Genomic DNA, 57671 nt, shown 5'->3' with positions numbered 1-57671 from the left:
TGAAAGCAAGGAACGGACTGAAGCTCTGGCCAAGGAGCAGGAGCTGCTTGCCAAAGGGCTCAAGCGGCAGTCCGAGCTGCAGGAAAGCCTGAAGGGGCTGGAAGTGAAAGCGAAGGACCGTGAACGGCTGCATAAGGCGATGCGGCACGTTCAGCAGCTGGGAGCAAGCGAGCAGCGGCTGCGGAGCGCTGAGGATGAATTTAAAGAGCATAGCGAGAAGCAAAGCAGAGCCGAAGCGCTGTTGCAGCAGGCTGCGCAGGAGCGGGAGCAGCATTTGCAGGAGCAGAAGCGGTTCGCGCTCGCGGTTTCGGCCCATATGGAGCAGGTTCTGGGCCATGACAGCCGGATGGAGGCGGCGTTGTCCCGCCTCGACCAGGAAGAGGCGCTGGTCCGTTCTTCCTCCAAAGAGCGGGAGCTCCACGCGCTTTCGCTGGCGCTGGCCGCCGAGCTGCGCCCGGGAGAACCGTGTCCGGTATGCGGTTCATCCCATCATCCGGCACCGGTATCTCCGGATCAGGATGCGCCTGTTGCGGATGACGGTCTGCTGGAACTGCTGCGGCTTCTCCGCCAGCAGCTGCAGGAGCTGCGGCTGAGCGGGCGCCAGCTTGTACATGAGACCCGGAGCTTGCTGGAATCGTACGAGCCCGGGGTCCAGGTGGGGGCAGGGGCTCCCTTCAAGGCCGGTTCTGGCCCGCTGGAAGGCGCAGGCGAAGCGGCCGCTGCTCTCGAACTGGTCTCGGATCCGGAGCAAGTGGAGTCATTTTCCAGGCCCGCGTGGGAATCCCGGATCCGGAAAATGGAGGAGGACGCCGAAGCGTTGGCATCCTCCACGAGACAGCTTCAGCGCGAGCATGCCGCGCTGAAGGAGCGGGGGGAAGCGCTGAGCGCGCTGCAGGTGAAGCGGACGGCTGAAATCGAGTCGCTTCGGGAAACGTTCACCAAGCTGGGCGACCGATTTGAAACGGAGAAGCGGGAATACCTAAGGCTTCAGGAGGAGTGGCGCCGGGAGCTTCCGGACCTTCAGCCGGAGCAGGCGGACCGTTTGTCCGCGGAAATCCAGCAGAAGGATGCGCAGGCCGAAGAGATCCGCGAGCGGCTGCAGATCAGCATCCCTTTTATCGAGGAGAAAACGGCCTCGGTCCAATCGCTGGAGCGGCAGATCAACGATCTCGACAAGTCGCTCATTCAATGGGATGCCCAGCTGCAGGGCAAGCAGGATTTGCTGGCCGAGAAGGAGCGGCGCCTTCAGGCCTGGGTCGGCAGCGAGTCCGCCGACCGGCTGCTGGAAGGCTGCAAGCAGCGCCTGCTCTCCCTTCGGGAAGCTGCGGCGCGCTCCAAAGAGAAGCGTCAGGCAGCCGAGCAGCTTAAGCATGAAGCAGCCAAAGCGGCGGCGATGGCAGCCCAGGCGGCGGAATCCGCGGAGGAGCACTGCCGAAAAGCGCAGGCCCGCTGGGACGAGCAGTTGGCGGCTTCTCCGTTCGCCACGTCGGAGGAAGTGGCAGACGCCTGCATGCCGCCTGACGAAGAAGTGCACAGCGCGGAGCGGGTCCGGCTGCACCGCGAACGGGAGCAGGAGATTAAGGTGCAGCTCCGCCATTTGGCAGAGCAGCTGGACGGCCGCGGCGTGACCGAAGAAGAGTGGCAGCGGATCTCCGCGGAGCTGGCTGCCTGCCGGGAGCGCGATGAGACGGCGCTTCAGCAGCGGGCAAGGGCGGAGCGAGACCTGGACGACGTGGAGAAGCGTCATGTCCGCTGGTCGCAGCTGGAGCTAGTACGCAAGCAGCGGCAGCAGGAAGCCGAGAAGCTCTCCAAGCTGCAGTCCTGTCTCCGGGGCAATGCCTTCGTCGAATACATTGCCGAGGAGCAGCTGATGCAGGTCAGCCAGGCTGCTTCGCAGCGTCTGCGCTTCTTGACCAAGCAGCGCTATGCGCTGGAGGTCGATTCCGGGGGAGGCTTCCTGATTCGGGATGACGCCAACGGCGGGGTGCGCCGTCCGGTGTCTACCCTGTCCGGAGGCGAGACCTTCTTGACCTCCCTGTCCCTTGCGCTGGCCCTGTCTGCGCAAATTCAGCTCCGGGGCCAATATCCTTTGCAGTTTTTCTTCCTTGACGAAGGTTTCGGGACGCTGGATCCCGAGCTGCTCGATACGGTAATCACTTCTTTGGAGAAGCTGCATAACGATCATTTGTCGGTCGGCATCATCAGCCATGTGCCCGAGCTGCGGGCCCGTCTTCCGCGCAAGCTGATCGTGATGCCTGCCGAGCAGGCCGGAGGCGGCTCGCGGATCGTTCCTGAAACGCTGTAGGCCATCATCCATAATTTTTTGAAAAAGACAGTAGCCATTCGCCCAGCCTTGAATACGATGTTGATGTAAATCTTCTGAAATTGGGAGGCTGTGAAGGGCAATGGAAAAGTTTGAGGCCATAGAGTTATGCAAAAAACATATGTACCGCTATGTCCGCGCGACAATGGCGGACGGAAGCGTACATGACGGATTTGTGGAAAGTGTTGATGAGGAGAAGCTGTATCTGGCAGTACCGGTCGGCCATGAAAACGTGTCGCCTGCACATGTGTCGCCGAATGCGAACGTAGCTCCGACGTATGTGTCACCTGCACATGTGTCGCCGAACGCGAACGTAGCTCCGACGTATGTGTCGCCTGCAAACGTGTCACCGAACGCAAACGTAGCTCCGACGTATGTGTCGCCTGCTAACGTGTCACCAAACGTGGCTCCGGCTCATGTAGCTCCGGCCAACGTGGCGCCAGCGGTGATGCCGGTCCATCATGGCTGCTACCACCCTTGCGGAGGTTTCCCGGGATATGACTACCGAGCATTTTTCCCAGGGTTCTATCCTCCGTTTGGATACGGCTACGGCTTTGGGTACCCGTTCTACGGACGCCGCTTTAACCGTTTGATTCTGCCTCTGGCCGGATTGACGGCGCTGTCGCTGCTGCCATTTTTTTAATATCTGATATAACGTACGAATCTGAAGAGGGATACCGGGAGAACCGGTGTCCCTTTTCTTTTGGATTCGGCGCGCCAGCCGAACTATTTCTAAGTAGGATACAGCGGGGACATTGGACGGGTCATTTTATATCCGGTATGATAAGAAAAGAAAATCTCTTACATATTAAAGGAGGCAACAATCCGATGGATTGCCTGTTTTGCAAAATCGTTGAAGGGAGCATCCCTTCCCAGAAAGTCTTTGAAAACGAACGGATCCTGGTATTTCGTGACATTCAGCCGGCCGCGCCGGTTCACGTGCTGATCATCCCGAAAAAGCATATCGCCTCAATGAACGAGGTTCAGGAGGAGGATCTCCCGCTGATCGCCGAAATGCATCAGGTGGCCCAGCAGGTCGCCAAGGATCTGGGCGTCAATGAGTCGGGATACCGGCTCATCAACAATTGCGGACCGGATAGCGGACAAGCGGTCCACCATATCCACTATCACCTGCTCGGAGGGGCCAAACTGGGCGCCCTGACCGGAATTTCCGACTCTCACGCATAAGCTTGTACCCCGGCAAATCCGGCCTTTGGTGAAAAAATAGGCCCTGAGGTTGACACCCTATTTCTCTTTCACCTATAATTAAGTTTGATGAACCGTGTTATTGCTCTTGGACGGTCTGGTCGGAGGGAGGGAAAACTGGTGTCTGAAACTAAAGTTCGCAAAAACGAGACTATTGATGCTGCACTTCGCCGCTTTAAGCGCTCCATCGCTAAGGATGGCGTATTGGCTGAGGTGAAGAAACGTAAGCATTATGAAAAGCCAAGCGTAAAGCGCAAGAAAAAGTCCGAGGCTGCTCGTAAGAGAAAGTTTTAGGAGGATTTGAACTAGCATGAATCTTAGCGAACGATTGAACGAAGATATGAAGCAGGCGATGAAGAGTAAAGACAAGTTCAAACTCTCCACGATTCGAATGGTTCGTTCGACGATCAAGAATCTTGAAATAGATTTGAAAAGAACTTTGGATGACAACGAAGTGCTTGATATCCTCAGTCGTGAAATCAAACAGCGCAAAGATGCCCTCCAAGAATTTCAAAAAGCAGACCGCGAGGACCTTGCGGAACATGCAAAAGCAGAAATCGAGATTATCGGTCAGTATCTTCCCGCACAGCTTTCCGAAGAAGAAATTAAAGTTATTGTACAGCAGACCATCCAGGAAACCGGTGCTTCTTCGAAAGCCGACATGGGGAAAGTGATGAGCGCGCTCATGCCGAAGGTAAAGGGACGCTCAGACGGCAAACTTGTGAACCAAGTGGTTCAACAATTTCTGCAATAAACATAAGTGAAACACCCCTGATTTCAGGGGTGTTTTTTCATTTTCTGAAACGATTCCCTTCTATGATGCGTAATAACTACCATATGATGGACAATATAACGGGAATGTGGAAAGGAGGGGTAAGGTGAATTTGGCCAAAAAGGGGCTTAAGTCTCTCGTAATGATGCTGATGCTCATATTTTTGGTTGCCGGCAATTGGCTTCCCGGGCGGGCATCCGCCGAAACCGGTGAGAAGAGCGGCCCGGTCTATATTATACCGGTAGACCAGGAAATTGAGACGGGGCTTGAGAAGTTCATGCGCCGCGGTTTTAACGAAGCGGCCAAGATGAATGCCGGGCTCGTTGTGCTCGAGATCAACACGCCGGGCGGGCTTGTCGATACCGCCGACAAAATCGGGCAGATGATCCGTGACAGCAAGATCCCTACGCTTGCTTACATTCAAGGCAATGCCGCTTCGGCCGGCAGCTATATCGCGCTGAATGCGGATAAAATCGCCATGAAGCCAGGCAGCATGATCGGTGCCGCCGCCATGGTGGACCGTACAGGAAAACGCGTGGATGATGCCAAGCTGGTCGCGTACTGGAAGTCGAAAATGAGCGCAGCGGCTGAGTCCAGCGGACGGGACAGCAAAATCGCCGAGGGTATGGCGGATATCAACATGGTCGTCGACATGCCGGCGATCGGTGAGAAGAAAGAGAAAGGCGATATTATCGCCTTGTCGAGCGAACAGGCTTTGAAGGTCGGATATGCCGATCATATCGCATCAACGCCTGAAGAAGCGATTCAATGGATGGGGTACTCGACGGATGACGTTTTCCGGGTCGAGCATACCGGTGCGGAGAAGGTCGCAGCCTTTCTGACACATCCAACCGTAATGATCATTTTGCTGTTCCTGGGGATCGCCGGTGTCGTCATCGAGCTAATGATACCTGGCTTTGGCGTTCCGGGGATCGTAGGCGTAGTGGCCTTTGTACTGTATTTCTTCGGTAACTATGTGGCGGGATTCGCAGGATCCGAGACGTGGCTGCTCTTTATTATCGGGCTCATTCTTATGATTCTAGAAATGTTTGTCCCGAGCTTCGGCATCCTCGGTATTCTGGGCGCTGTCAGCCTGATTGCGGGCGTTGTCCGGGCAGCTTACGATACGACGCACGCCTTGTTCTCGCTCGGGATCGCATTTGCGGCGGCCGTCGTGGTCGTGGTGATCGTCGCGATCATATTTAAGGAGAAGGGCATTTGGAACCGCTTCATCCTGAAAGAATCGCTGACCAAGGAGCAGGGCTTCGTTCCGACCGATGCGAAGGAGGATTTGCTTGGAAAATCAGGCGTTAGCGTGACTCCGCTCCGTCCGGCCGGTACCGTGGATGTGGAAGGCGAGCGGATCGACGTCGTAACGGACGGAGAGTTTGTTGCGGCGGGCACACCGGTCAAGGTCGTTCGCGTCGAAGGTGCGAGAATTGTCGTAAAGCCGGAATAATGCTGGCTTTTTAGCGAGATTCGTGTAACATGTTGTAAAGAACCTGGAAAGAATGTCACATGAAACCAATTGATTACCTGGAGGTTGATAGGCAGTATGGATGGAACTTCTCTTATCACGGTATTACTGATTGCGGTTGTCATCATTATTGTGCTCAGCGTATTTTTCAGCTTTTTCCCGGTCATGCTCTGGATCTCGGCTTTGGCGTCCGGCGTCCGGATCGGAATTATTACGCTGGTGGCCATGAGACTGCGGCGCGTCACGCCGAGCCGGATCGTCAATCCGCTCATCAAGGCGACGAAGGCGGGGCTGGGTCTTAACATCAATCAGCTGGAAAGTCACTATTTGGCCGGTGGTAACGTGGACCGGGTAGTTAACGCCCTCATTGCGGCCCAGCGCGCCAACATTCCGCTCGAATTTACGCGCGCCGCCGCCATCGACCTGGCTGGCCGCGACGTACTGCAGGCCGTTCAGATGAGCGTCAACCCGAGAGTCATTGAGACTCCGGTCGTAGCCGCCGTTGCGAAGAACGGGATTGAAGTGAAGGTTAAGGCCCGGGTTACGGTCCGTGCCAATATCGACCGTCTCGTCGGCGGTGCGGGTGAAGAAACGATTATTGCCCGCGTAGGGGAAGGGATCGTAACGACCGTCGGTTCCAGTGACATGCACAAGGACGTACTGGAGAACCCGGACTCCATTTCCCGGACCGTATTGGCCAAGGGGCTGGATGCGGGAACCGCTTTTGAAATTCTGTCGATCGATATCGCCGACGTGGATGTAGGCAAGAACATCGGGGCTTACCTGCAGACCGAGCAGGCCGAAGCCGATAAGCGGATCGCCCAGGCGAAAGCCGAGGAACGCCGTGCGATGGCGGTAGCTCAAGAACAGGAAATGAAGGCACGCGTCGTCGAGATGAGAGCGCGGGTTGTGGAATCCGAATCCGAAGTGCCGCTCGCCATGGCGGAAGCCCTTCGCTCAGGAAAGATTGGCGTCATGGATTACATGAACCTGAAGAATATTGAAGCCGATACCCAAATGCGCGGCTCGCTGGGCAAAATGGGGGATAGCGGAGATGGCGGCGGCAGTCCGAAAAATAACAAGTAGGGAATGAGCATCCATGTGGATCATTGAACACTTTTACTGGATCCTGATCATTGGATTTGCGGTCATCTCTGCGCTGAGCAAAAGAGGAAACAAATCGAAGCAGAGGCAGCAGCCCCGGGGCATGCCCACGTTCGGGGGAGAAGGCCGCCCGTATCAACGACGGGACGAAGCGGACGATTACGATGAGGACGAGGATGAGGAATACGATGAGGGCCGTCCAGATCCGGCATACGGCTCCCGGCCACGGCCCCAGGAACCTGCCGGCAGAAGGAGCTCTCCGTTCGGATCGTATGATTCGTCAGCCCCTGAACCGCCAGTATATTCCCAAGACTACCGTCCGGCTCCGGACTATGATACCGGCGAAGGAGTATCCTCGATGTGGGCGGAGGAGAAGCCGTCCCCGGTACAGGCTACGCTGGAGGATCGAACCCGTACCATGCAGCAGGAGATCAACAGGGTGAACGCTTCTCTGGACAAAATATCGACGCAAATGGATATGGGGGCTGACAGGGCGGCTGACCGTGAGGCAGTTGTCCCGGTATCCCCTTTGGCCGAGCAGGCCAGACAAGGGATCATCTGGGCTGAAATTCTCGGCCCGCCCCGCTCCAAACGCCCGTTGAATCCGCGAAAATAACGATAATTTAGAAGTGAGGCTTCTTTCGGCCCGGGAAGATCATGATATCTTTTCGGGCAGCGGAAGAGGCTTTTCATTTTGGATCGCACAGCCTGTCCGCTGTGATCTAACGCCGAGAGGCGTTTTTTTCGTGCTGCGAAAGGCGTGTGATCTTTCTGGCTTGAACTTCCCTGGAAAGCTTCATAAACCGGGCTTTGCGCGCATAAGGTGTAGAGTACAGGAAGGGGGAAGACCTTCGTATGGCCGGGATCAGCCGCAGGCTGCGGAAGTGGACGAACGAAATGCTGGATGTTCCGCAGGACGTTTTGTTCGATCTGCCGCGCATCACTATGGTGGGAAACAAAGAACTCTATATCGAAAATCATCGGGGCGTCCGGCATTTTTCACCCGATAAAATGGTCCTTTCCCTGTCCCAGGGACTGCTCGAGATCGAAGGCTCCGGGCTTATGATCCGGTCGATTCTGCCGGAAGAAGTGATGATCGAAGGATCGGTAACGAACATTAAATATACAGGAACGGAGGAGAGTCCATGAAAATCCCGACGTTAACCCGGGTTCGCGGCTGCGTGCGGATTGCTGTCCGGGGGGAGCATGTGGAGTATTTCATCAATGCATTGGCGGAGAACGGTGTACCGGTATGGGACATCGAGCCCAAAAACGGAAATTTGGCAGAGATGAAGGTGCTGCTGAGGGATTTTCATGCTCTTCGTCCCTTGTTGAAACGGACAGGCTGCCGGGTGCATGTACAGGGCCGGATCGGTTTGCCCTTTACGCTGGTCAAGCTGTATAAGCGCAAGTTTTTTATGGTGGGCATCGTGCTTTTTTTCGTTCTGCTCTTCCTGCTGTCGTCGATGGTGTGGAACGTCAGGGTAACCGGCAACGAAAAGATCGCGACCGAAGACGTGCTCGAAGCGGCGAAGAAGGAGGGGGTCCGCCCGTTCCAGTGGATTTTTCGCTTAGATTCGCCGGACAAGCTGTCGCGTGAGCTGAGCATCCGGCTTCCGGGCACGTCCTGGATCGGGGTGGAGCGCAAGGGCACCACCATTACGATCCAGATCGTGGAGGCGGCCGAACCGCCGAAGCAGCCGCTGACCGACCCGCGCCATCTGGTCAGCCGGACGGACGCGGTCGTCACGAGCATCTATGCGGAGCAGGGTCGGCCGCTCGTCGAGAAGAACTCCCGTGTGAAAAAGGGACAGGTGCTCATATCGGGCATTCTTGGCGTTGACGGTGGAAACACCGAGGTCGTCGTGGCCAAAGGGGAGGTCAAAGGGCTGGTTTGGCACGAATACAGCCTTACGGTTCCGCTAGTCCAGAAGCATAAAGTGTACACCGGGGAAAGAAAGACCAAGTCTTATTTTGTGATCGGTGACCGCGCGGTGCAGCTGTGGGGCTACGGAAAGGATCCGTACAAGGCTTCCGAAACGCTAACGGAGCATGATCCTCTGACCTGGCGCTCCTTCAAGCTCCCCGTCGGATGGATGACGGAAAAAGTCATGGAAGTGCGGGAAAGCCAAGAAACACTGACCGTCGAAGAGGCCAAAAAACAGGGATTGGACGGAGCCGTGCGGGATATTTTGGCGAAATATGGGACGGATTCGCAGATCATCAGCCAAAAAATTTTGCATGAGAAGAAAGAGAATGGTAAAGTTTATATGAAAGTGCTTTTCGAGGTGGAAGAGAAGATTGCCGAAGAGCTTCCCATAGTTCACAACCAAGGAGAATGAGGCTATTTGTCAGAAAAAAATCACAGCGCACAAATCTTACTTCAAAGTGCAAGCGAAGGGATGTCCATTTTCGGACCGCAAGACACCTTTCTGAAGATGATCGAAGCGGAGATTCCCGCCCAGATCGTGTCGAGGGAAGCGGAAATTACCGTCCGCGGCAGCGACCGCGACGTGCAGGTGCTGACCGAGCTGTTTGAGGTGCTTCTCCAGCTTGTCCGCAACGGTTACATTCTGACCGAACGCGACGTATCCTATGCGATCGATTTGGCGAAGGACTTCCGGGCGGATCAGCTGCTCGACCTGTTCAAGGGTGAAATCACGACCACGTTCCGGGGCAAACCGATCCGGGTCAAGACGATCGGCCAGAAGCACTACGTCACCACGATCCGCAAGCGTGACATTGTATTCGGCATCGGGCCTGCGGGAACAGGCAAGACCTATCTAGCGGTTGTTTTGGCGGTTGCGGCCTTGAAGGAGGGCTCCGTCAAGCGGATCGTGCTGACGCGTCCGGCTGTCGAAGCGGGGGAAAGCCTGGGCTTTCTGCCGGGTGACCTTCAGGAGAAGGTAGACCCGTATTTGCGTCCGCTGTACGATGCGCTCTATGACGTTATGGGACCTGAACAGACTGCAAAGTCGCTGGAACGGGGATTGATTGAGATCGCTCCGCTCGCCTATATGCGGGGACGGACGCTGGATGATTCTTTTATCATATTGGACGAGGCCCAGAACACGACACCTGAACAAATGAAAATGTTTCTTACCCGTCTTGGGTTCGGCTCGAAGATGGTCATCACGGGCGACGTAACCCAGATTGACCTGCCGAGAGGCAAGAAGTCCGGGCTGGTTGAAGCCAAGTCGATCTTGAGCGGCATTGAAGAGATCGGGTTTGTGCAGTTCGCCGAGCAGGATGTCGTGCGTCACTCCCTAGTGCAGAAAATCATTGTTGCTTACGACAAAGCTGCAGAAAACCAAGATTAGAGGGGATTATCTTTATGACTTCGAAAGAAGCGTCATCAGGCAAATCTTTCTCAACTAAAAATATCGGATGGAAACATAGCGCGGCAACCCGCTATGTTCTCTTTTTATGTCTGGCCATTCTGTTCTACGTGAGCCTGGCGCCGGATCTGCTTCCGGAAAAATACAATATTCAGGTCGGCACGCACAGCGAGAAGGAAATTACGGCGCCGATGCAGATTCCGAACAACAAAGCGACCCTGAAGGCGCAGGAGGAAGCTGCCGAACGCGTGCAGCCGATTTATACCATCGTTCCGATCCGGAACGACAGCCTGATCGCCTCGCTGCTTGACCGGATCGACAAGCTCAATCAGGACGACCAGGTTTCCCGGGAGGACAAGGTGGCGATCTACCGTCAGGAGATTCCGCAGCGCGCCCAGGACTTTGTGCAGAACTACGTCAATAATACGCGGAGTTCGGGTACCTATTCCGAAGCGCTGCTGAACGAAATGCTGAGGGTGACCAACCAGCAGGTCTATAAAATTCCGGAAGAGACCTTCATCAAAATTCCGCGTCTGACCTCTTCCGATATTACCGAGATGAAGCCGGTGGCGCGCGAAATCGTATCGCGGCTGACCAACGACCAGATCGTGGACGCCCAGACCGCAAGGGCCAAGGTGGCCGAGCTGGTCAGCACGAGCTCTCTGAGCCAGCGCACCGCGCGCGAGGTAGTGCAGGAGCTGTCGAAGATCGCGATTACGGCCAACAAGTTCTATGACGAAGAGGCGACGAAGGAAGCCAAAGTTCAGGCCCGGGAAAATACCCCTACGGTATATATCAAGCAGGGCGGCGTGCTTGTCGCCAAAGGCGAGCTGATTACGGAAGAGCTGTACAACCTGCTGGATGATAACGGCCTGCTCAAAAATGACGTCAACTATTGGCCGCAGTTTGGGCTGCTGCTTTTGTCTCTTCTGCTGGCCTTAGGACTCATGATGTTTATCCGCCAGCTTAACGGGGGCAAGTTTGGGTATAACAATTCCCAGCTGCTGATGCTTGTTCTTATTTTTATTATTACGATCGTTTCCATGCATGTCGCCGGCATTTTGCAGAGCAGCGAGCGCCCCTATCTGGGCTATTTGGCGCCGGTTGCCATCGGTTCGATGCTGGTCACGCTGCTGCTGGACATGTCGCTCGCGTTTTTCTGCGCCATGATCTTCAGTATTCTATCCAGCGTCATCCTGAATGTGCATCAGGGGCAAATGTTTGATTTTAAGTTCGGCTTGTTCTCGCTGATCGTATCCTACGTGGCGATTTTTACGATCCATAAGGCAAGCCAGCGGTCGACCCTGCTGAAGGGCGGGATCATGGTTTGCTTGTTCGGCTCGTTGACTGTATTTTTGATTAATTTGATCGACAATGATGACTGGCAGCAAATGTCGACGCTGTACGCGCTGGGGTTTGCCTTTGCAGGCGGACTGCTGACTGCGATTCTGGTCATCGGCCTCATGCCGTTTTTTGAGGTCACGTTCGGCATTCTGTCAGCCCTGAAGTTGGTGGAGCTGTCGAATCCGAATCACCCGCTTCTGCGTAAGCTGCTTACCGAAACGCCGGGAACGTACCACCACAGCGTCATGGTTGGCAATTTGTCGGAGGCGGCGGCCGAAGCGATCGGCGCCAACGGGCTGCTGTGCCGGGTCGGATCGTATTACCATGATATTGGGAAGACGAAACGGCCAAGCTATTTTATAGAAAACCAGAACAATATGGAGAACCCCCACGACTCGATCGATCCGAAGCTGAGCAAGTCGATCATTATTGCGCATGCGAGGGACGGGGTCGAAATGCTCAAGGATTATAAGCTGCCGAAGCCGATTCGTGATATCGCCGAGCAGCACCATGGCACCACCTTCCTGCATTTCTTCTACCACAAGGCGCTTCGTCTGGCGGAGGAGCAGGGCAAAGAGCCGGATTTCACGGAAGAGGATTTCCGTTACCCCGGTCCGAAGGCTCAGTCCAAAGAGTCGGCCGTCATCGGTATCGCGGACAGCGTCGAAGCTGCCGTGCGGTCCCTCCGTAATCCGACCGTCACTCAGGTGGAATCGGTGATCGAGAAAATCATCAAGAGCCGGCTGGACGATCACCAGTTTAACGAGTGCGATCTGACGATGAAGGAATTGGATATTATCGCAAAGACGCTGAAAGAAAGCGTCATGGGGATTTTCCACTCCCGGATCGAGTATCCGGAAGAGATTAAGAAAACGAAGATGGATGAAGAGAATAGAAGGAGCGGTTGAAAGATGGGTCTGCATCTGGCTTGGAACAATGAACAAAATGAGCATCCGGTCAGCGAGGAGCTGATTGCCACGCTGGAGGTCATCCTGCAGAAGGCGGGAGAAGCGGAAGGCGTGGAGGACGGCGAAGTGGCGCTCACATTCGTCGACGATAAGCAGATTCATGAGCTGAACCTCGAGTACCGAGGCATCGACCGTCCGACGGACGTCTTGTCCTTCGCAATGAACGAGAGCCTGGACGAAGAGCTGGACATCGTGTATGAGCTGGAACAGGACGAGGAGCTGCATGATATGCCGGAGGTGCTCGGCGACATCATTATCTCCCTCGACCGGGCCAAGGCGCAAAGTGAAGAATACGGTCACTCCGTGGAGCGTGAAATCGGCTTCCTGTTCGTTCACGGATTTCTGCACTTGCTCGGGTACGACCATCAGGATGCGGAAAGCGAAGCGGAGATGATGGGCAAACAGGAGGCTGTCCTGGCCCAGGTGGGGTTGACTCGGTAATGGCCAAGCGCTCCTTCCTTGCTTCATTCAGTTATGCCGCGGAAGGAATCGGATACGCATTGAAAACCCAGCGGAACATGCGGTTTCATGCCGTGGCGGCGGTTGTGGTCATTGCCGCTGCCGCCCTGCTGCAGCTGACGTGGCAGAGGTGGCTGTTCCTGCTCGTCGCGATCACGATGGTGATGGCCGCCGAGCTGCTGAACACCGCCGTCGAGGTCGTTGTGGATATGGTTTCACCGGAGCCGCATCCTATGGCGAAGGCGGCGAAAGATACCGCAGCCGGCGCCGTGCTGCTGACGGCTATCTTTGCCGTCGTCGTCGCCATTATTGTGTTCTATCAGCCTGTCGCAGCATGGCTGGGAAGTCAACATTAGAAGTTACAGGAGGAATCATACTATGGACACAGCTCAATTAATGCAAGAAGCGATCAAGGCACGGACCAAGGCCTACACCCCTTATTCCCACTTCGGCGTAGGAGCGGCCCTGCTGGACGCCGAGGGCCATATCCATCACGGCTGCAACGTGGAGAACGCGGCGTACGGGCCGACCAACTGTGCGGAACGGACCGCGCTGTTTCGCGCTGTCGCAGACGGACATCAGCCGGGCAGCTTCCAGGCGATTGCCGTTGTTGGAGATACCGAAGGTCCGATCTCGCCGTGCGGCGTGTGCCGCCAGGTCCTGGTGGAGCTGTGTGCTCCCGACATGAAAGTCATCATGGGCAATCTGAAGGGGGACATCCAGGAAACCACGGTGCGGGATCTGCTGCCGGGTGCGTTTGGACCTTCCGACTTGAAACACAGTGACAACGAATAAGCTGCACGATCTATTGGAATACACACATATAAAACCTGGGGCCCCATCTTTGGCAGCCGGTGAGCATCAATGCTTCGCCGCGGTACGAAGAATGCGGGCCCTGATGGTCTTCCTGCTTAAGGAAGCATTATAGGAGGGTAATGACTTACATGGCGAAACCGTCATTCAAATCAGGCTTTGTAGCCATTATTGGCAGACCGAACGTGGGGAAATCGACGCTGATGAATCAAGTCATCGGCCAGAAAATCGCCATCATGTCGGATAAACCGCAAACGACGCGCAACAAAATTCACGGCGTATATACGACGGATCACTCCCAAATCGTGTTTCTTGATACGCCGGGTATTCACAAGCGCCAGTCCAAGCTTGGCGATTTCATGAACAATACCGCGCTGAATACACTGCAGGAGGTCGAGGCCGTACTGTTCCTGGCCGATACGTCCGAAGGTTTCGGGGGCGGCGACCGCTATATCATCGAGCAGCTGAAGAAGGTGAAGACGCCGGTCATTCTCGTGCTCAACAAAATTGACAAAATCGAGCCTCCGGCGCTGCTTCCGATTATCGAGGAGTACCGCAAGCTGCATGATTTCGCCGAAATCGTGCCGATTTCGGCCATGCTGGGCAATAACGTGAACACCTTGCTCGAGCAGGTGGAGAAGTATTTGCCCGAAGGGCCGCAGTACTATCCGGAAGATCAGGTCACGGACCATCCCGAGCAGTTCGTCTGCGCGGAGCTGATCCGGGAGAAAATTTTGCATATGACCCGCGAAGAGGTTCCGCATTCCATCGCGGTCACGATCGAAGATATGCGCGTGCAGGACAACGGCGTCGTGTATATTTCGGCGGTGATTTTCGTGGAACGGGATTCGCAGAAGGGTATCATTATCGGCAAGCAGGGCTCGCTGCTGAAGGAAGTCGGCAAGCAGGCGCGGCAGGATATCCAAAACCTGCTTGGCTCGAAAATTTTCCTCGAGCTGTGGGTAAAAGTGAAAAAAGACTGGCGCAACCAAGAGCGGGTTCTTCGCGATCTGGGCTTTAACCGCGACTAGTGAGCATCCGATGCCAGGCGGGGGGAATCCCGGCTTGGCAGGAATTGCAACACATAGTTTCACGGCTTTCGTAACATCCTATTTTTTGAAGATGCAGACGCCATTTCCGAAGAAAGGATGAATACGAATGCGAGATTTTTCGTGGAAGTATTTTGCGATGACTGGAGATGTGGATGCTTACTTGCTCTATAAACAGGCCGCCGGCATGACGGCGGATGAAGCGGAGACGGCGGCTGCGACGCAGCTGTTGGATGAGACGGATACCTATGAAGAGAACGAATGATCTTTGGCTGCTCCGGGAATGGCTGGGGGAAGAAGCATGCTATACAGGGTGGAAGGGATCGTCATCCGCAGCATGGACTACGGCGAAGGGAACAAAATTATTACGATTTGCACCGAAAACGCGGGTAAAGTAGGCGTACTTGTCCGTGGCGCCAAAAAGGTGAAAAGCCGCCATGCTGCACTGACACAGCTGTTTACGACAGCGGAATACGTATTTTTCAGAAACGGCACGGGACTCGGCACGCTGAACGCAGGGGAAATTATGCAGTCCCATCACGTGCTGCGCGAGGACATCGTTCTTGCCGCTTATGCCTCCTACGCCTGCGAGCTGCTTGACCGCGTGCTTCAGGACGAGGAGACGGGGAGCTTCTGGTTCCAGCAGCTTAAGGCGTGTCTAGATGCGCTGGAAGATGGCAAAGACCCCGCCGTCATTATCAACTTGTATGAGATGAAAATATTGCAGACTGCAGGATACGGTCCCGAACTGTCATCCTGCATTTCTTGTGGAAGGGATATTTCACCACAGGAGGAACGGTATTGGGTGAGTCCGCGGCTCGGAGGCGTACTGTGCCGGGCGTGCAAGCACCTGGATTCTCAGGCCATGGGGATTTCGCCCCGGACGATGAAGCTGCTGCGTCTGTTTGCCCAGCTCGATTTGCGGCGCCTCGGCCACGTCGATGTGAAGGAAGAGACCAAGGCGGAGCTGAAAGCCGTCATGCGGGTATTTATGGATATGCAGCTGGGGCTGAATTTGAAGTCGCGGGGTTTCCTCGATCAGATGGAGAAGTACGGGCTGTAGGATCTGTTGCAGGAGATCTTGACTATCGGAATCATTTCCTGTAGTATATATTAAGTTTCTAATTAAATTGTCTGACACGCAATGATCGAAGAAGTAGTGGGTCTTCCATTCCTGTTAGCGAGCCGGGGAGGGTGCAAGCCTGGCGGAAGGAATCCATGAATCGGCACTTCGGGAGTGTGAAATGAAATCGGAAAAGTGGGTTGTTCCTAGCTCAAGCGAGGGGCAGCCAAGTAGGGTGGAACCGCGGGATCAGCTCTCGTCCCTATGTCTGTACAACAGGCATAGGGCGGGAGCTTTTTGTTGTACAGAAATGTGATCATTATTGACGGGTATCCGTCCATTCCCCCCAATTTTCAATGAAGGAGAGTCGTATATGAACTTTCAGCAGATGATTCTGACGCTGCAGCAGTTCTGGGCCAATCAGAATTGCATTATCGTGAATCCCTATGATACGGAAAAAGGGGCCGGCACGATGAACCCGATGACGTTTTTGCGTTCTCTCGGACCGGAACCCTGGAAGGTAGCGTATGTAGAACCTTCCCGCCGGCCATCGGACGGCCGTTACGGGGAGAACCCGAACCGGCTCTATCAGCATCACCAGTTCCAGGTGATCATCAAGCCGAGCCCGGACAACATTCAGGAGCTGTATCTCGACAGCCTGAAGGCGCTCGGAGTGGATGCGCTCGACCACGATATCCGCTTTGTCGAGGACAACTGGGAGAACCCTTCGCTAGGATGCGCGGGTCTCGGCTGGGAAGTATGGCTGGACGGTATGGAAATTACCCAGTTCACATACTTCCAGCAGGTGGGCGGTATCGAAACGAACCCGGTCGCCGTGGAAATTACCTACGGGATGGAGCGCCTGGCTTCCTACATTCAGGAGAAGGAGAACGTATTTGACCTGGAGTGGGTTGACGGCATTTCTTACGGTGATGTGTTCCATCAAGCGGAAGTGGAGCATTCCACGTATACGTTTGAAGTGTCCGACGTGAAAATGCTGTTTACGCTGTTTAACATGTACGAGCAGGAAGCAGGCAAGGCGATGGAGCGGAATCTCGTATTTCCGGCATACGACTACGTCCTGAAATGCTCGCACACGTTCAACCTTCTCGACGCAAGGGGAGCCATTAGCGTTACGGAGCGTACCGGCTATATTACGCGGGTGCGCAATCTGGCCCGCCAGGTGGCGGCAACCTACATGGAGGAGCGCGAGAAGCTCGGCTTCCCGCTGCTGAAGAAAGGAGGCGACCTGAATGTCTAAGGACCTGTTGTTTGAAATCGGCCTGGAGGAAGTGCCGGCACGGTTTTTACGCGCAGCGATGGAGCAATTGGAAGAACGTATGGTGAAATGGCTGGAGCAGTCCCGGATCGCCTACGGCGAAGTTCACTCCTACGCAACCCCCCGCCGCTTGGCCGTGCTTGTTAAATCGGTAGCGGAGAAGCAGGAGGACGTGCAGGAGGAAGTGAAGGGCCCGTCCCGCAAAATCGCCCTCGACGAGAACGGCAACTGGAGCAAAGCCGCGCTTGGCTTCGCCCGCGGACAAGGCGTAGATCCCGAGCAGTTTACGTTCAAAGAGCTGAACGGCGTGGAATATATTTACGTCACGAAGAGCAGCAACGGTGTTGAGACTTCTGCGCTGCTGTCTGAGGCACTGCTCGGCATCCTCTCTTCGATGACATTCCCTAAGCATATGCGCTGGGGCAGCTATGAATATAAATTTATCCGTCCGATCCGCTGGATTACAGCCCTGTTCGGCACAGACGTGATTAATCTGGAAGTGACCGGCGTGAAGTCGGGCAACGTGACCCGCGGCCACCGTTTCCTCGGAACGGAAGCCGTCGTGCCGGAAGCCGGCGCTTACCAGGAAGTATTGCGCGGCCAGCACGTCATCGTAGACGTGAAGGAACGCGAAGGCATGATTCTGGAGCAGATCGAGTCGCTTGCTGCAGAGAAAAACTGGACCATTGCGGTCAAGGACGATCTGCTGGAGGAAGTGCTGTTCCTGGTGGAAACCCCGACGGTGCTTTTCGGAACATTCGATCCGTCCTTCCTGAACATTCCACAAGAAGTACTGATCACTTCCATGCGGGAGCATCAGCGTTACTTCCCTGTTCTGGATGGGCAGGGGCAGCTGCTGCCGTTCTTCGTAACGGTGCGCAACGGCGACAAGCGGTCGCTTGACGTGATCGCCAAAGGGAACGAAAAGGTGCTTCGCGCCCGCCTGTCGGACGCCAAGTTCTTCTATGAGGAAGACCAGAAGCTGGAGATCAAGGACGCGCTCTCCAAACTGGAAAGCATCGTCTTCCACGAGGAAATCGGCACGGTTGGCGATAAGGTCCGCCGGATCCGCCGTATCGCCGACCAGATCGGAGAAGCGCTGCAAATTTCCGGCACGGACAGCGAATCGGTAAGCCGTGCTGCGGACATCTGCAAGTTCGACCTCGTTACGCAAATGGTGTATGAATTCCCTGAACTGCAAGGGGTCATGGGCGAAGACTATGCCCGCAAAGCCGGCGAACGGGAAGACGTCGCGAAGGCGGTATTCGAGCATTACCAGCCGCGTTCGGCATCGGACGACGTTCCGTCCAGCCTGGTGGGTTCCATCGTCAGCATTGCGGACAAAATCGACACGATCGTCGGCTGCTTCTCGATCGGCATCATCCCGACCGGCTCCCAGGACCCTTATGCGCTGAGACGCCAGTCCCAGGGCATCGTGCAGATTTTGCTGGCTAAGCAGATGCCGCTCACGCTGTCCCAGCTGTTCGGCATCGCGCTCGGCGTGCATGCAGAGCTTCGCAGCTTGGACCGCCAGCCGGACGACATCCGCAAGGATCTGGCCGAGTTCTTCAGCCTCCGCGTGAAGAAACTGCTCTCCGAGACGCTCCGCTACGACGTGGTGGACGCGGTCATTTCCGCCGGATTCGACGATGTCATCTCCGTTGTATCCCGCGGGGAAGCGCTGATGCAGGCGGTTAACAGCGGAGACGACTTCAAGACGACGGTTGAATCCTTCAATCGGGTCAGCAATCTGGCAGCCAAAGCGGAAAAGGCAGAAGTTCAGGAGCCGCTCTTCGTGGAAGAGGCCGAGTCTAATCTGTTCCGCGCATGGCAGTCCATCACCGACGATTACCATGCAGCGCTGTCGGAGCGGGATGGCGCCAAAGCCCTTGCGCTTCTTGCCGACATTAAGGAAGCCGTTACGAAGTTTTTCGATTCCGTCATGGTCATGGCCGAGGATGAGCGGGTCCGGGCTAACCGTCTGGGTCTATTGGCATCGATCGACCGCGATTTGAAGCAGTTTGCCGATTTTAACAAGCTGGTGTGGTAAACCTGTAAAGGTTTCGGGTAAAAGAATACGGAAGCGGGACGAAACAAATCGGTCCCGTTTTCGTATCTTTTTCATGTATATAGATTGAACTGAAGTTTTTCATTCAGCTTCCTGTTTTATTTTTCTTTAGTTCATTCTATGCACCCAAAAGTTTCCTGCAGCACTGTCAGAAGTTGTAATGTCCGTCCCGGAAGGATTTTTATAGGACAGGCTCGTATATAATAGTACGGAATACCAAGAATGACAGGTGGGCTCGAATCGGCTATGGATGACAGACAAATCGTTGTGGACGGCGATGCCTGTCCGGTGAAACAGGAGATTGCCGCAGCAGCTAAGGCTTTGGGCGTTCCCGTGCTGATGGTCTCTTCGTTCGATCACTTGATCCAGGCCGGGGAGGGTGTGCGGACCGTTCAGGTGGACCGGAGCGATCAGAGCGCCGACCTATACATCGCCAATCATATCCGCCGGGGGGACGTTGTGATTACCCAGGACTACGGACTGGCCGCCTTGGCCTTGTCGAAACATTGCTATGTGCTCTCCTTTCGGGGCATGGAGTTTCATAACGAGGACATCGAGTTTATGCTCGACCGCAGGCACCATCAGGCCAAAGCGCGTAGGAGCGGCAAGCATTCCAAAGGTCCGAAACCGATCACGGCGGAGGATAAAAGAATTTTTCAACAGAAACTGACAAAACTTTTGCAGGATTTGCAGGAGAACGTATAACGATAGCGAATTATATTTTACGTGCAAAAAGAGATGAAGGTGGTTATGATGAGTGCCGGACATGGAAGCATTCCGGAGAAGGTCATCGACGCGGTGCTGGAGCAGCATGATATCGTCGATACGGTAAGCAGGTACGTTCATCTGACCAAGCAGGGGAAATACATGAAAGGCCTCTGCCCGTTTCATTCGGAGAAAACACCGTCTTTCACGGTCACGCCTGAGCGGCAAATCTTTTACTGCTACGGCTGCGGCAAGGGTGGAAATGCCATCAAATTCAGGATGGAAATCGAAGGATTATCTTTTCCCGAAGCCGTTAAAGTCATGGCGGAAGAGAGCCACATCGCGGTACCGGAAGGGCTGGGGGGACCGGCGCATCAGCCGAATCCCGAGAGAGACCGCCTGCTTCAGGCCTACGAATGGACAGCGAAGTTTTATCACTATTTACTGAAAAATACGGAGCATGGCAAGGCAGCCATGGATTATTTGCGGCAGCGGGGCTTCACTGACAAGATGATCGATTTGTTCCAGATCGGGTACGCTCCGGATACGTGGAATACGCTGGTCCAGTTTCTGTCCAGGCGCTCCTTTGATCTCGAAGAGGCGGAGAAGGGCGGATTGCTGACCAAGCGCAGTGACGGCGGGGATTACTTGGACCGTTTCCGGGACCGGATCATGTTTCCGATCCATGACCGCAGCGGCAAGGTGATCGCTTTCGCCGGCAGGATTCTCGGCGAAGGGCAGCCGAAGTATTTGAATTCGCCTGAGAGCAAGCTCTTTAACAAAAGCCGGACGCTGTACAACCTGCATCAGGCCAGACCGTCCATTCGCAAATCGCGGCAGATCGTTCTTTTTGAAGGATACGGGGACGTGATCTCGGCATGGGAGGCAGGGGTTCAGAACGGCGTAGCCACGATGGGGACGTCCTTAACGGAGAATCACGCCTCTCTGATGAAGACGATGGCGGACGAAGTGCTGGTGTGTTACGACGGAGACCGGGCCGGACAAGCTGCGGCAATGAAGGTGATTCCGCTGCTTGAAAACGTGGGGCTGAACATCAGGATCGCGGTGCTCAGCGATGGGCTGGATCCTGACGAATTCATCCGTAAATACGGGGCGGAACGGTTCATGCGGCAGATTATCGAGGGCGCCGTTTCAACTACAAAATTTAAGCTTATATATCTGAAAAAAAACCATATACTCCTAGAAGAAGATGGAAAAATCGCCTACACGAAGGAAGTCCTGCCCATCATCGCGGTGCTGCCTTCTTCCACCGAACGGGAAGTATATTTAAGGGAATTATCTTCAGAATTGCAGCTTTCCTTTGACAGCTTGAAGCAGGATTGCAACGAGATCCGCCAGTCGATGCAAAAAAACATGCCGGATGGGGATAATAACGACAAAAGGTGGAATAATGGTAGGCATAAAAAAGGGCATGTTCCCGCGCCGACATTACTGCCGGCTTATCATACCGGAGAACGTCGCCTTTTAGCCATGATGCTGCAGGATGCCGAGGCCGCCCGCTACGTGGAAGAACGGCTTGGGGACGCGTTTAACATTGATGATCATGCAGCGATTGCTGCTTATCTATATGCCTATTATGCACAGGGCAAATCACCGGATATCAGCCGGTTTATGTCGTCGCTCCACGACGATCGCCTCGAGAAAACCGTCAGCTCCATCTCCATGATGGATATGCCGCGGGAGTGGAGCGTGCAAGAGCTGGATGATTGCATTCGGGAGGTACAAAAGGTCCCGCAACAACGGAAAATAGAGCAGAAGAAAGAAGAAATGATATCTGCCGAACGGTCCGGAGACTTTTTGCGTGCTGCACAAATTGCAAGTGAGATTATAGCCCTAGAGAGACAGTAATCGTTGGCTTCGATGGTTTCTAGGGAGGAGGGAGTCGAAATATGGCGAATGATCAGCATACTGAACTAGAGACAGAATTTACGCTTGATCAGGTAAAGGATCAGCTGATTGAGCAGGGTAAAAAGAGATCGTCACTGAATTACAAAGATATTATGGAAAAACTATCGCCGTTCGACCAAGACCCTGAACAGATGGATGAGTTCTATGAGCATCTGGGCGATTTGGGTATTGAAGTGGTCAATGAGAATGACGAGGAAGTCAGCAATTTGCGTCAAGGCGACGACCATGAAGGTAGCGACAACGACGACTTTAATTTTGACGATGACCTGTCTTTGCCGCCAGGCATTAAGATCAACGATCCCGTACGGATGTATCTCAAGGAAATCGGCCGGGTGCCTCTCTTGTCCGCTGACGATGAGGTGGAACTGGCTAAGCGGATTATGAACGGGGACGAGGAAGCGAAGCGCCGGCTGGCTGAAGCGAACCTGCGTCTCGTTGTCAGTATCGCCAAACGCTACGTCGGCCGCGGCATGCTCTTCCTTGATTTGATTCAGGAAGGCAACATGGGCCTGATCAAGGCCGTTGAGAAATTTGACCATAATAAAGGGTTCAAATTCAGTACGTATGCCACTTGGTGGATTCGCCAGGCCATTACGCGCGCGATCGCGGACCAAGCGAGAACGATCCGGATTCCGGTTCATATGGTGGAAACGATCAACAAGCTGATCCGGGTATCCCGTCAGCTGCTGCAGGAATTGGGGCGCGAACCAACGCCGGAGGAAATCGCGGCCGAGATGGAACTCAGTGTGGAGAAGGTTCGGGAAATCATGAAGATTGCCCAAGAGCCGGTGTCGCTTGAGACGCCGATCGGGGAAGAGGATGATTCCCACCTGGGGGATTTTATCGAGGATCAGGAGGCGCTTGCTCCTGCGGATGCGGCGGCCTACGAGCTGCTGAAGGAACAGCTGGAAGACGTGCTCGATACGCTGACTGAACGTGAGGAGAATGTGCTCCGGCTTCGTTTCGGTCTGGATGACGGCCGGACCCGGACGCTTGAAGAAGTGGGCAAAGTGTTTGGCGTTACCCGTGAACGGATTCGCCAAATCGAAGCCAAAGCGCTCCGGAAGCTTCGCCATCCAAGCCGCAGCAAACGGCTTAAGGATTTTCTCGAATAGCGAAACCAACTTGGACCTTCTGCGGCGTGCCGCCAGCAAGGTCCTTTTTTTAGATATAAGATTGGATATAAGCTTTGGAGGTTGGGCTTTCTTATATCGCAGCGAGCAGGCTATGTATTTCTTAGGCTTCGGCCGGACAGCCTGCTTGTAAGTTCTGTTTTCTTTTAGAATTATTTCCTTAATTTGTTTTTATTTTAGCGCTTTTAACGAGCCAATGCAAATGATCTGGACATTTATCCAAAGATTGGAAGTGTGTATTGCAGGGGGCCGCTTCCGCCTCTGCCGCTGCCGATTTGCAGAGAGGACCTGCCGTTTGGTAGGGTAAAGGAAGGGATAAAAATAACTGATGGTGACGGTGGACATATGAAATTATCAAGAAGATTACAGCTTATTATGGAGCAGATTCCCGATGGAAGCCGCCTCGCGGATATTGGCTCGGACCACGCGCTTCTGCCGGTAGCAGCCGTTGAGGCGGGGCGAGCTATAAAGGCCGTGGCGGGAGAAGTCAATCAAGGCCCGCTACAGGCGGCGGCCAAGCAGGTAGCCGAAGCTGGACGGGGCGAGGACATTTCGGTGCGGCTCGGAGACGGTCTGGCGGTCATTTCGCCGGGGGAAGTGGATGTGATTACGATCGCCGGCATGGGCGGGAGCCTGATCGCGAGCATTTTAAACGAGGGGCAGGACAAACTGTCCGGGGTGAAGCGGCTCATCCTGCAGCCGAACGTCGGCGAAGATTTGCTGCGCCGGTGGCTGCTCGATCATGCCTGGGTGCTGGTGTCCGAGATGATTATCGAGGAAGACGGCAAAATATATGAGATTTTGACAGCTGTACCGGAGCATTCATCACCCCTACGGTCGAATGAGGAGTTGTACCGGGAGCGCTCATGGAAGGGCGGGGAAGCCAGCGGGGACGTAATCCTTTCGAGGGAGCTGTTGATCCGCATGGGTCCTTGGCTGCTGGAGCAGCCAAATGAAGTGTTTGTGGCCAAATGGCAGGGCGAACTGGTGAAGATGGAAGGCATCCTGAAGTCCGTGTCGTCCTCCAAGTTACCCTCTGCTGCAGCCAAGGCCAGAGAGCTGACCGAAGAAATGAAACAAATCACGGAGGTGCTTGCATGTTTGCAAAAGGACAAACGGTAATTCAATATATGGAGCAGCTGGCCCCCAAGCACTTGGCGGTGCCGGACGACCGGATCGGGCTGCAGCTGGGCAGCCTGCAGAAGGAGATCCGGAGCGTGCTGGTGGCGCTGGATGTCAATGACGAGGTGGTCGAGGAGGCTATTGCGATGGGCGCGGATTTGATCGTAGCTCATCACGCCATCATTTTCCGTCCGCTCAAACAGCTTCAGACCGACACCCCGATGGGAAAAATGTATGAGAAGCTGATCAAGCATGACATCGCCGTCTATATCAGCCACACCAATCTCGATATTGCCGAGGGAGGCATGAACGACTGGATGGCTGAAGCGCTTGGCATTGCCGACGGCGTACCGCTGGATGAGGTGCATGCTGAGAAGCTGTACAAGCTCGTCGTGTTTGTTCCGGCCGCCAATGCAGAGAAGGTCCGGACCGCCATGCTGGACGCAGGAGCGGGTGCTATCGGTAATTACAGCCACTGCAGCTTTAACGTGCAGGGCACGGGCACCTTTTTGCCACAGGAAGGAACGGAACCTTATATCGGCAAGCCAGGGAAGCTGGAGCAGGTGGAAGAGGTTCGGATCGAGACCATCGTCCCCCAGGGGATCCGAAACAAGATCGTTCAGGCGATGATCAAGGCGCATCCTTATGAAGAGGTGGCTTACGATCTGTATCCGGTTGACTTGAAAGGGCGCAGTTACGGGCTTGGCCGGGTAGGAAAGCTTCGGGAACCGGTGACGCTGGCCGAATTCGTCGACGTGGTCAAGGAAAAGCTGGATGTGCCGCATGTCCGGGTCGTTGGCGACTTGAACCGTAAGATCGGCAAGGCCGCCGTTCTTGGCGGATCTGGCAGCCGCTACGTGAATTCCGCGATATTCCGGGGGGCTGACGTGCTCGTGACCGGAGACATCGATTATCACACCGCGCAGGATGCGCTGATGGCCGGGATTGCCCTGATCGATCCGGGGCACAATGCCGAGAAAATCATGAAGGCCAAAACAGCCGAATGGCTGCAGGCCAAGCTGTCGGACAGCCGCTATGATACGAAAGTCGCCGCGTCCCAAATCAACACCGAGCCGTTCCGCTTTATGTAAAAACGGTAATTTCCGTTAAATTAATAGGCATTTGCCATTGTGTCCGGCGGCAATTCCTAGTATAATATTTTTTGTTGTCCGGAAAGTTTGACAGACAATCGCTGGCGGCGCGTAAGGCGCCGCGAGAGGAAAGTCCGGGCTCCGTAGGGCAGGGTGCTGGATAACGTCCAGTCAGCGCGAGTTGAAGGATAGTGCCACAGAAATGGACCGCCGATGGCTGCTGCTTGCAGCAGCACAGGCAAGGATGGAACCGAGGTGTAAGAGACCCCGAGGAGCGTTGGTGACTTCGTTCCTGGTAAACCCCACCTGGAGCAAGACCTAATGGAACGCAGCTTCTTCGAGAAGCAGCCTTTGCCCGAGGCGCGTTCGGGTTGGTCGCTGGAGCCAATCAGTAATGGTTGGCCTAGATAGATGATTGTCGCTTATCCGTGGGAGGGTAGTTCCCGAATGCACCACGACGAGCACAGAACCCGGCTTACGTAAAACTTTCCTAACTGCCAACAGTTCTTATTAGGATGACGTAATCAAGGCGGTATCCCGTAATTTTACGGGATACCGCCTTTTTGCCGTCCGATCACCGGGCCAAGCCTGTTTTAGACGGATACCTTTCAGCTAAGGACAAACGTACAATCCCGATTAGGATCTCCATAATAGACTATATTAAATTTATGAAGGGAGATGCTTATCGAATGAGCCACTGCTTTAATTGTCCTCCTGCAGATCCGGTTTATACCGATCCGACTGTGGTTTATCAAGATTATTACTATCCGCAGGTCGTTCCGATTGTCCACACGGTTGAAATTGTAAAAAGACATCACTGTGTTCCCGTCCCTAAACACTGCTATAACTATGTCGTTCGCGACGAAAACATTATAGGTACCGTTTCCGCTTACAGAGGTCCGAAACGCGCAGCCCGCAAGTCGAGAGCCAAACGTACACGGTAACTCGTGCTCTAAAAAAGGCAACCCGCTCCTGATAGGGGCGGATTACCTTTTTTTGCCGGAATTTATTTGGTTTTCATGCTCTCACTGCCCATGATCGAATTCATCTGGTTCTGTACATGCTGAGGCCACAACTGAAGCGGAGAATTGCCGCCACCTGCTGCCTGCAGCGCTCTATAGATATCAATTTGACCGTTGCCGTAATATTTGTCATGTCCTTTCGGCCCAAGATCAATGGTGCTTTGGCACATAATGTCCATCACTTGTTTATTGGTCAAGTCCGGGTTCCGCGAGCGGATCAGCGCGGCCATGGCAGCGACATGCGGACTGGCCATCGACGTACCGGACAGGGCGGCGTACTGGTTACCCGGATAGGTGCTGGCAATGCTCGTCCCTGGCGCGGCTACGTCGATATAATCCCCGTAATTGGAATAGGAGGCTTTCTTCATGTTCGCATCGGTCGCAGCAACGGCGAGTACTTCGGGATAGGCCGCAGGGAAGCCCGGCCGCTCGGTGTTGTCGTTCCCTGCCGCGGAAACGAGCACGACGTCCTTGTCGTAGGCGTATCTCACCGCATCGTGCAGGAACTGGGAATCGGCGTAGTTGCCCAAGCTCAGATTAATGACTTTGGCTCCATGATCCGCCGCCCAGATGATGCCTTCCGACACCGAATAGGTCGTGCCCGATCCGGATTTATCGAGCGCCTTCACCGGCAATATTTTGTTATACCAGCTGATGCCGGCCACGCCTTCATTATTGTTGACGACGGCCCCGATGATGCCGGCCACATGCGTGCCGTGACCTACATCGTCCAGCGGGTCGCTGCCGGGATCCACGACGTTGTAGCCGGACAGCAGCTGGCCTTGAAGATCCGGATGGTTAATGTCTGCACCGGTGTCCACGATACCGACAATAACATCGTTGCTTCCTTTGGATAAATCCCAGCCCTGGTTCGTTTCGATCGCTGGGAGGTTCCACTGGTACTTCGCAAACAGCAGGTCATTCGGCACGTTCGGAAGGCTGCCTGTTTCCGGCACGGTATCGTTGGTTAAATATAAATAATGCGGTTCTACATAATGCGGATTCCAGTGGTTTAAGAAATATACCTTCAACTGGCTGTAATCCATCGTACTGGAACGGAAGACGTAAGCATATCCGAGTTTTCGGGCGGATTCCGCTTTGACGTCACCTTTGATCCGGTTCATCTCGTCCGGAGACGGGTCCTGGCGGAAGCGGACGACGATTTCGTTCTCGTAGAAGTGGCTTGCGTTTTCGTTATCATGTCCCGTCTTGACGGTCAAATCGCGCAGCGTGTCGGCGTGAACCGATTCGACTTTAAATTTGCCCTCTCTCGGGTAAGGGATCAGCCGCAGGTTTTTCTTCTGATGATTTTCCACGTCGAGCAGTATTTTTTGATTCATTAAGGCGATGACGCTCTGATTGCTTTTGGCCGACGGTTCTGCGATGACGAAGTACTGCTTGCCCGCCATTTTGAAGGAGGGGGACTGGTACGACTGGTGATTCTTTACCTGCTGCTTGGCTATACTTAAATAATGATCCAGCCTTTTCCTGTCCTGGGAGGTCCAAGAGTCTTCTTTTTTGGCAAATTTAAGCGGTTGATTCAGCTTAGGATCCTGCCACACCAGCATGGAAAAATGGTCATGAGTTTTCTGCAAATTCCGTACATAATCGGTAATCTGCTTTGGCTTTGCGCTGCCCAGATTGTTCATCATCGCCGTCAGATGCTGTCTCGCATCCAGCCGGGTCAAATGGTCGGTTGAAGCGATATCCTGCGCCATCATGCTGTTCTTTAAACGATGCTCCTGATGCGGAGCCGGAACCGGAGGGGATTCGGCGGCCTGCTGCCGGCTGTCCGAGCGCGGGAGCAGCAAAAATAACGCGAGCGCGCCGCAAACGGTTGCCGTTCCGATGCCCACCCATTTTCCTTTCGACATAAAAAGTACCTCCTTGAGAATGATAAGTACCTTTAGCGTGAGAAATGGGAAGCTATTTTATACCCCGGCGGCCGACTCAGGCAAAAACCTGCTCAATTCGTCCAAATCGTGACCAGAAAGGGATACCGTTCCAGTTTGTTTTATGTTAGGATAGTACATGAAAATTGATCCTTGTTTCAAACGATGGTGATGAAATTTCGGATCCTCTCCAGGACCGAAAGGAACAAATTAAGGGGGAGCTAATTAGCTATGTCAGCAGGTAATGTTCAAAAATTGTGTGAGACCACGAAAGAGAAGCTGAAATCCGCGATCGAGAAACTGGAACAATTCCTCAATGAGAATTCGATTCCGCAGCTTGCGCCAGACAATAATGAGGAAACGCTGCAATTTTACAAAGGATTTTTGTCTGACCTGCGGCATCTTCTGGTTTTCTCCGAAGTATCAGCCGAGAAACTGGGAATTGCGTTGCGCCGTGCCAATTTTGACACTGATTTTGCTGAAAAAGCTCTCTATAATGTGTATCATCATTGCGTTAACAACTTCTTTTATCCGAAAAGCGAAAGCTATTCCGAAGATGGGCGTTATGCATACACGGGACAGGACGCTATCCGTTTCCGGGTAAAACCGGTTCGGCCGGTAAGAGACATCATTCTCGATATCACCAAAGTATATGAAGAGCTTCGGGACGATCTGACTTATTACGAAAGCGATTATTTAACGGAGCGCCGGATGCACAACCAGCGTTCGCACGCTTAAACCTTATACGATTACACCAAAGATGCCTGATGATGGCATCTTTTTTTATTTTCCTCATGACGACCATCAACTGACAAGATGCAGCAGGGATACGCCGATATGGAGCAGGGGACAATGAAGCTTGAGGTGATAAATAATGAAGGATCCAAGAACCTACGTAAAATGCAGCGTCAGCAACTGCAGCTACTGGGGTGAAGAGAACGTCTGCAAAGCCGAGCAAATCCTGATCGAAATCGACAAGCACGCCTCCGCCAAGTACAGCGAGGAGTACGGCAGCGAGCTTGGAGAGCACAAAGACCGGGCTGTAAATTCTTCGGCTACCTGCTGTCTGACCTTCAAGCCCAAAACTTCTTAATTCAAGCGCCCGACTTCATTTATGCACTTATCCATTTGTCGTGAGGAGGCTTCTAATCATGGATGAATTCAACAAACGAGAGCAGGAACACAAGACGGACAGCCCATTCGCAGGACAAGGAATCACTCCCGTTTCAACGAATAACGTTTCCCGCACGAATCACCGAGAAGAATATGCAGCTGAAGCGGGTACTACTCCCTCTGCAACCCGGGATAACGAGTTCCGGCAGGCGATCGCCACACGGATCCGTACCGATTACCCGCGCAGGGACGCCCATAAAGAGGAGTATGCCTCAGAGGTAACATCCCCTGAAGTCACAAGCCGTGAGGCCGGATATTCGGTCCGGGACGACCGGAAGGCGGATGCCGCTGTGAAGAGAACGGATTTGTACAAAAAAGACCGCGAGGAGTACGCGGCAGAAGTAGCTCCAGCACCATCGGTCCGCAGGGACGAGGTCCGTACCTCGGATGATGCCGAAAACCGGAACGCCGTTCAAAACTATGGACGTACAGCCGGTTATGTCGGTGTAGGCTTCGGCGTCCTGTCCTTGTTTATGTGGTCCATTATCCTGGGCCCGCTGGCTGCGGTCATCGGCTTTTATGCGTACAGCCAAGGCAGCAAGGTATGGGGCGGATGGGCGATGGGACTCGGCATTTTGGCGACGATCAGCTACTTTGTGCTGGTTCCATTCGCACGGTAAATCAAACGGGCATAAAGCGTCTTTGGCCGCTGATGAAGCGGCTGAGGGCGCTTTTTTCATGTCAGCGTTTTTTGGAAGAGGTCTGGCGCAAGACGGCGGAATCATGGTAAAATAAATCCAATCCGCATGGACGAGATTATGAGGGAAAATGAGGTTTGAGATGATGCAAATCGATCCGGCTGCAGCGCAGCAGTTGTTGGCAATGCAGGACAACAGCCGTATTCAAAATAGAGACGAGCTTCTCCAGGACATTATCGAGAATGGCAGCACCTCTGATTTTGGTGTTATTCTGAACCAGCTGCTGGATGACTCCAGCGCGGCAGCTGCAGAAATCGATGCTTCCGTACAACCGACGGTGCCCGGCGTATCGTGGAGTGACGGTCTGCTGTGGCAGCAGCTGGGAGAGGCGAATACCTCGCCGGTGGAACACGTTGACGAAGTGTCCAAGCCGGCGCATTCCGATTCCGGCTCCGGCAAATCGACCGCTTACAACGACTTGATTGAACAGGCAAGCCGCAAGTACGGTGTGTCCGAATCGCTAATCAAGGCCGTCATCGAGACGGAGTCCACCTTTAATCCGAATGTCGTATCTTCTGCGGGGGCCAAAGGCCTGATGCAGCTGATGGACGGCACGGCGCAAGGACTCGGGGTCAGCGATCCGTTCGACCCGGCGCAGAACATCGATGCCGGCACGAAATACCTTTCGTATCAGCTGAGCCGTTTCGGTGGGCAGGAAAATATGGCGCTGGCGGCATACAATGCGGGGCCTAACCGGGTGCTCAAACTCGGAGTATCGACCGATGCCGAATTGATGCAGCAATTGGACCGGCTTCCTGCAGAAACAAGGAACTATATCCGTAAAATTGCGGATGCCAGGGCAAAATATGAAGGTTAATACCAATCGCATAGCGTTTTAAGTTACGGGATCAAACTCGGGAGAACGGGAAGCGGCTCGATATGAAGCGCTTCTTCCGATGTTTGATCTCTTTATATTGCTTCGGGTGATCCGTGTAAAGGAGGAAACGTGATGATCTATTGGGACCATGCGGCAAGTACGCCACCCTATGAAGAAGTGATCCAGACGATGGCGGAAGTGATGAGACAGCATTACGGCAATCCTTCATCCATTCACCGGATGGGCGAGGACGCTGCCAAGCTAATCAAGCGTTCCCGGGAAGTATGCGCCGCCGCCCTTGGTGTTAAACCGGCCGAGATCATCTTGACCTCAGGCGCAACGGAAGGCAACAATATGGCCATTAAAGGCACAGCCTTTCAATATGCCGGCAGGGGCGAGCACATCATAACAACTGCAACGGAGCATCCGTCCGTCTACGACAGTTGTTTATATCTTCGGGAACACGGATTCGAGGTAACCTTTCTTGATGTGGACCAGAAAGGCCGGATCAATCCTGACCAGCTGCGCAGCCTCATTAGAAAGGACACCATCCTGGTCAGCATCATGCATGTCAACAATGAGACCGGAGCCGTGCAGCCGCTGGAGGCGGCGGGGCGGATCATTAAACAGTGCAACCCGCTGACCCTGTTCCATGTGGACGGTGTTCAGGGCTTCGGCAAGCTGCCTGTCGACCTGCAGGCGTGGCAGGCAGACTTATATACGTTATCCGCACACAAACTCCGCGGTCCCAAAGGAGCCGGCGTATTATTTCGAAGGGAAGGCGTTCAGCTTCATCCGCTGCTGTCGGGAGGCAAGCAGGAGTCCGGCATGCGCTCGGGGACGGAAAATTATCCGGGGATCGTCGCCATGGCCAAAGCCATGCGGATGGCTAAACAGCAGTTAGGGACTTTCAGTGAGCAGGTCGGGGCGCTGCGGGACGAATTGCTCGCATTTATCCGAACGATACCGGCCCTTGCGCTGAACAGCGACGAAGACGGGGCGCCGCATATCGTTAACGTGTCCTTTTCCGGAATGAAAGCCGAGGTCCTTCTGCATTCGCTTGAGGAGCAAGGCATGCTCGTGTCCACCAAATCGGCCTGCTCTTCCAAGACGGCGGAGCCAAGCCGTGTCCTGCTTGCCATGGGACGGAGCGAGGATGAGGCCTCCAGCGCAATCCGGATCAGCATGGGACTTACCAACACCAAGAATGATGTAGAGCGGTTGAAGAACGCGCTTCAGGATGCGGTCGAACGGCTGACGCCTTTAATGACAGGAAGGAATGAAATCCATTGAAATATGATATGCTTCTGCTCCGTTATGGAGAAATTACACTCAAGGGAAAAAATCGGGGGCGCTTCGAAAATGCGGTGATCTCGCATATCCGGTCCGTTCTTAAGGATTTTCCCAAAGCGAAAATTCGCAAGGAATACGGAAGACTGTACGTTGAACTGAACGGGGAAGAGGCGGAACCACTGATCGCCTCGCTCCAAAAAATATTCGGGCTGACGTCGATCAGCCCGGTAGTTGTCAGCTCTACGGAGCTGGATTCTATTTTGGAAGCTTCATCAGCATTTATCGGGCAGATGGACATGGATGAAGAGGTCACCTTTAAGGTTCATGCCCGCAGAGTGTGGAAGGCTTTCCCGCACTCGTCCCATGAGATGAACCATCTGGTGGGTGCGCCGCTGCTGAAGAAGTATCCCCTGTTAAAAGTGAGCATGAAGGATCCCGAGCTCACTTTGCAAGTGGAGATCCGCGAGCAGGGAACCTATATATTCTGTCAGACGATTCCCGCCGTCGGCGGATTTCCGCGGGGAAGCAACGGCAAGGCCATGCTGCTCCTCTCCGGCGGAATCGACAGCCCGGTTGCAGGGTGGTCCTCCATGCGCAGAGGGCTGGAAGTGGAGTGCGTTCACTTCTACAGCTACCCGTTTACAAGCCGGCTCGCCAAAGAGAAGGTCATCGAGCTGGCGAAGGTACTCTCAGGATATGCAGGGGAGATCAAGATTCATCTGGTGCCGTTTACCGAAGTGCAGACGTCCTTTACGGGCATTGGACAGGACAATTTGATCATTACCCTGATGCGGCGTTCGATGCTCAGAATTGCCGAACTGCTGGCCAAGCGTGAAGGGGCACTTGCGATCGTTACCGGAGACAGCCTCGGGCAGGTCGCCAGCCAAACCCTGCCAAGCATGAACGTGATCGGCCGGGCGACCGAGCTGCCGCTTCTGCGGCCGCTGATCATGATGGACAAAAACGAGATCATCCGGATTTCAAAAGAGATCGGCACATACGAAACCTCGATTCTTCCTTATGAAGACTGCTGCACGCTGTTCGTGCCCAAGTCACCGACGACGAATCCGAATTTGCGGGTTGTCGAGAATGTGGAGGCGTCGATCGAGAAGCTCCCTGAGCTGATCCAAGACGCCTTTGAGCGGACCGAAACTTTGGTGCTCACCAAGGATTATGTGATTGGAGAGGAAGAAGAAGCAGGCGGCGTTAACGAGGATTGGTTCTAAAACTCAGAGGATTAGGAAACAAAAAAAAGGAGGCTCTTCATTGAAGAGCCTCCTTTTTTATGACAACAAGCCGGATATGTGTGTTCTAACTATACGAATGTTCGTCTTTCCGTTTCTTCATCGACGCGCGTTTCAGGTATCCGAGGGCAAGAATGGCTATGACGACGATCACGATAAACAGCACCCGGAGAACCGGATATTGTTCAAAAAACGGAGCAAACCGCTTTTCTTCCGTAATCATGTTGGATGCCGTGTAACCGAGTACCGCCGAACCAAGGTAAATAATCCATGGAAACTTGTTAATCAGCTTAATAAACAGGGTGCTTCCCCAAACGACAATCGGAACGCTGATAAGCAGTCCGAGAATGACGAGGATGATATTCTGCTCGGCTGCGCCGGCCACGGCGATCACATTGTCCAGGCCCATCGCGGCATCCGCTACGATGATAGTCCGTACAGCTCCCCATAAGGTTTGGCCTGCCTTGATGTCCGTGTGATCGTCGTTATCGGCCAGCAGCTTGTAGGCGATCCATACGAGCATGATACCGCCCACGGCAAGCAGCCACGGCACTTTCAGCAGCCAGACGACGACGATCGTCGCAATGATGCGAAGCAGGACTGCGCCTCCGGTTCCATAAAAAATAGCCTTTTTCTGAGTCGAGGGGGCAAGATTCCTCGCAGCAAGGCCAATTACGATGGCGTTATCGCCAGCCAATATTAAATCCAAAAAGACGATTTTGATCAAATTAACTAAAAATTCTGTTACACTGTCCAAGTCAGGTCACTCCTTATTATGACTGTATACGGAGTTCAATAGCAAATCGATTCATTATAGGCTAATTTTTCATGTGAAGTCAAGCATAGCCTGGCCAACTCCCACATAGATGTAGAGTGGGGGTGTTGACCTTTGGAATCGATTTGGCTGCTCATTCAGATCCTGATGATCAATTTGGTCCTAAGCGGCGACAATGCCGTCGTGATTGCTCTGGCGAGCAAGGACCTGCCGGAGAAGCAGCGTAAACAGGCGGTATGGTGGGGAGCGCTCGGCGCTGTTATCCTAAGGTGCTTGTTGACTTTTATTGCGGTCATTCTGCTGAAAATCCCTTATGTTCAGGCGGTCGGCGGGTTCATGCTCATCTGGATCGCCTTAAATCTGCTGATCGAAAACAAGGATGAGCTCCGGCTGCAGGAATCCTCCACCATCTGGAAAGCGGTCAGGACTATTCTTGCGGCGGATTTCATTATGAGCCTCGACAACGTACTGGCCATTGCCGGACTCGCCAACGGCGATCTCGCACTGATCGTGATCGGCATTGCGATCAGCATACCGATCGTCGTCTGGGGCAGCAATTTGATCGTCACCTGGCTTCACCGTTTCCCGGTGCTCGTGTACATCGGGGCGGGCATTCTAGCTTATACAGCCGGTGAGATGCTCCTCCAGGACCACAGGCTTGGGGCTCTCCTCTCCGCATCTCTGCCGGAACTCCACCATCTCATTCCCGGCGTATTGGCCGGCTTGGTGATCGTCTCCGGCGGTATCAAGCAGCTGCTGCTGCGGCCGCGCTCATAAGCAGGACAATCTCGTTAAAAACCGGGCTGAACCCGGTTTTTTTCTTGTTATGGACATAAAAATCGCAAAATATTGGACTCATTCGGGCTTGCGGCAGGACCTTTCCTTTCCGGGGTTATTTTGGCCTGCAGTGCCTAAAAAATTGCAGGCGCAATCTGGTTTTTTTCACACGTTTCAGATAAACTAAAGATGAAAATATGTCGTTTTTTGCGTATGGCGTAAGGGACGGCTATAGAGAAGAGGGTGGGAGAATGTCCTCAAGGAACGACTTGAAGCTGGGCCTGTTCATTGTCATTGCTGGGATCGTCATTTTGCTTGGCAAGCTTGGAGTTTTCGGTTTTTTGGGCCGCACGCTGTGGCCGCTGGTCCTTTTGATTCCCGGACTGGTTCTGCATATGCTGTTTTTCGGCAACCGGGCGCGTGCAACGGTGCTTGTACCCGGCGGTATTTTGACGGTGTACGGGCTGCTCTTTTTACTGTGCAGCACGATCAGCTGGGGGCTGATGTCCTACTTGTGGCCCGCCCTTCTGCTCGGGATCGCGGTCGGGTTGTACGAGTATTACCTGTTTGAAAAGCCGCGTCCGTCCTCCTTGCTTCCTGCCTCTGTCATTTTGGGACTGGCTTCGCTGGTACTGTTCTTCATCAGCCTTCTTCATACCGCGGTGATCTATATCCTCGCCGTGCTTCTGATTGCCTTGGGCATTTGGCTGATTGCCGGAAGGGGGAAATCCAGAAACCGGAAGTGGAAGAGCGGCTGGTAAATCAGGCCTTCTATTTTCTGTAAAACACTTGTTTTTTTCTGAAACTTCATTATAATATAAGGGATGTAGAAGCGTCGGCGCTACCGCCTGACGCTTCATTTGTTGAAAGACTTCGTTACGATTTGAAAGGGAAAGGATCTGGATAAAAGCCATGCATTCAAGAGATAAAATTCGCAACATTGCGATTATTGCGCACGTTGACCACGGCAAGACGACCCTGGTTGACCAGTTGCTGCAGCAATCGGGGATATTCGCCAAGCACGAACACCTGCAGGAACGCGCCATGGACTCCAACGATTTGGAGCGCGAACGCGGCATTACCATCCTGGCCAAGAACACGGCCATTACGTATAAAGATTTTCTGATTAACATTGTGGACACCCCGGGACACGCCGACTTCGGCGGCGAGGTGGAACGGATTATGAAGATGGTCGACGGCGTACTGCTCGTCGTTGATGCATATGAAGGCTGCATGCCTCAGACCAAATTCGTGCTCCGCAAAGCGCTTGAGGCGAATCTGACGCCGATCGTCGTCGTCAACAAGATCGACCGTCCGGCAGCCCGTCCGGCCGAAGTTATTGACGAAGTGCTCGACCTCTTTATCGAGCTTGAAGCAAACGACGACCAGCTGAACTTCCCGGTCGTTTACGCTTCGGCGCTGAACGGAACCTCGAGCCTGGATCCGGACAAGCAGGACGACAACATGCTTGCCCTATATGAAACGATTACCGAGCACATTCCTTCTCCGACAGAGAAGGTTGATGAGCCGCTCCAGTTCCTCGTTACACTGATGGACTACAATGAGTACCTTGGCCGGATTGCGATCGGCCGGGTTAACCGCGGCGTGATCAAGCAAGGCCAAGCCGTTACGGTCATCATGCGCGACGGCAAGAGCAAATCCGCCCGGATCGAGAAGCTGTTCGGCTTCCAAGGACTGAAGCGTGTGGAGCAGGAAGAAGCCGGAGCAGGCGACATTATCGCGATTGCCGGGATCAAGGACATCAATATCGGGGAGACGATCGCCGATCCGAACCATCCTGAAGCACTGCCGGTTCTTAAGATTGACGAGCCGACCCTGCAAATGACCTTCCTGGTCAACAACAGCCCGTTTGCCGGACGCGAGGGCAAGTGGGTTACGTCCCGCAAGCTGCGTGAGCGTCTGATGAAGGAACTGGAGACAGACGTCAGCCTGCGCGTTGAGGAGACGGACAGTCCGGATGCGTTTATCGTGTCGGGACGCGGTGAGCTTCACCTCGGCATCCTGATCGAGAACATGCGCCGCGAAGGGTACGAAATGCAGGTTTCCAAGCCTGAAGTTATCGTCAAGGAAATCGACGGAGCCAAGATGGAGCCGATCGAGCGCCTTCTGATCGATGTGCCTGAAGAGAGCATGGGCGCGGTTATGGAAAGCCTCGGTTCCCGTAAGGCCGAAATGGTGAACATGGTCAACACCGGCAACGGACAGGTGCGTCTGGAGTTCCTGATTCCGGCACGTGGTCTGATCGGTTATCGTACGCACTTCCTGACGCTGACCCGTGGTTATGGCGTCATGAACCATGCGTTTGACAGCTACGGTCCGCTGCACAGCGGCCAAGTCGGCGGACGCCATCAGGGCGTGCTGGTTTCCAGCGAGACCGGAACGAGCACCTTCTACGGCATGATGGGCGTCGAAGACCGGGGTATCCTGTTCCTGGAGCCCGGAACTGAAATTTATGAAGGCATGATCGTCGGCGAGCATACGCGCGATAACGACATCGTCGTAAATATCTGCAAAGAGAAGCAGCTGACAAACGTGCGTTCCGCGACAAAAGATGATACAGTAAAAATGAAGACGCCTCGTCTATTCTCACTTGAACAGGCGCTTGAATATTTGAATGACGACGAGTACTGTGAAATCACGCCGAAATCGGTCCGTCTGCGCAAGAAGATTCTGAACAAGAGTGAGCGCGAACGTGCCGAGAAGCACCGCAAGATGGCCGAAGCCAACATGTAATCCGGGTAAGGTCCTCACCTCATTTCTGGAAGGAGTGAACTGTCCGTGCAAGCTTGGTTAGCAGCGCATCCGATTATCTCCTACATCATCATCTTTGTGCTGATCACCTATGTATACAACAAGGTGTTTCGGGTCAAACAGAAGCTTCCGCTTCTCAAAGAGATTCTGCTGTATATTCTGATGGCCATCGGCTCCGGGATGCTGCTGATTTTTCAGCACGACAAGCTTCCGATCATCCAATGTCTGCTTGTCGCGGTAGCTCTGATGTTCACGGTGCGTATCCGCTATTTCGTGGAAGCGCGGCAGAAGAAGAAAGCCGAAGCGTCTGCCAAGCGGGTGTAACGCGCCCGCTGTGGCCCGGCTCTTTGCAACATTACGAAGGTCGTCATCGTTTATAGAGAGATTACCTCAAAATAAATGAAAAAGGTGTTTGAGATGAGTCCCAGCAATACGAGTCTACCTCCAAGATCTCATGGCGGCACCCCGAAAGGGAAAGTGCCTCCAAAGAAGAAAAAGAAGAAAAGCGGGTTCAAAACGTTTTTGAAATTCGTATTGATTCTGATTATATTAGCTGTACTCGCCGTAGCGGGATACGCGGGATATTTGTACTATAAAGCGGATCATGGCGTTCTGGACACAGGTGTAGATGCACCGGTCGCTCCTTCCCAATCCGCCAAGGTCAAACCGATTACAATGCTGCTGCTTGGAACGGACTATCGTCCGGAGACGAAGACACACTTGTCTGACGTCATCATGATCGCCGCCTTTAATCCGGATACGAAATCGGCAACGTTAGTGTCGGTGCCGCGCGATACCAAGATCGAGCTGAAGGGCTACCGGGAGAACAAGGCCAATGCCTATTATCCGAATTTCCTGGCCGATGAGAAGCAATCCGGGATCAAGGCGACCGATGAGATGAAGACGATGTTCTCCAAGTATTTGGACATCGATATCGATTACGTGACGGTGCTGAATTTCCAGGCCTTCCGTGATGCGGTAGATGCACTGGGCGGCGTTGACGTGACAGTCGACAAGAACATGTGCTACCGGGATAAAGCCGACGGAACGGACATCAACCTGAAGAAGGGTGAGCAGGAACTGAACGGGAAGCAGGCGCTCGATTTTGTGCGGTACCGGAAGTCCAACTGCCGTCCGAGAACGGACGCTTCCGACGATTTTGACCGCAACCGCAGACAGAACGAAGTTCTTCACTCCCTGATCGACAAGATGCAGACGTTCAAGGGCGTTACGAGCCTGGGCGGAGTGCTGGATGCCATGAATAACAACATGGAAACCGACATCGAGAAGGATCAATTGAAGAACATGATTGCAACCTATTGGAAAATTAAAAAAGAAGACGTCAAATTCATGCCGATTACCGGCAACTGGAAAAGTCCTTATGTGTATGTAGACGATGACGAGCTGGATAAAGCAAAGCAGGCATTGAAGGACGAGCTTGCCGGCAAGGCTGCCGTGGAAGCCGGTACTTCAGCGGATGAAAGCTCGAATCCGTAAAGTTGGGTGCAAGTTTTGGGACGACATATAATATACTAGAGTACAATGGAACCTGTACAGGAGGTCAGTGCGATGTCCGAGACGGTTACGAAGTGGACTCCAATATATGAAATGCAACGTCAACCAGCTGTTCATCTCTCTGTGCCGACTTCTGCTGAATCCGGTGTATGTTTTGACGCGCCATGCAAAAAAGCCTAGTGATCTGATCACTGGGCTTTTTTCTTTTTTTGCAAAATTTGTTGATTCGGCTGGTATTTCGCCTGTCCTATACTTTAGCGGGTTGGGCTTGGCGAAGAAGGGCTGTTCTGACGCGATTTGACATCGCGCGGGAGCTGCGGCACAATCCGGCCGACAATATCCGCCAGTTCGGAAGCGAATCCCGATACGGGTTCCCCTTTTTGAATATGCTGACCGATTTCGGCAATCCGGCTGGATAAATCCATATCGGCCGTCACGAGGGCGTTTTTGCCCCGAGGATCCTTTTTGAGTGCTTCGGCAACGGTATATTTGATGGTTCCGACGCGGGAACGCGTCAAATTGCCGTCTACGTCGATGCCCACAACGGCAGTATTGCCTAACACGACTGCATGCGCTTTTTTCACACCGTTCACCTTTTCGGCGATGTTTTCCAAATGGTCTTTTAATGCCAGGTCCGTTGTATCTTCTGCGGAACGCACGGCTGTGTTTCCTGCAGACCGGAGTGAAAGGCGGTGATGGTCGCCGGTTGATGCGGCTGTCGGCCCCTGTTGACTTTGAGGAGAGGGTGATGCAGTGTTCTGATGATTACAACCGCTCAGTAGAGCCATAGTTAACACAACGAGCAAAAACATTCTCATATGTGATCGTCCTTTCCAGGTCATAAATTGGCATGACGGGTTGTAACTTAGGATGTCCATGACGAAATAATTTATGTGTTTATTATGAGTTCAGTGGAGGGAGAAAGTATGAGAAAGATATTTGTACTGGATACCAATGTGCTGCTGCATGATCCCCGGGCGATATTTGCGTTTGATGAACATGAAATCGTGATTCCGGCCGTCGTACTGGAAGAAATAGACTCCAAGAAACGGAATGCCGACGAAATCGGGAGAAATGCGCGGACGGTGTCCCGCCTGCTGGACGGATTGAGGGAAAACGGCGGCCATTTGCACAGCGGGGTGCTTTTGGAAAACAAAGGCAGCCTGAAAGTGGAGCTGAATCACCGCAGTTTTGTGAAAGTACAAGAAATGTTCGGCGAAATGTCCAATGATAACCGCATTTTGGCAGTCGCCTTAAATTATCATCTGGAGGAGCAGGGCAAGGAGGACCCGACGTCGGTAGTGCTGGTAAGCAAGGACGTGCTTGTTCGCATCAAGGCGGACGTGCTTGGTCTGGTGACCCAGGATTACTTATCCGACCGCACCGTAGGTCCCGGAGATCTGTATACCGGATATTCTACGCTTAAGGTGCATCCTTCCATCATCGACGAGTTTTATTCGTACCGTTTTTTGTCCATCAAGCCGCTGCAGCTGCCATATCCGCTGTATCCGCATGAATTCGTCATCCTAAAGGACGAGATGGGGAGCACGAAATCGGCCTTGCTGAAGGTGAATACGGATGCGCTCCGGCTGGAGCCGCTCTTTTTGAGCAATGAGTCCGTATGGGGAATCAGCGCACGCAACGCACAACAGCGCATGGCGCTGGAGCTGCTGCTGAACGACGATATTCCGATCGTAACGATTACCGGAAAGGCCGGTACGGGCAAAACGCTGCTTGCCTTGGCAGCCGGGCTGATGAAGGTCGAAGATGAGCATAAGTACAAAAAGCTGCTGATCGCAAGGCCGGTCGTTCCGATGGGCAAGGATATCGGTTATTTGCCCGGTGAGAAAGAAGAGAAGCTCCGTCCGTGGATGCAGCCGATTTACGACAACCTGGAGTTTTTGTTTGATACGAAAAAGTCGGGCGATATCGATAAAATATTAATGGGTCTGGGCAGCATTCAGGTCGAGGCGCTCACGTATATCCGCGGACGCTCCATCCCCGGCCAGTTTATCATCGTGGACGAAGCCCAGAACCTGTCCCGCCACGAAGTAAAAACGATCGTTTCCAGGGTAGGGGAGGGAAGCAAGATTATTCTGATGGGGGACCCCGAGCAAATCGATCACCCGTATCTGGATGCATCGAGCAACGGCCTGTCATATATCGTGGAGAAATTCAAGCAGGAAGGGATCAGCGGGCACATTACCTTGGAAAAGGGCGAGCGCTCCAAGCTGGCCCAGCTCGCAGCCGATCTGCTGTGATTTCATAAGCTGGTACTATTTCCCGAGAAATGATGCCACCACCTGCCAGCACATAAAAAGAAGTCCCCCTTGTCCGGTTCATTGGAACCGGCTGGGGGCTTTTTTAGAGGAGATCAGAACGTATCAGTTTCAGAGCCTCCACTTCTTGATCTCGTAAGGAAATTTCCACTTAAAGCGGTCAGTCTTCTTAGAAGATATGTCGATAGACGTCTTTCTTTAGTTTTAACAATTTCAGGCACCGGATCAAATATACTCGAATTACAATAAGGACATTCGCAGGCGTAGATTCGTAGTTAGCCTCAAGGTGTGGCTCATCGGCTTATTTCTTGCCCGTCCGTTAAACATTTCCAGAAAAAAATAGGACAAGCGCCCTATGAATTTGCTAAAATATTGTATAAGTATTGTGAAGGGAGGCCTAGAGACTTGAGGCGGAAAAATTACTGGCTTCTGTTTGCCATTTTGCTGCTCTCTTTAACCGCTTTATCCCAGGGGCAGGATTTATCGCAGACCCCATCGGGTCATGAAGAGGAAGATGACGCGTCTCTGTTTCCGCAGCCTTCCACACAAGAGCGAACGTCCCAATCTCCCATCCGGGTCACCGTGCACCTGAGCGATGAGGATTTTAAGCAGCTCGAGGAGCTGAATCATACATATGTCACCGATACCGGGGCCACGGTGGAATTGAACAACATCCCGGATGCCGATGCGTACCTTCAGCTGACGTCCGCTTTGGCCGTAGGGGAAGGCCCCGATGTCATGCTCATCAACAGCTCGTGGGTCCGCCCGATGGCTTCCCGAGGCTACCTGCTGCCAGTCGAATTCTATACAAGCAATCGTGCGGATAGTGATACCATCAACCCGCTGCTGCAAGAGGTGGAATGGAACGGCTACCAGTGGGGAACGCCCGCCGACATGGATCCTTATGTGCTGGCATGGAATATGAAAGAGCTGAATTCGCTTGGAGTGACGGATATTCCAGGCGGTATTAGCAGTTGGAAAGAGCTGCTGAGCAAAGCGAAGAACCGAGGACATCAGCAGCTGCTTGAGATTTCGTCCGGGGACGGCTATGATGCTGCAGCTTTGATGGGAGCACTGGGCACCGATCCGTTAAGCCCGAGCCAGGCATCCCTGGAATGGATCGACAAGGCACGCGCATTCATGCAAATCGATCAGACCGAGCAAGGCGCTGACGGAGCCCAGCTTCCGCTAACCATTTCCGCCGTTTCGGAAGCGGCAAAGTCCCAGACAGCAAATACGGAACTGCGGATGCCCGAGCAGCTGTACGCCATCTATCCGTCGCTCCTGCGCAGCCGAAGCTACGCCGTATCGGCGGGATCGCAGCATGCCAAGGAAGCGGCCGAATGGATCGCGTATATGAGCTCGGCAGTCGTTCAGCAGGAATGGTACCAGGCTACGGGTAAACTTCCGGCGCTGAAGAGCCTGTACGACGATACGGTATTCAATCCGGCCGGACTGCCGTTCCATCTCAACTCCCTGCTTCAGACGGCAGGTACCGATAAGGACACAGGCAGGCTGCAGGCGAAATGGGATGTGTTTGTCAAAGCATCAGGCGATTATATTACAGGCAAATCTGCGGCCGCAGATTACGTTGAGGCTGTTAGAGGGGAAGCCGGAGGAAGCTGATCCGATACTCGCGGGCAGTTCGTCTCCGGCTTTTTTGTGTTACATGGACAGCTTAAGCGTAACATGGAGGTTTTTATCCGTACTTTTCACCTCGGTCGCCTTTACGAAGGAGACGATTTGCTGCGGATAAAATCCCAAATCGAACTCTTCCTCCATTTGGCGGCATGTCGTATCGGGCAGTTCATAGCCGTTAAATACGAGCTTATCCACATGGAACATGATGGAGTTCTGCGGCTGCTCCTCGACGCTGTAGTGGCCCTGAACTTCGAGGGACAGCGTGCCGCTTTGGCCGGAGGCCGTAATCTCGTCTTCGCCAAAGTGGAAGGCAAACTGTTTGAACAGATCGTTTTTGGAGCGGAGGAAAGCGTTCAGATCGTCCTCCTTGATGTCGATATTATAGGTCGTTCCGTTGGTGCGGATCGCTCCGTCCTGATTCTGAATAAACTCCGGGAGGTCGTTCATGGCTGAGGCGAGCGCGTCAAAATAGGTTTTTACCTCGTTAAGCCCGACATTTTCCCAATAAAGCGTAAATTCCTCAATCATGTTCTTGAGCGCTTCCGGATCGCTGCTGGAGGCGATTCCCTGATCGACCTTTTGCTGCAGGGCCGATACCCTTGCCCGCTGCTCAATGAGATTGGACTTCATTTCTTCCAGATCGGCCGTCTTTTTCTCCATGGCCAGCTTCGTGTTTTTAATCTCCTTATACTCCGATTGATACGCATCAAGAACCGTGCGGTCATGCTCCATGATCATATCGTAGACATCATACATATGAATGAGGCTGCCCAAATCTTTGGCGGACAGCACGGCAACGAGCAGGCCTTCCCTTTCCCCCATGTAATAAGAACGAATGACGGCTCCCGCGCGGCTCTGCTGATCCTGGATCTGAAGCAGCTTGTCTTCCAGCTGCCCGGACAGCTTGTTCAGCTCCTGCTGGATGGTCTCCTGCTGCGCGGTGATCCGCTCAATCTCCCGGTCGATTTCCACAACAGACAGGCTGTTCTGCAATATTTCTCGGTCGTCTGTGCTGGCGCCGGCGGACGGGTCGGCCCGAAGTTCTGGTACGGGGCGGAGCAGCGACAGGCAGAGCATCGGCAGAAGCAGGCAGAGGATTCGCAGGCGTCGATTGTAAGGCTTCAATGGATTTGATCCCTCCCCCATGGTTGTCCATTGTAAATATATGATTCAACGGTAAAAAATATCATCTCTCTTGGAGCCTGTCAGATTTGGCAAGCCCAATAACCCCAGCAGGCAGATACAGATTTATGCAGGTGCCCCCGATAAAAGTCGGCAAAAGCGAAAAAAGCGACCCGGCATTGGATGTCGGATCGCTTTCCTTTGGGTTCTCTAATGATCGGATTAAAGCGGTAAGCCCATTTTGAATACTGTCCAATAGCTGAAACCGGTAAACGTCACGATCATATAGCCCCAGAAGAGAAGAATGTAAGTTCTCTCCGTAAATTTCAGATACCCCAAGATGACGAAAAATGCGGTCTGTACGAAGAACAACAGAGCCATCTCGACCATGTTGCCGGCATATGCCATAAGCCCGATTGCGAGCGTAAAGAACCCGAGTACTCGAAACATGCGTGCCACGTTATATCCCCCTCTCCTTATGTACGGTCATAGCTAAGCTACGTATCATTATATCGTTAACCCAAAATTGTGTAAACGAAAAAGTTGCTTTTTATTATTGTGGTCCCATGATGACAAAGTATACATCGCCATGCATCGGCAAATTTCCAATATGAGGGTATGAGCACTTTGCAAATTGGCAATACAATTTAGTATCAAATAGATTCTATGAACTCTATGAGAAGCATAGAAATGAAAATAAGCAGCTGTTATACCTTATTCAGTACCCGGTGAACAATCCGGTTATGGAGACGGGTTATTTTAGGATGTTGTTAGGAGGGTTTTGTTGCATGACAGCAGTTAGACAAGATGCATGGAGCAGCGAGGATGACCTTATTTTGGCGGAAGTAACCTTAAGGCATATCCGGGAAGGAAGCACTCAGCTGGCCGCTTTTGAGGAAGTAGGCGAAAAAATCGGAAGGACGGCGGCAGCCTGCGGATTCCGATGGAACAGCTGTGTCCGTAAAAAGTATGAGGAAGCAATCAGCCTGGCCAAGACGCAGCGCCAGAAACGGAGCTACTATAAGAAGCAGCCGGCAAATTCGGGGATCCAGGTGGCCGGTTTAGGTCTGTCCGAAGCTGAGGCGGGTTATTACAAAATGGAGGGAGCCAGTGAAGAGACACTCTCCATCGATGCGGTCATCCGCTTTTTGAAGCAGTGGAAAGGGAGCCTCCAGGAAAACGGACGCCAGCTGAAAATGCTGGAGAAGGAGCTCCGTGAAAAGGAAGAAGAGCTGAACAATTTGAGAAGGGTCAACGAGCGGCTCTCCAGGGAAGTCAGTGAAGTCCAAACCGATTACAGGGTCGTTAATGACGACTACAAAGCGCTTATTCAAATTATGGACCGTGCACGGAGGCTTGCCTTTTTGAACGAAGAGGACGAGGAGCTGAAGTCGCGGTTCAAGATGGATGCCAACGGCAATCTGGAGCGAATTGAGTAAAAGTCATACGCAACGATGCAATACAGATCCCGTGCGGATGCGTGAAGTTTGCGCAGACCGAACGGGTTTTTTCGTGCGTGTAAGCCTTATGTGATGCCGGATGCGCTATAATAGGGACACGGATAGTAACCATTAGACACGGAGGGCAGGCTAATGCTGATCGATATTGTGGGCGCGGGATCGCTCGGACTGCTGTTTGGGGGAAAATTGGCCGGGTCCGGCAGCCGGGTGCGGATCTGGAGCCGCAGCGCCGGGCAGGCGGAGGAGCTCCGTCATTCCGGTATTCATATCGCCAAAGACGGTGAGAGCGGATTAAAGGTGGACCCCGCGCATTTTCAATCCGATACGGTCGAACAGCTCGGACAAGCTTGGGAGACGAAGCCGGGAGATTATGTGCTTGTGATGACCAAACAAAAGGATACGGAGGCGCTATGCCGCTATTTATCACAAGTCAGGCTTCCGCAAGGATCCAGCCGGCCGGTCGTCGTTTGTTTTCAAAACGGCTACGGGCATATGGACAGGCTGAAGGCGATTCTGCCCGGATGGACTATGCTGGCTGCGGTGACGACTGAAGGTGCAAAGAGAACATCGTATACAGAAGTGTTTCATGCGGGATCCGGGGATACGGTGATCGGCGAGAGCGGTATTGGGCATGTCTCCAGGGAGATTGGCGGCCGGTGGTTAAATCTTGTTCAAGCCCTGAAACAAGCAGGATTTTACCCGGTATTGTCGAATGACATCGATAACATGATGTTTCGTAAATTGCTGATCAACGCGGTGATCAATCCGCTGACCGCACTCTGGAGGATTCCGAACGGTGAGCTGTTGAAAAGTCCGGCGAGGTTGAAGCTGATGAAGGAATTGTATGAAGAGACGCTGGCCGTTTACGACGCATGCGGAATCCGGTATGAAGAAGACATGTGGGATCAAATATTGAATGTGTGCAGAGCGACTTCCGGGAACACCTCGTCCATGCTGAAGGATGTGCTTGCCGGTTCGCCGACGGAAATCGGCTGGATTAATGGAAGCATCGCGGACATGGCGCGGAAGGCGGGGGTTCAGGCTCCTGTCAACGAGCTGGTGACCCGGCTCATCGAAGGAATAATCGCAGAGGAGGAGTGAGGAATCTTGGATTTCTTGAGAAATTCATTTATTTTTTTGAGCATCCTTCCGTTTTTCCCGTTTTTGCTCGTGTATTTAGGAGGATATTACTGGCGGAAAAACAGCAGAAACCGCGCGCTGCTGCTGGCCATGGACGTCACTACATTGTTTTTGATCTTTTCCGTTGCGGCGCTGTTCAACAATACGTTCCATACCCGGTTCGGCTTTTATTTGATCCTCTTGTTCATGCTCATCGCGGTGGGGTTGATCGGCGGGGCGCAGAACCGGCTCAAAGGCAGGATTGATGCCAGGAAAATCGCCAAAGTCGTATGGAGAATGTCCTTTATGCTCATGAGTGCAAGCTACATCATCTTTACATTAATCGGTATTTTTAAATACATAATACAGACTGGGGCCTAATATTTTACAATTTTAATCAACAAAATGACTGGAAAAACCCTTGTTTTTGGCCGTTTGTCACAAGAAAGTAAAATTTTCATGTTTTTCTGTGTAGATTTTTTTGACCACTGGTTGTATAATTTCTTACCATACACATAATTAATTTACCTTTAGGGGGAACAGTTAATGAAAAGGAAAAGCCTGCTCATGCTTCTGACGCTGATCCTCGTTGTTGGCACTGTACTTGCTGGGTGCGGTTCCAAGAATGACAATGGCGGAAGCACGGCTAGCGGCGGCGACAAAGGAAGTTCGTCGGCTGCTAAAGAACAAGTACTTCACATTAACCTGAGCGCTGAGCCGCCAACGTTTGACCCGGCGCAAGCCCAGGACACTCAAGCTAACACCGTACTGAAAATGATGTACGAAGGCCTTGTGCGTATTGACAAGGATAACAACCCGATTCCGGGTGTGGCCGAGAAGTGGGATGTTTCCTCCGACGGTCTGAAGTACGTGTTCCATCTGCGTAAAGACGCGAAGTGGAGCAACGGCGACCCTGTAACGGCAAAAGACTTCGTCTTCGCTTGGGAGCGGGTTTTGAATCCGGCTACAAGCCCAGCACCGCCTTATGCATATCAGCTTTATTACATTAAAGGCGCAGAAGACTACAACAGCAAAAAAATTACCGACTTTAACCAAGTTGGCGTAAAAGCGACAGATGACAACACACTGGAAGTAACCCTGAACAATCCGACTCCTTATTTCCTGGGTCTGACTTCGTTCTACACGTTCTATCCGGTGCATCAATCGGTGAAAGACAACGCCAAATGGGCAACCGATCCGAAGCTGATGGTAACGAACGGACCATTCACGCTCACAACTTGGACAACCGGTCAGAAGATCGAAGTGACCAAAAACGCAAACTACTGGGATAACCAGAACATCAAGCTGACCAAAGTTACGATGTCGCTGTCCAATAGCAGTGCAACGGAACTGTCCAGCTATAAGGCTGGCCAGCTTGACTATGCAGGTAACCCGAACGGAACGATTCCTACGGACCAAATGCCTGCAGTGAAGAACGAGCTGAAGGACGAGCTCGATTTGAAACCGATCGGCAGCATTTACTACTACGTGTTCAACACAACAGCGAAACCGTTTGACAACGTAAAAATCCGTAAGGCGTTCTCGATGGCCATCAGCCGTCAGGATATCGTCGATAAAGTAACGATGAGTGAAGAAACCCCTGCGTTCGGATTCGTGCCGCCAGGCATTTCCGGTGACAAGGGTGAATACCGTACCGAGTTCAAGGACGATTTCTTCACCGAAGATATGGAAGAAGCCAAGAAGCTGCTTGCTGAAGGCATGCAGGAAGAAGGATACACGACGCTTCCTCCGATCACTTTGATCTACAACTCCGATGACAAGCATAAGAAAATTGCGCTTGCCATTGCAGATATGTGGAAGAAAAATCTTGGCGTTGAAGTGAAAACCGAAAACCAAGAATGGGGCGTGTTCCTCAAGAACCGTCAAAACCTGAACTACCAAATCGCACGTGCCGGCTGGAGCCCGGACTACAACGATCCGATGACTTTCTTCGATCTGTGGACTTCGACCAGCGGCAACAACGATTCCGGCTTCAAAAACAAAGAGTATGATGCTTTGATCAAAGACGCATTCTCTACACCTGACACAGCAAAACGTATGGAAGATTTTAAAAAGGCTGAAACGATGATTATTAAAGATCAGCAGGTCGTGCTGCCAATTTACTACTATACAAACGTTGCCTTGATCAAACCGAATCTTAAAGGCGTTGTTATTGACTATGCCGGTCAAGTAGACTTTACAAGAGCTTATTTCGAATAAATTTCGAATGGTCTAACAAAAGCAGCTTAGCTTGATAAATACTGTTCGGGATATATGTGTGGAGCTTCCATATATATCCCGTTTTTTTTGCTTAGTATATATCTTTACCAAGGATTTCTTCAATTTGAAATATATAGCATGGACAAATAGATTCGGCATTCTTTAAAATTAAAATATGGTCCGCGATGGTTGGTGCCATGTTATATGAAGTTTAGCGGGGAGGGTAAATCGGACATGGTACGTTACGTACTGAGCAAGTTTTTCTATATGCTGGTATCGCTCTTTATTTTGATATCGGCTACATTTTTTCTGATGAAGGCCATTCCTGGTAACCCTTTTATGTCCGAGAAAAATGTACCGCCTGAAATCCAAGCCCGGCTGATGGAACAGTATGGATTGGACAAGCCGGTATATCAGCAATACTTCAAATACTTGGGGGATATTGCAACAGGTGACCTGGGGATTTCCATGAAGCATCAGAACCAGGAGGTAGGGGGCATTATTCTGCAGACCTTCTCTGCATCCCTGAAACTGGGTATCTTCGCCATCGTTATTTCCGTAATTGTCGGTGTGCTCCTCGGCATGCTCGCCGCGCTGTACCACCGAAAGCTTATTGATAATATCGCTATGGTGCTGGCGGTGCTGGGCATCGCCGTTCCGAGCTTCGTGCTGGCATCGCTGATCCAGTATCTGTTTGCGCAGAAGCTGGGCTGGTTCAACGTCATGGGCTTTGACGGCCCGCTTGACTACGTTCTGCCGGTCGCCGCGTTGTCGGCGCAGCCGATTGCCTTTATCGCCCGCTTGACGCGCTCGAGCATGCTCGAAGTGCTGCATGCGGATTACATCAAGACAGCCAAGGCCAAAGGCCTCAACTGGATGACCATTATGTTCAAGCACGTGATCCGTAACGGCATTTTGCCGGTGGTTACTTATATCGGACCGATGACCGCCAATGTCATTACGGGTTCCGTCGTTATCGAGCAGATTTTCGGGATCGGCGGGATTGGTAAAGTGTTCGTCGAATGTATTACCAACCGGGATTACACGATGATTATGGGTGTGACGATTTTCTACGGCGTTCTGCTGATGCTGGCCCGTTTCATCACCGATATCGTATACGTGCTGGTTGATCCGCGCATTAAATTAACCGGCGGGAAGGAGGGCTAACGATGGCTGTACAGGATCCAACCTTGATGAATAACAACGTAGAGCTGACGCCCGAAGACTTCCGGAAAATCGGTACCGATGAGAAAGAGGCTGAAATTATTCAGCGGGAAAGTATTTCGGCGTGGAGAGACGCGTGGCAGCGTCTACGTAAAAATAAACTCGCCATGGCGAGCTTGGTCGTTCTCATCTTGATCATTCTGGCTGCGATTATCGGGCCGATCATTTCGAAATTCGATTCGGCAACCAACGATTTGCTGGCCACGAATCAGCCTCCTTCCAAGGAGCACTGGTTCGGCACCGACGACTTGGGCCGCGATATGTTCGTCCGGACGTGGATGGGCGCCCGTATTTCCTTGGTCGTCGGTCTGGCTGCCGCACTCATTGACCTTTTGATCGGTGTCATTTACGGCGGCATCATGGGGTATTTTGGTGGACGCGTCGACGCCATCATGAACAAGTTTTCCGAAATTTTGTATTCCATTCCTTATATGCTGGTTACGATTCTGCTGCTCGTCGTCTTTGAGCCGAGTATCGGAACGATTATTCTGGCGCTGACCATTACCGGCTGGATTAACATGTCGTGGATCGTCCGCGGTGAAATCATGCAGCTGAAGAACAGGGAATACGTTCTGGCATCCCGCTCCATGGGAGCAGGCTCCGGCCGGCTGCTGTTCCGCCACCTGCTGCCGAATGCGGTTGGTCCGATCATCGTCACCTTGACGCTGTCGGTACCGAACGCGATTTTCTCGGAAGCCTTCCTTAGCTTCCTCGGTCTCGGTGTCCGGGCACCGATCGCTTCGCTCGGTTCGATGGTCAACGACGCACTGACCGGCTGGATGTACTATCCTTGGCGGATGCTGTTCCCGGCCATTCTGATCAGTTTGACAATGCTCGCATTTAACATTTTCGGTGATGGCCTCCGCGATGCGCTCGATCCGAAATTGAAATAACAGGAGGTGAGATCATGGAGCCGATTTTACAAGTAAAAGACCTGCATGTATCCTTTCACGTCAAAGGCGGCGAAGTCAAAGCCGTCCGCGGCATGAATTTTGAAATAGGCAGAGGAGAAACGGTGGCGATCGTCGGTGAGTCCGGCAGTGGTAAGAGTGTGACCGCGCAGACGATCATGCGCTTGATCCCGTCTCCTCCTTCTGACATCAAGAGCGGCCAGATTATTTTCCAGGGCGAAGATATTCTGAAGAAAACCAATAAAGAAATGGAAGCGATCCGCGGGAAAGACATCGGCATGATTTTCCAGGATCCGATGACTTCCCTGAATCCGACGATTAAGGTCGGCAAGCAAATTACCGAGGTTCTGATCAAGCATCAAAAGCTGTCCTCCGCGGAAGCGAAAGAGCGCGGTCTGGAAATGCTGAGACTTGTCGGCATCAAGAACCCGGAAGAACGCTTCAATCAATACCCGCACGAATTCTCCGGCGGGATGCGCCAGCGCGTCATGATTGCAATCGCCTTGGCGTGCCGCCCGGCGCTCCTGATCGCCGACGAACCGACGACAGCGCTGGACGTGACGATCCAGGCGCAGATCATGGACGTCATGAAGGAAATGCAGCAGAAGCTCGGAACTTCCATTATCCTGATTACGCATGACCTCGGCGTCGTTGCCGGCATGTGTGACCGCGTTATCGTCATGTACGCCGGTGAAGTGGTAGAGACGGGGACGAAGTGGGAGATTTTTAAAAACCCGCAGCACCCGTACACAAAAGGCCTGCTGCGTTCGATGCCGCGTCTTGACCAGAAGAAGGGCGAACCGCTGATTCCGATTATCGGTACGCCGCCGGACCTGATTAAACCGCCGGTCGGCTGCGCGTTCTGCGCCCGCTGCGATGAAGCGATGAAAGTATGCGAACGGATCAATCCGGGAGCGACGGTATTCAGCGACACCCAAATGGCGCGCTGCTGGAATCTTCATCCGATGGCCAAGGAGGTTCAATCGTCATGAAAGAGAACCATTTGATCGAAGTCGAAGGCCTCAAGAAATACTTTAACGTCGGCGGCGGCAAGATCGTCAAAGCCGTGGACAACATTAACTTTTTCATCCGCGAAGGCGAAACGCTCGGCATGGTGGGCGAATCGGGCTGCGGCAAGTCGACCGCGGGCCGTACGATTCTCCGCCTGTACGAGCCGACTGCCGGCAGCGTCAAGTTTAACGGAACGGATATTTACAAGCTGTCGCCTTCCAAGATGAAAGCGATGCGCCGCGACATGCAGATGATTTTCCAGGATCCATACGCTTCCTTGAACCCGCGGTTTACCGTGTCGGACATTATCGGCGAAGCGCTGGATATCCACAACCTGGCCGGCAGCCGCAAAGAGCGGAAGAAGCGCGTGGAGGAATTGCTGGATATGGTCGGTCTGAATCCGGACCATGCCACTCGTTATCCACATGAGTTCTCCGGCGGTCAGCGGCAGCGGATCGGGATTGCCCGTGCGCTTGCCGTCAATCCGAAGTTCATTATTTGCGACGAGCCGATCTCGGCGCTGGACGTGTCCATTCAGGCACAGGTCGTCAACCTGCTGAAGGATTTGCAGGACCGGCTTGGGCTGACCTATCTGTTCATTGCCCATGACCTGTCGATGGTCAAGCATATCAGTGACCGCGTAGCGGTGATGTACCTGGGCAAAATGGTAGAGCTGGCCGACAGTGAGGAACTGTACGCCAATCCGATTCACCCGTATACAAAAACGCTCCTCTCGGCGATTCCGATCCCGGATCCCGAAGTGGAGGAGAACAAGAAGCGGATCTTGATGAATGACGAAAAGTCGGGTCCGATTCACTCCGCCAAAGGCGGAGATGCAGCGGATCAGGAAGACACGAGACTTGTGGAAGTTTCCAAAGGCCATTGGGTCGCTGCTCCATATGCCTAAGCTATGACAGCTTTACCGCCGGGTGATCCCGGCGGTTTTTTGTTTGCTTTGACGGATACAACAACATTGGTTACAATCAAGAAAGATTGCGGTAGTATAAAGTAAGCACGGAAGTGATTGGGCACAGAATAGGAGGCATACCCATGAATGTGGTTTCCGACTCACTCAAGAGCGGTTCGGCTCTTGCAGATGATTATATAAACCGTTTTAGCGAAGTACAGCCTTTATACGGTGAAGATTTTCGCGATGAAGCAAGCTGGCTGAAACGTGTGGAATGGCTTGACCAATCGGAGTCCGTCCGGGTAAACCGGGGCGAATTGGCAGAAGTTTTACGGCGGTATAACAGCCGGCACAATAACCATCAGGCGGTACATAATGCACTGGATTTGCTGGCGAAGGAAGGAACGCTGGCCGTGGTGGGGGGACAGCAGAGCGGATTGTTTACCGGTTCGCTGCTGGTGATCTATAAAGCCATGACCATAATCCAGTCGGCGCAAGAAGCGGCCAAGAAATTCAACCGGCCGGTGGTGCCCGTATTCTGGATCGCGGGTGAGGACCATGACTTCGATGAAGTGAACCATACGTACGTCATGACACCGGAGCTGAAGGTCGCCAAAATCAAGATGGAAGCGAAGCCGGGACCCCGCTCGTCGGTGAGTGCGATTCCGATCGGTCCAAACGAATGGAAGCAGTCCTTCGACCAGCTGGGCAGATGGCTTCCGGACAGTGAAAACAAGCCGGAGATTTTGAAATGGATCCATGAGGCGTCGGAGCAGTCGGATAATCTCAGCGACGCTTTCGCCAAGCTGCTGGGCCGGTTGTTTGGCGAGTACGGCTTGATTCTGCTCGATTCGGCGGATCCTGAACTGCGCAAGCTGGAAGTTCCGGTGTTTGAAAAAATGATCGAGCGCAACGACGGGCTGGAACAGGCTTATCAGCAGGCGGCGGCGTGTATTAGAAGCAAAGGCTACTCGCTTCAGGCGGAAGTTGCGGCCGGCGGGGCCAATTTGTTCTATATATATGAAGGAAACCGTCTGCTGCTGTATAAACAGGATGGCAAGTTCACTGATCGCAAAGGGATCGTCAGCTTAAGCCAGAGTGAGCTGCTGGAGCAGCTTCGCACTCATCCGGAGCGGTTCAGCAACAATGTGCTGACGCGCCCGATGATGCAGGAATCGCTGTTCCCGGTACTTTGTACCGTGCTTGGCCAAGGGGAAATTTCCTATTGGGCTATTACGAAGCAGGCTTTCGAAATCCTTGGGCTCCGGATGCCGATCCTGCTGCCGCGCATGTCCTTTACCTTGATCGAAGGCGCCTTGCAGAAATACATGGATAAGTTCGGCGTGACCTTCCAGGATGTTCAGCACCGGTTTGCAGAAGCCCGCCAGCAGTGGCTTTCGAGCCAGGAGGAATTCCATATCGAGCCGAAATTCGCCGAGACGCGCCGGGCTTTTGAGCAGCTGTACGAACCGCTGATCCGCGAGCTGGGTACGATTCAGTCCGGTTTGATCCCGCTCAGCGAGAAAAACAAGGGCAAAATTTTGGAGCAAATTTCTTATCTGGAACGCAAAACACGCGAAGCGGTGGAGAAGAAGCATGAAGCCGAGCTGCGGCAGTGGGACCGGATCGGTGTCTCCCTGTTTCCGCTGGGCAAGCCGCAGGAACGGGTGTTTAATATTTTCTACTATTTAAACCGCTACGGCCTCGAATGGATTCATGATTTGATCCGCACCTCGGATCATTTTACGGCGGAGCACCGCATTATCGAATGTTAATCAAAAAGAGGATAGGGAGGCAATGAGATGAGTTCATCTTCACTGCAAAACAGCGTAGTCAAGGATATGGCGCTGGCACCGGAAGGCCATTTGAAAATCGATTGGGTGGAGGCCCATATGCCGGTGTTAAACGAAATCCGCAAGCAGTTTGAAGCGGAGCAGCCGTTTAAGGGGCTGAAGGTCACCATTTCGCTGCATTTGGAGGCCAAGACGGCATACCTGGCTAAAGTGGTAAAGGCCGGCGGTGCGGAAGTAACGATCACAGGCAGCAACCCGTTGTCCACACAGGATGATGTCTGTGCGGCGCTTGTGGAAGACGGTGTGACCGTGCTGGCCAAATACAATCCGGATCCGGTGGAGTACAAGGAATTTCTGATCCGGGCGCTGGAGACCAAACCCAACCTCATTATCGATGACGGTGGAGACCTGGTGACGATCCTTCACTCGGAACGGCCGGACCTGCTGGAGACGATCCGCGGGGGCGCGGAAGAGACAACGACGGGCATTATTCGCTTGAAGGCCTTGGAAAAAGACGGGCTGCTGAAGTTTCCGATGGTGGCCGTTAATGACGCTTACTGCAAGTATTTATTCGATAACCGTTACGGTACGGGACAATCGGTATTCGATGCGATCAACCGTACGACAAACCTCGTCGTAGCCGGCAAAACCGTTGTCGTTGTAGGCTACGGATGGTGCGGCAAAGGCGTAGCGATGCGGGCCAAAGGACTCGGCGCCAAAGTTATCGTGACGGAAGTCAATGCAATCCGCGCGGTGGAAGCACATATGGACGGCTTTGAAGTCATGCCGATGCTGGAAGCCGCGAAGCACGGCGATTTCTTCGTGACCGTGACGGGCAACCGGGACGTCATCACCGGTGAGCATTACGACGTGATGAAGGACGGGGCGATCCTGTCGAACGCCGGCCACTTCGATGTCGAAGTCAACAAACCGGAGCTGGCGGCACGAGCCGAGTCGGTACGCACCGTGCGCCGCAACATTGAAGAATACAAGCTGACGGACGGCCGCAAAATTTACCTTCTGGCCGAAGGCCGCCTTGTCAATCTTGGGGCGGGAGACGGGCATCCGGCGGAAATTATGGATATGACGTTCGCCCTCCAGGCGATGTCTCTGAAATACGTGAATGACAACTATCAAAACCTGGGTGCTCAGGTGCTGAATGTGCCGCTCGAAATCGACGAGCAGGTCGCACGCCATAAATTGGCAAGCCTGGGGATTCAGATCGACCGGCTGAGCCAGGAGCAGATCCGGTATTTGGACAGCTGGTCCACCCACGAATAATCGGTAAATTGTGGTTATCCACATGTGGAAAACCCCCTTGATTCTTCGCGAATCAGGGGGTTTTTGCTGTTTTTCCGCGCAGGACGGGGATGGAATTATCCACAAAAAAACATGTGGATAAGGCAGGATTTTGATTTTATCCGGCGAATCTAGTATCCTTAAGTGGTGGAAAGTGGTGCAAAGTGGGGATTTGGGGTTAAAGGGGTGAGTGAACGGTGTTTATGGGGGAATATCAACACAGCTTAGACGATAAAGGCCGCGTCACCATCCCTGCCAAATTCCGCGAGCTGCTTGGCTCCTCATTTGTGGTCACCCGGGGCTTGGACCAATGCCTATTTGTATATCCTATGAATGAATGGCAAATTTTGGAACAAAAGCTGAAGTCACTGTCCCTGATGAAATCCGACGCGCGTGCGTTTACCCGGTTTTTTTTCTCGGGTGCAACGGAATGCGAATGGGATAAACAGGGAAGGGTAAATTTACCGGGGAATCTCCGCCAATACGCAAAGCTGGAGAAAGAATGCGTGGTGCTCGGCGTATCGAACCGGGTGGAGATTTGGAGCAAGGATACTTGGGAGGAATACTTCCAGCAATCCGAAGAGACGTTTAACGATATTGCTGAGAAGCTGGTTGATTTGAATTTTGATTTGTAGAGAGTTTGGAGGGCTGCAGCTTGTTTCATCACATCACGGTGCTTAAAGAAGAAGCGACAGAAGGGCTGCGCGTGAAGAGAGACGGCATTTATGTCGATTGCACGCTTGGGGGTGCGGGGCACAGTTCCCTGATCGCGTCCAAGCTGGGGGAATACGGCAGGCTGATCGCGTTGGACCAGGATGACTGGGCGCTCGATAACGCAAAGGAAAGGCTGGCCCCGTACGCAGACCGCGTATCCCTGGTCAAGACGAATTTCCGGCATCTGGAGGAAACCCTCCGGGAGCTGGCTGTTCCGAGCAAGGACGGCATTCCGCAGGTGGACGGCATTTTGTTCGATCTGGGCGTGTCATCTCCCCAGTTTGACGAAGGGGACCGGGGATTCAGCTACAATTACGATGCGCCGCTCGATATGCGGATGGATCAGTCGGCGTCTTTAACGGCTGCCGAAATTGTAAACGAATGGCCTGAACAGGAAATTGCCCGGATTTTGTTCCAATACGGGGAGGAAAAGTTCTCAAGACGGATTGCCAGAGTGATCAGCGAGCGCAGAGCGCAGAAAGCCATTCAAACAACGGGCGAGTTGGTCGATATTATTAAAGAAGGCATTCCGGCGGCAGCGCGGAGAACAGGCGGTCATCCGGCCAAACGAAGCTTCCAGGCCCTTCGGATCGCGGTGAACGACGAGCTTGGCGCTTTTGAAGAAGCGCTGCATCAAGCGGTGCGCTGTCTTGCTCCCGGCGGAAGGGTATCGGTGATTACGTTCCATTCGCTGGAGGACCGGATATGCAAGCAAATTTTGAACAGCTACGTAGGCAAATGCACCTGCCC

General features: G+C 53.2%; 55 protein-coding genes and 1 other RNA gene (1 of these 56 cut by a window edge). 51 read left to right on the top strand and 5 right to left on the bottom strand.

Annotated elements, in window-relative coordinates:
• The 26 genes from BCV73_RS19175 to rnpB all read left to right on the top strand — a co-directional run.
• Window positions 1–2305 carry the 3' portion of an AAA family ATPase gene (locus BCV73_RS19175; RefSeq protein ID WP_089548215.1) on the top strand. Its footprint begins 1148 nt before the window's first position, so only the last 2305 of its 3453 coding nucleotides appear in the window; its start codon lies beyond the left edge, outside the window; its stop codon occupies window positions 2303–2305.
• A gap of 100 nt (window positions 2306–2405) precedes the next feature.
• Window positions 2406–2966 (top strand): RodZ family helix-turn-helix domain-containing protein, encoded by a 561-nt coding sequence (locus BCV73_RS19170; RefSeq protein ID WP_089548214.1) that lies wholly within the window; start codon window positions 2406–2408, stop codon window positions 2964–2966.
• 185 nt (window positions 2967–3151) lie between these two features.
• Complete coding sequence (locus tag BCV73_RS19165) at window positions 3152–3511, top strand: histidine triad nucleotide-binding protein (protein ID WP_076169798.1); 360 nt, start codon at window positions 3152–3154, stop codon at window positions 3509–3511.
• A 138-nt stretch (window positions 3512–3649) separates the two neighbouring features.
• The gene (gene rpsU, locus BCV73_RS19160) at window positions 3650–3823 is read left to right on the top strand and encodes a 30S ribosomal protein S21 (protein WP_005547957.1); all 174 of its coding nucleotides are present in this window, start codon (window positions 3650–3652) and stop codon (window positions 3821–3823) included.
• A gap of 16 nt (window positions 3824–3839) precedes the next feature.
• On the top strand, window positions 3840–4283 hold the full coding sequence (locus tag BCV73_RS19155) for a GatB/YqeY domain-containing protein (protein WP_076169799.1): 444 nt from the start codon (window positions 3840–3842) through the stop codon (window positions 4281–4283).
• Window positions 4284–4452: 169 nt separating this feature from the next.
• Window positions 4453–5760: an NfeD family protein gene (locus BCV73_RS19150; protein WP_256993152.1), complete on the top strand. Its 1308-nt coding sequence runs from the start codon at window positions 4453–4455 to the stop codon at window positions 5758–5760.
• A 96-nt stretch (window positions 5761–5856) separates the two neighbouring features.
• Window positions 5857–6864: a flotillin-like protein FloA gene (gene floA, locus BCV73_RS19145; protein ID WP_076169800.1), complete on the top strand. Its 1008-nt coding sequence runs from the start codon at window positions 5857–5859 to the stop codon at window positions 6862–6864.
• A gap of 13 nt (window positions 6865–6877) precedes the next feature.
• Complete coding sequence (locus tag BCV73_RS19140; protein ID WP_089548213.1) at window positions 6878–7498, top strand: hypothetical protein; 621 nt, start codon at window positions 6878–6880, stop codon at window positions 7496–7498.
• A 239-nt stretch (window positions 7499–7737) separates the two neighbouring features.
• Window positions 7738–8031, top strand: coding sequence for a sporulation protein YqfC (gene yqfC, locus BCV73_RS19135; RefSeq protein ID WP_076169802.1), 294 nt, complete (start codon window positions 7738–7740; stop codon window positions 8029–8031).
• On the top strand, window positions 8028–9224 hold the full coding sequence (gene yqfD / locus BCV73_RS19130; RefSeq protein ID WP_076169803.1) for a sporulation protein YqfD: 1197 nt from the start codon (window positions 8028–8030) through the stop codon (window positions 9222–9224). Before yqfC ends, yqfD begins: the two co-directional genes overlap by 4 nt.
• A 60-nt stretch (window positions 9225–9284) precedes the next feature.
• Window positions 9285–10202, top strand: a complete 918-nt coding sequence (locus tag BCV73_RS19125) for a PhoH family protein (RefSeq protein ID WP_373309598.1) — start codon at window positions 9285–9287, stop codon at window positions 10200–10202.
• Window positions 10203–10216: 14 nt separating this feature from the next.
• On the top strand, window positions 10217–12472 hold the full coding sequence (locus BCV73_RS19120; protein WP_089548212.1) for an HD family phosphohydrolase: 2256 nt from the start codon (window positions 10217–10219) through the stop codon (window positions 12470–12472).
• A 3-nt stretch (window positions 12473–12475) separates the two neighbouring features.
• Complete coding sequence (ybeY, locus tag BCV73_RS19115; RefSeq protein WP_089548211.1) at window positions 12476–12973, top strand: rRNA maturation RNase YbeY; 498 nt, start codon at window positions 12476–12478, stop codon at window positions 12971–12973.
• Complete coding sequence (locus BCV73_RS19110; protein WP_076169807.1) at window positions 12973–13347, top strand: diacylglycerol kinase family protein; 375 nt, start codon at window positions 12973–12975, stop codon at window positions 13345–13347. The genes ybeY and BCV73_RS19110 overlap by 1 nt, the downstream gene beginning before the upstream one ends.
• Window positions 13348–13369: 22 nt before the next feature.
• Window positions 13370–13786 carry a cytidine deaminase gene (locus BCV73_RS19105; protein ID WP_076169808.1) on the top strand — a complete coding sequence of 139 codons (417 nt, stop codon included), beginning with the start codon at window positions 13370–13372 and terminating at the stop codon, window positions 13784–13786.
• A 149-nt stretch (window positions 13787–13935) separates the two neighbouring features.
• On the top strand, window positions 13936–14835 hold the full coding sequence (era, locus tag BCV73_RS19100; protein ID WP_089548210.1) for a GTPase Era: 900 nt from the start codon (window positions 13936–13938) through the stop codon (window positions 14833–14835).
• Between the two features lie 127 nt (window positions 14836–14962).
• The gene (locus BCV73_RS19095; RefSeq protein ID WP_076169810.1) at window positions 14963–15118 is read left to right on the top strand and encodes a YqzL family protein; all 156 of its coding nucleotides are present in this window, start codon (window positions 14963–14965) and stop codon (window positions 15116–15118) included.
• A 36-nt stretch (window positions 15119–15154) separates the two neighbouring features.
• Window positions 15155–15916, top strand: coding sequence for a DNA repair protein RecO (recO, locus tag BCV73_RS19090; RefSeq protein ID WP_089548209.1), 762 nt, complete (start codon window positions 15155–15157; stop codon window positions 15914–15916).
• 373 nt (window positions 15917–16289) lie between these two features.
• Entirely contained in the window at window positions 16290–17177 is an 888-nt protein-coding gene (gene glyQ / locus BCV73_RS19085; RefSeq protein ID WP_076169812.1) for a glycine--tRNA ligase subunit alpha, read from the top strand.
• Complete coding sequence (gene glyS / locus BCV73_RS19080) at window positions 17170–19245, top strand: glycine--tRNA ligase subunit beta (RefSeq protein ID WP_089548208.1); 2076 nt, start codon at window positions 17170–17172, stop codon at window positions 19243–19245. The genes glyQ and glyS overlap by 8 nt, the downstream gene beginning before the upstream one ends.
• A 264-nt stretch (window positions 19246–19509) precedes the next feature.
• Window positions 19510–19968, top strand: coding sequence for a YaiI/YqxD family protein (locus tag BCV73_RS19075; protein WP_089548207.1), 459 nt, complete (start codon window positions 19510–19512; stop codon window positions 19966–19968).
• Between the two features lie 48 nt (window positions 19969–20016).
• Complete coding sequence (gene dnaG, locus BCV73_RS19070) at window positions 20017–21837, top strand: DNA primase (RefSeq protein WP_076170145.1); 1821 nt, start codon at window positions 20017–20019, stop codon at window positions 21835–21837.
• A gap of 41 nt (window positions 21838–21878) precedes the next feature.
• Window positions 21879–23012 (top strand): RNA polymerase sigma factor RpoD, encoded by a 1134-nt coding sequence (rpoD, locus tag BCV73_RS19065; protein ID WP_076169815.1) that lies wholly within the window; start codon window positions 21879–21881, stop codon window positions 23010–23012.
• A 363-nt stretch (window positions 23013–23375) separates the two neighbouring features.
• Window positions 23376–24152, top strand: coding sequence for a tRNA (adenine(22)-N(1))-methyltransferase (locus tag BCV73_RS19060; protein ID WP_089548206.1), 777 nt, complete (start codon window positions 23376–23378; stop codon window positions 24150–24152).
• Window positions 24128–25243: a Nif3-like dinuclear metal center hexameric protein gene (locus tag BCV73_RS19055; protein WP_089548205.1), complete on the top strand. Its 1116-nt coding sequence runs from the start codon at window positions 24128–24130 to the stop codon at window positions 25241–25243. Before BCV73_RS19060 ends, BCV73_RS19055 begins: the two co-directional genes overlap by 25 nt.
• A gap of 82 nt (window positions 25244–25325) precedes the next feature.
• Window positions 25326–25736, top strand: an RNA gene (gene rnpB / locus BCV73_RS19050) — RNase P RNA component class A.
• 513 nt (window positions 25737–26249) lie between these two features.
• On the opposite strand, the gene BCV73_RS19040 is transcribed toward rnpB, so the two are convergent.
• Window positions 26250–28139 (bottom strand): S8 family peptidase, encoded by a 1890-nt coding sequence (locus BCV73_RS19040; protein WP_089548203.1) that lies wholly within the window; start codon window positions 28137–28139, stop codon window positions 26250–26252.
• Between the two features lie 249 nt (window positions 28140–28388).
• On the opposite strand from BCV73_RS19040, the gene BCV73_RS19035 reads away from it, so the two are divergent.
• The 6 genes from BCV73_RS19035 to thiI all read left to right on the top strand — a co-directional run bounded on the left by BCV73_RS19035 (window position 28389) and on the right by thiI (window position 33364).
• Window positions 28389–28895: a YpuI family protein gene (locus BCV73_RS19035; protein ID WP_076169820.1), complete on the top strand. Its 507-nt coding sequence runs from the start codon at window positions 28389–28391 to the stop codon at window positions 28893–28895.
• A 136-nt stretch (window positions 28896–29031) separates the two neighbouring features.
• Window positions 29032–29250, top strand: a complete 219-nt coding sequence (locus BCV73_RS19030; RefSeq protein ID WP_076169821.1) for a DUF1540 domain-containing protein — start codon at window positions 29032–29034, stop codon at window positions 29248–29250.
• A gap of 58 nt (window positions 29251–29308) precedes the next feature.
• Window positions 29309–29950 (top strand): hypothetical protein, encoded by a 642-nt coding sequence (locus BCV73_RS36140; RefSeq protein WP_318672617.1) that lies wholly within the window; start codon window positions 29309–29311, stop codon window positions 29948–29950.
• 163 nt (window positions 29951–30113) lie between these two features.
• Complete coding sequence (locus BCV73_RS19020; RefSeq protein ID WP_076170147.1) at window positions 30114–30845, top strand: lytic transglycosylase domain-containing protein; 732 nt, start codon at window positions 30114–30116, stop codon at window positions 30843–30845.
• Window positions 30846–30977: 132 nt separating this feature from the next.
• Window positions 30978–32138, top strand: a complete 1161-nt coding sequence (locus BCV73_RS19015) for a cysteine desulfurase family protein (RefSeq protein WP_089548202.1) — start codon at window positions 30978–30980, stop codon at window positions 32136–32138.
• Window positions 32135–33364, top strand: coding sequence for a tRNA uracil 4-sulfurtransferase ThiI (gene thiI, locus BCV73_RS19010; protein ID WP_089548201.1), 1230 nt, complete (start codon window positions 32135–32137; stop codon window positions 33362–33364). Before BCV73_RS19015 ends, thiI begins: the two co-directional genes overlap by 4 nt.
• Before the next feature lie 85 nt (window positions 33365–33449).
• On the opposite strand, the gene BCV73_RS19005 is transcribed toward thiI, so the two are convergent.
• Entirely contained in the window at window positions 33450–34139 is a 690-nt protein-coding gene (locus BCV73_RS19005) for a TerC family protein (RefSeq protein WP_076169824.1), read from the bottom strand.
• Between the two features lie 132 nt (window positions 34140–34271).
• Between BCV73_RS19005 and BCV73_RS19000 the strand changes: the two genes are divergently transcribed.
• From BCV73_RS19000 to BCV73_RS18980, 5 genes are all read left to right on the top strand, one after another.
• On the top strand, window positions 34272–34934 hold the full coding sequence (locus tag BCV73_RS19000; protein WP_076169825.1) for a TerC family protein: 663 nt from the start codon (window positions 34272–34274) through the stop codon (window positions 34932–34934).
• A gap of 251 nt (window positions 34935–35185) precedes the next feature.
• Window positions 35186–35695 carry a hypothetical protein gene (locus BCV73_RS18995; RefSeq protein ID WP_089548200.1) on the top strand — a complete coding sequence of 170 codons (510 nt, stop codon included), beginning with the start codon at window positions 35186–35188 and terminating at the stop codon, window positions 35693–35695.
• A 151-nt stretch (window positions 35696–35846) separates the two neighbouring features.
• Window positions 35847–37688: a translational GTPase TypA gene (gene typA, locus BCV73_RS18990; RefSeq protein WP_076169827.1), complete on the top strand. Its 1842-nt coding sequence runs from the start codon at window positions 35847–35849 to the stop codon at window positions 37686–37688.
• A 45-nt stretch (window positions 37689–37733) separates the two neighbouring features.
• Window positions 37734–38030 (top strand): YlaH-like family protein, encoded by a 297-nt coding sequence (locus tag BCV73_RS18985; protein WP_089548199.1) that lies wholly within the window; start codon window positions 37734–37736, stop codon window positions 38028–38030.
• Between the two features lie 93 nt (window positions 38031–38123).
• Entirely contained in the window at window positions 38124–39203 is a 1080-nt protein-coding gene (locus tag BCV73_RS18980) for an LCP family protein (protein WP_076170148.1), read from the top strand.
• Window positions 39204–39475: 272 nt separating this feature from the next.
• On the opposite strand, the gene BCV73_RS18975 is transcribed toward BCV73_RS18980, so the two are convergent.
• Window positions 39476–40033 carry a YhcN/YlaJ family sporulation lipoprotein gene (locus BCV73_RS18975; protein WP_256993151.1) on the bottom strand — a complete coding sequence of 186 codons (558 nt, stop codon included), beginning with the start codon at window positions 40031–40033 and terminating at the stop codon, window positions 39476–39478.
• A gap of 114 nt (window positions 40034–40147) precedes the next feature.
• Here BCV73_RS18975 and BCV73_RS18970 point away from each other — a divergent pair, with 114 nt between their 5' ends.
• Window positions 40148–41482: a PhoH family protein gene (locus BCV73_RS18970; protein WP_089548198.1), complete on the top strand. Its 1335-nt coding sequence runs from the start codon at window positions 40148–40150 to the stop codon at window positions 41480–41482.
• A 423-nt stretch (window positions 41483–41905) separates the two neighbouring features.
• Window positions 41906–43126 (top strand): extracellular solute-binding protein, encoded by a 1221-nt coding sequence (locus BCV73_RS18965; protein WP_179232030.1) that lies wholly within the window; start codon window positions 41906–41908, stop codon window positions 43124–43126.
• 39 nt (window positions 43127–43165) lie between these two features.
• Here the strand turns inward: BCV73_RS18965 and BCV73_RS18960 are convergent, their stop codons facing one another.
• Both BCV73_RS18960 and BCV73_RS18955 read right to left on the bottom strand, forming a co-directional pair.
• Complete coding sequence (locus BCV73_RS18960) at window positions 43166–44266, bottom strand: coiled-coil domain-containing protein (protein WP_089548196.1); 1101 nt, start codon at window positions 44264–44266, stop codon at window positions 43166–43168.
• Between the two features lie 219 nt (window positions 44267–44485).
• Window positions 44486–44722, bottom strand: a complete 237-nt coding sequence (locus BCV73_RS18955) for a DUF2626 domain-containing protein (protein ID WP_076169833.1) — start codon at window positions 44720–44722, stop codon at window positions 44486–44488.
• A 329-nt stretch (window positions 44723–45051) separates the two neighbouring features.
• Here BCV73_RS18955 and BCV73_RS18950 point away from each other — a divergent pair, with 329 nt between their 5' ends.
• The 12 genes from BCV73_RS18950 to rsmH all read left to right on the top strand — a co-directional run.
• Window positions 45052–45702 carry an RsfA family transcriptional regulator gene (locus BCV73_RS18950; protein ID WP_076169834.1) on the top strand — a complete coding sequence of 217 codons (651 nt, stop codon included), beginning with the start codon at window positions 45052–45054 and terminating at the stop codon, window positions 45700–45702.
• A gap of 153 nt (window positions 45703–45855) precedes the next feature.
• Window positions 45856–46824: a ketopantoate reductase family protein gene (locus BCV73_RS18945; RefSeq protein ID WP_089548195.1), complete on the top strand. Its 969-nt coding sequence runs from the start codon at window positions 45856–45858 to the stop codon at window positions 46822–46824.
• A gap of 6 nt (window positions 46825–46830) precedes the next feature.
• Entirely contained in the window at window positions 46831–47223 is a 393-nt protein-coding gene (locus BCV73_RS18940) for a DUF3397 domain-containing protein (protein ID WP_076169836.1), read from the top strand.
• Between the two features lie 165 nt (window positions 47224–47388).
• Window positions 47389–49062, top strand: a complete 1674-nt coding sequence (locus BCV73_RS18935) for a peptide ABC transporter substrate-binding protein (protein ID WP_076169837.1) — start codon at window positions 47389–47391, stop codon at window positions 49060–49062.
• 234 nt (window positions 49063–49296) lie between these two features.
• Window positions 49297–50229, top strand: coding sequence for an ABC transporter permease (locus BCV73_RS18930; RefSeq protein ID WP_076169838.1), 933 nt, complete (start codon window positions 49297–49299; stop codon window positions 50227–50229).
• Between the two features lie 2 nt (window positions 50230–50231).
• On the top strand, window positions 50232–51179 hold the full coding sequence (locus BCV73_RS18925) for an ABC transporter permease (protein ID WP_089548194.1): 948 nt from the start codon (window positions 50232–50234) through the stop codon (window positions 51177–51179).
• Between the two features lie 14 nt (window positions 51180–51193).
• Window positions 51194–52189, top strand: a complete 996-nt coding sequence (locus tag BCV73_RS18920) for an ABC transporter ATP-binding protein (protein ID WP_076169840.1) — start codon at window positions 51194–51196, stop codon at window positions 52187–52189.
• Window positions 52186–53115, top strand: a complete 930-nt coding sequence (locus BCV73_RS18915) for an ABC transporter ATP-binding protein (protein WP_076169841.1) — start codon at window positions 52186–52188, stop codon at window positions 53113–53115. Before BCV73_RS18920 ends, BCV73_RS18915 begins: the two co-directional genes overlap by 4 nt.
• A gap of 143 nt (window positions 53116–53258) precedes the next feature.
• Window positions 53259–54890: a bacillithiol biosynthesis cysteine-adding enzyme BshC gene (gene bshC / locus BCV73_RS18910; RefSeq protein WP_089548193.1), complete on the top strand. Its 1632-nt coding sequence runs from the start codon at window positions 53259–53261 to the stop codon at window positions 54888–54890.
• Window positions 54891–54917: 27 nt separating this feature from the next.
• Window positions 54918–56189 (top strand): adenosylhomocysteinase, encoded by a 1272-nt coding sequence (locus BCV73_RS18905; protein WP_089548192.1) that lies wholly within the window; start codon window positions 54918–54920, stop codon window positions 56187–56189.
• Window positions 56190–56404: 215 nt separating this feature from the next.
• Window positions 56405–56842, top strand: coding sequence for a division/cell wall cluster transcriptional repressor MraZ (gene mraZ / locus BCV73_RS18900; protein ID WP_076169844.1), 438 nt, complete (start codon window positions 56405–56407; stop codon window positions 56840–56842).
• A 20-nt stretch (window positions 56843–56862) separates the two neighbouring features.
• Window positions 56863–57671: 16S rRNA (cytosine(1402)-N(4))-methyltransferase RsmH (gene rsmH, locus BCV73_RS18895; RefSeq protein ID WP_256992902.1), on the top strand; the 809-nt coding region annotated here is incomplete at its 3' end.

This window comes from Paenibacillus sp. SSG-1 (genome assembly GCF_002224835.1).
GTDB classification, from domain to species: domain Bacteria; phylum Bacillota; class Bacilli; order Paenibacillales; family Paenibacillaceae; genus Paenibacillus_AQ; species Paenibacillus_AQ favisporus.
This window is presented reverse-complemented; position numbering and strand designations above follow the sequence as displayed.

Excerpts from the sequence above, each read along its gene's own strand:
- glyQ (WP_076169812.1), top strand. The coding sequence starts at position 16,290 with ATGAACTTTCAGCAGATGATTCTGACGCTGCAGCAGTTCTGGGCCAAT.
- BCV73_RS18935 (WP_076169837.1), top strand. The coding sequence starts at position 47,389 with ATGAAAAGGAAAAGCCTGCTCATGCTTCTGACGCTGATCCTCGTTGTT.
- BCV73_RS18945 (WP_089548195.1), top strand. The coding sequence starts at position 45,856 with ATGCTGATCGATATTGTGGGCGCGGGATCGCTCGGACTGCTGTTTGGG.
- typA (WP_076169827.1), top strand. The coding sequence starts at position 35,847 with ATGCATTCAAGAGATAAAATTCGCAACATTGCGATTATTGCGCACGTT.
- BCV73_RS19125 (WP_373309598.1), top strand. The coding sequence starts at position 9,285 with ATGTCCATTTTCGGACCGCAAGACACCTTTCTGAAGATGATCGAAGCG.
- dnaG (WP_076170145.1), top strand. The coding sequence starts at position 20,017 with ATGAGTGCCGGACATGGAAGCATTCCGGAGAAGGTCATCGACGCGGTG.
- BCV73_RS18980 (WP_076170148.1), top strand. The coding sequence starts at position 38,124 with ATGAGTCCCAGCAATACGAGTCTACCTCCAAGATCTCATGGCGGCACC.
- BCV73_RS19035 (WP_076169820.1), top strand. The coding sequence starts at position 28,389 with ATGTCAGCAGGTAATGTTCAAAAATTGTGTGAGACCACGAAAGAGAAG.
- recO (WP_089548209.1), top strand. The coding sequence starts at position 15,155 with ATGCTATACAGGGTGGAAGGGATCGTCATCCGCAGCATGGACTACGGC.
- glyS (WP_089548208.1), top strand. The coding sequence starts at position 17,170 with ATGTCTAAGGACCTGTTGTTTGAAATCGGCCTGGAGGAAGTGCCGGCA.
- BCV73_RS19055 (WP_089548205.1), top strand. The coding sequence starts at position 24,128 with ATGTTTGCAAAAGGACAAACGGTAATTCAATATATGGAGCAGCTGGCC.
- BCV73_RS19105 (WP_076169808.1), top strand. The coding sequence starts at position 13,370 with ATGGACACAGCTCAATTAATGCAAGAAGCGATCAAGGCACGGACCAAG.
- era (WP_089548210.1), top strand. The coding sequence starts at position 13,936 with ATGGCGAAACCGTCATTCAAATCAGGCTTTGTAGCCATTATTGGCAGA.
- BCV73_RS19015 (WP_089548202.1), top strand. The coding sequence starts at position 30,978 with ATGATCTATTGGGACCATGCGGCAAGTACGCCACCCTATGAAGAAGTG.
- BCV73_RS19030 (WP_076169821.1), top strand. The coding sequence starts at position 29,032 with ATGAAGGATCCAAGAACCTACGTAAAATGCAGCGTCAGCAACTGCAGC.
- BCV73_RS19155 (WP_076169799.1), top strand. The coding sequence starts at position 3,840 with ATGAATCTTAGCGAACGATTGAACGAAGATATGAAGCAGGCGATGAAG.
- yqfC (WP_076169802.1), top strand. The coding sequence starts at position 7,738 with ATGGCCGGGATCAGCCGCAGGCTGCGGAAGTGGACGAACGAAATGCTG.
- ybeY (WP_089548211.1), top strand. The coding sequence starts at position 12,476 with ATGGGTCTGCATCTGGCTTGGAACAATGAACAAAATGAGCATCCGGTC.
- floA (WP_076169800.1), top strand. The coding sequence starts at position 5,857 with ATGGATGGAACTTCTCTTATCACGGTATTACTGATTGCGGTTGTCATC.
- BCV73_RS18930 (WP_076169838.1), top strand. The coding sequence starts at position 49,297 with ATGGTACGTTACGTACTGAGCAAGTTTTTCTATATGCTGGTATCGCTC.
- rpoD (WP_076169815.1), top strand. The coding sequence starts at position 21,879 with ATGGCGAATGATCAGCATACTGAACTAGAGACAGAATTTACGCTTGAT.
- BCV73_RS19165 (WP_076169798.1), top strand. The coding sequence starts at position 3,152 with ATGGATTGCCTGTTTTGCAAAATCGTTGAAGGGAGCATCCCTTCCCAG.
- BCV73_RS19120 (WP_089548212.1), top strand. The coding sequence starts at position 10,217 with ATGACTTCGAAAGAAGCGTCATCAGGCAAATCTTTCTCAACTAAAAAT.
- BCV73_RS19020 (WP_076170147.1), top strand. The coding sequence starts at position 30,114 with ATGCAAATCGATCCGGCTGCAGCGCAGCAGTTGTTGGCAATGCAGGAC.
- BCV73_RS19140 (WP_089548213.1), top strand. The coding sequence starts at position 6,878 with ATGTGGATCATTGAACACTTTTACTGGATCCTGATCATTGGATTTGCG.
- BCV73_RS19040 (WP_089548203.1), bottom strand. The coding sequence starts at position 28,139 with ATGTCGAAAGGAAAATGGGTGGGCATCGGAACGGCAACCGTTTGCGGC.
- yqfD (WP_076169803.1), top strand. The coding sequence starts at position 8,028 with ATGAAAATCCCGACGTTAACCCGGGTTCGCGGCTGCGTGCGGATTGCT.
- BCV73_RS18950 (WP_076169834.1), top strand. The coding sequence starts at position 45,052 with ATGACAGCAGTTAGACAAGATGCATGGAGCAGCGAGGATGACCTTATT.
- BCV73_RS19110 (WP_076169807.1), top strand. The coding sequence starts at position 12,973 with ATGGCCAAGCGCTCCTTCCTTGCTTCATTCAGTTATGCCGCGGAAGGA.
- BCV73_RS19170 (WP_089548214.1), top strand. The coding sequence starts at position 2,406 with ATGGAAAAGTTTGAGGCCATAGAGTTATGCAAAAAACATATGTACCGC.
- BCV73_RS18925 (WP_089548194.1), top strand. The coding sequence starts at position 50,232 with ATGGCTGTACAGGATCCAACCTTGATGAATAACAACGTAGAGCTGACG.
- BCV73_RS18975 (WP_256993151.1), bottom strand. The coding sequence starts at position 40,033 with ATGTTTTTGCTCGTTGTGTTAACTATGGCTCTACTGAGCGGTTGTAAT.
- BCV73_RS19075 (WP_089548207.1), top strand. The coding sequence starts at position 19,510 with ATGGATGACAGACAAATCGTTGTGGACGGCGATGCCTGTCCGGTGAAA.
- BCV73_RS36140 (WP_318672617.1), top strand. The coding sequence starts at position 29,309 with ATGGATGAATTCAACAAACGAGAGCAGGAACACAAGACGGACAGCCCA.
- BCV73_RS18920 (WP_076169840.1), top strand. The coding sequence starts at position 51,194 with ATGGAGCCGATTTTACAAGTAAAAGACCTGCATGTATCCTTTCACGTC.
- BCV73_RS18970 (WP_089548198.1), top strand. The coding sequence starts at position 40,148 with ATGAGAAAGATATTTGTACTGGATACCAATGTGCTGCTGCATGATCCC.
- bshC (WP_089548193.1), top strand. The coding sequence starts at position 53,259 with ATGAATGTGGTTTCCGACTCACTCAAGAGCGGTTCGGCTCTTGCAGAT.
- BCV73_RS18995 (WP_089548200.1), top strand. The coding sequence starts at position 35,186 with ATGTCCTCAAGGAACGACTTGAAGCTGGGCCTGTTCATTGTCATTGCT.
- BCV73_RS19095 (WP_076169810.1), top strand. The coding sequence starts at position 14,963 with ATGCGAGATTTTTCGTGGAAGTATTTTGCGATGACTGGAGATGTGGAT.
- BCV73_RS19060 (WP_089548206.1), top strand. The coding sequence starts at position 23,376 with ATGAAATTATCAAGAAGATTACAGCTTATTATGGAGCAGATTCCCGAT.
- BCV73_RS18905 (WP_089548192.1), top strand. The coding sequence starts at position 54,918 with ATGAGTTCATCTTCACTGCAAAACAGCGTAGTCAAGGATATGGCGCTG.
- BCV73_RS18915 (WP_076169841.1), top strand. The coding sequence starts at position 52,186 with ATGAAAGAGAACCATTTGATCGAAGTCGAAGGCCTCAAGAAATACTTT.
- BCV73_RS19150 (WP_256993152.1), top strand. The coding sequence starts at position 4,453 with ATGCTCATATTTTTGGTTGCCGGCAATTGGCTTCCCGGGCGGGCATCC.